Source organism: Oxalobacter paraformigenes, assembly GCF_000158475.2.
Lineage (GTDB): Bacteria > Pseudomonadota > Gammaproteobacteria > Burkholderiales > Burkholderiaceae_D > Oxalobacter > Oxalobacter paraformigenes.
Genome location: NZ_KI392030.1, coordinates 374,313 through 431,983, shown reverse-complemented (window position 1 = coordinate 431,983; position 57,671 = coordinate 374,313). Strand labels below are relative to the sequence as shown.

General features: G+C 49.1%; 56 protein-coding genes and 1 tRNA gene (2 of these 57 cut by a window edge). 41 read left to right on the top strand and 16 right to left on the bottom strand.

Features of this window, described 5'->3' with window-relative positions; genetic code table 11:
- Positions 1-995, bottom strand: the 5' portion of a protein-coding gene (locus tag OFAG_RS02000) for an MBL fold metallo-hydrolase (protein ID WP_005878676.1). It extends 16 nt beyond the left edge of the window; 995 of the gene's 1,011 nt are visible here — the first part of the coding sequence; the start codon lies at positions 993-995; its stop codon lies beyond the left edge, outside the window.
- Positions 996-1,433: 438 nt separating this feature from the next.
- Between OFAG_RS02000 and OFAG_RS14250 the strand changes: the two genes are divergently transcribed.
- From OFAG_RS14250 to OFAG_RS12690, 3 genes are all read left to right on the top strand, one after another.
- Positions 1,434-1,673 carry a hypothetical protein gene (locus tag OFAG_RS14250; protein WP_005878675.1) on the top strand — a complete coding sequence of 80 codons (240 nt, stop codon included), beginning with the start codon at positions 1,434-1,436 and terminating at the stop codon, positions 1,671-1,673.
- 3 nt (positions 1,674-1,676) lie between these two features.
- On the top strand, positions 1,677-1,886 hold the full coding sequence (locus OFAG_RS12700; RefSeq protein ID WP_051346983.1) for a nitrilase-related carbon-nitrogen hydrolase: 210 nt from the start codon (positions 1,677-1,679) through the stop codon (positions 1,884-1,886).
- A gap of 434 nt (positions 1,887-2,320) precedes the next feature.
- Positions 2,321-2,731 carry a carbon-nitrogen hydrolase family protein gene (locus OFAG_RS12690; protein WP_147617726.1) on the top strand — a complete coding sequence of 137 codons (411 nt, stop codon included), beginning with the start codon at positions 2,321-2,323 and terminating at the stop codon, positions 2,729-2,731.
- A 143-nt stretch (positions 2,732-2,874) separates the two neighbouring features.
- On the opposite strand, the gene OFAG_RS01990 is transcribed toward OFAG_RS12690, so the two are convergent.
- The 3 genes from OFAG_RS01990 to OFAG_RS01980 all read right to left on the bottom strand — a co-directional run bounded on the left by OFAG_RS01990 (position 2,875) and on the right by OFAG_RS01980 (position 6,935).
- Complete coding sequence (locus OFAG_RS01990; protein ID WP_005878673.1) at positions 2,875-3,537, bottom strand: GNAT family N-acetyltransferase; 663 nt, start codon at positions 3,535-3,537, stop codon at positions 2,875-2,877.
- 63 nt (positions 3,538-3,600) lie between these two features.
- A complete protein-coding gene (locus OFAG_RS01985) occupies positions 3,601-4,884 on the bottom strand; it encodes a multifunctional CCA addition/repair protein (protein WP_005878672.1) in 1,284 nt (427 codons plus the stop codon).
- A 137-nt stretch (positions 4,885-5,021) separates the two neighbouring features.
- Positions 5,022-6,935, bottom strand: coding sequence for a lytic transglycosylase domain-containing protein (locus tag OFAG_RS01980; RefSeq protein ID WP_005878671.1), 1,914 nt, complete (start codon positions 6,933-6,935; stop codon positions 5,022-5,024).
- Positions 6,936-6,970: 35 nt separating this feature from the next.
- Between OFAG_RS01980 and OFAG_RS01975 the strand changes: the two genes are divergently transcribed.
- Both OFAG_RS01975 and waaC read left to right on the top strand, forming a co-directional pair.
- Positions 6,971-7,567, top strand: coding sequence for a 5-formyltetrahydrofolate cyclo-ligase (locus tag OFAG_RS01975; protein ID WP_005878670.1), 597 nt, complete (start codon positions 6,971-6,973; stop codon positions 7,565-7,567).
- A 33-nt stretch (positions 7,568-7,600) separates the two neighbouring features.
- Entirely contained in the window at positions 7,601-8,596 is a 996-nt protein-coding gene (waaC, locus tag OFAG_RS01970) for a lipopolysaccharide heptosyltransferase I (RefSeq protein ID WP_005878669.1), read from the top strand.
- A 41-nt stretch (positions 8,597-8,637) separates the two neighbouring features.
- On the opposite strand, the gene OFAG_RS01965 is transcribed toward waaC, so the two are convergent.
- The 3 genes from OFAG_RS01965 to OFAG_RS01955 are packed head-to-tail and all read right to left on the bottom strand — an operon-like array spanning position 8,638 to position 10,311.
- Entirely contained in the window at positions 8,638-9,333 is a 696-nt protein-coding gene (locus OFAG_RS01965) for a BON domain-containing protein (protein ID WP_005878668.1), read from the bottom strand.
- A complete protein-coding gene (locus OFAG_RS01960; RefSeq protein WP_005878667.1) occupies positions 9,326-9,922 on the bottom strand; it encodes a phosphoheptose isomerase in 597 nt (198 codons plus the stop codon). Before OFAG_RS01960 ends, OFAG_RS01965 begins: the two co-directional genes overlap by 8 nt.
- A 20-nt stretch (positions 9,923-9,942) precedes the next feature.
- Positions 9,943-10,311, bottom strand: a complete 369-nt coding sequence (locus OFAG_RS01955; RefSeq protein ID WP_005878665.1) for a YraN family protein — start codon at positions 10,309-10,311, stop codon at positions 9,943-9,945.
- A 143-nt stretch (positions 10,312-10,454) separates the two neighbouring features.
- On the opposite strand from OFAG_RS01955, the gene rsmI reads away from it, so the two are divergent.
- Positions 10,455-11,327: a 16S rRNA (cytidine(1402)-2'-O)-methyltransferase gene (rsmI, locus tag OFAG_RS01950; protein WP_040719318.1), complete on the top strand. Its 873-nt coding sequence runs from the start codon at positions 10,455-10,457 to the stop codon at positions 11,325-11,327.
- Between the two features lie 37 nt (positions 11,328-11,364).
- On the opposite strand, the gene OFAG_RS01945 is transcribed toward rsmI, so the two are convergent.
- On the bottom strand, positions 11,365-11,598 hold the full coding sequence (locus OFAG_RS01945; protein ID WP_005878661.1) for a helix-turn-helix domain-containing protein: 234 nt from the start codon (positions 11,596-11,598) through the stop codon (positions 11,365-11,367).
- Positions 11,599-12,010: 412 nt separating this feature from the next.
- On the opposite strand from OFAG_RS01945, the gene OFAG_RS01940 reads away from it, so the two are divergent.
- Positions 12,011-12,793 (top strand): EFR1 family ferrodoxin, encoded by a 783-nt coding sequence (locus OFAG_RS01940; RefSeq protein WP_005878659.1) that lies wholly within the window; start codon positions 12,011-12,013, stop codon positions 12,791-12,793.
- A gap of 37 nt (positions 12,794-12,830) precedes the next feature.
- Here the strand turns inward: OFAG_RS01940 and OFAG_RS01935 are convergent, their stop codons facing one another.
- Positions 12,831-14,681 carry a potassium transporter Kup gene (locus OFAG_RS01935; protein ID WP_020994734.1) on the bottom strand — a complete coding sequence of 617 codons (1,851 nt, stop codon included), beginning with the start codon at positions 14,679-14,681 and terminating at the stop codon, positions 12,831-12,833.
- Positions 14,682-14,939: 258 nt separating this feature from the next.
- Here OFAG_RS01935 and ettA point away from each other — a divergent pair, with 258 nt between their 5' ends.
- The 20 genes from ettA to OFAG_RS01835 all read left to right on the top strand — a co-directional run bounded on the left by ettA (position 14,940) and on the right by OFAG_RS01835 (position 30,939).
- Positions 14,940-16,607: an energy-dependent translational throttle protein EttA gene (gene ettA, locus OFAG_RS01930; RefSeq protein ID WP_005878654.1), complete on the top strand. Its 1,668-nt coding sequence runs from the start codon at positions 14,940-14,942 to the stop codon at positions 16,605-16,607.
- An 87-nt stretch (positions 16,608-16,694) separates the two neighbouring features.
- Positions 16,695-17,498, top strand: a complete 804-nt coding sequence (locus OFAG_RS01925) for an ABC transporter ATP-binding protein (protein WP_005878651.1) — start codon at positions 16,695-16,697, stop codon at positions 17,496-17,498.
- Positions 17,495-18,271, top strand: coding sequence for a lipid asymmetry maintenance ABC transporter permease subunit MlaE (mlaE, locus tag OFAG_RS01920; protein ID WP_005878649.1), 777 nt, complete (start codon positions 17,495-17,497; stop codon positions 18,269-18,271). The genes OFAG_RS01925 and mlaE overlap by 4 nt, the downstream gene beginning before the upstream one ends.
- Before the next feature lie 86 nt (positions 18,272-18,357).
- Positions 18,358-18,813: an outer membrane lipid asymmetry maintenance protein MlaD gene (gene mlaD / locus OFAG_RS01915; protein ID WP_005878647.1), complete on the top strand. Its 456-nt coding sequence runs from the start codon at positions 18,358-18,360 to the stop codon at positions 18,811-18,813.
- A 10-nt stretch (positions 18,814-18,823) separates the two neighbouring features.
- Complete coding sequence (locus tag OFAG_RS01910; protein ID WP_005878646.1) at positions 18,824-19,687, top strand: MlaA family lipoprotein; 864 nt, start codon at positions 18,824-18,826, stop codon at positions 19,685-19,687.
- 27 nt (positions 19,688-19,714) lie between these two features.
- Positions 19,715-20,359, top strand: a complete 645-nt coding sequence (locus OFAG_RS01905; RefSeq protein WP_040719424.1) for an MlaC/ttg2D family ABC transporter substrate-binding protein — start codon at positions 19,715-19,717, stop codon at positions 20,357-20,359.
- A 23-nt stretch (positions 20,360-20,382) separates the two neighbouring features.
- Complete coding sequence (locus OFAG_RS01900) at positions 20,383-20,643, top strand: STAS domain-containing protein (protein ID WP_005878642.1); 261 nt, start codon at positions 20,383-20,385, stop codon at positions 20,641-20,643.
- 102 nt (positions 20,644-20,745) lie between these two features.
- Entirely contained in the window at positions 20,746-21,660 is a 915-nt protein-coding gene (locus OFAG_RS01895) for an ABC transporter ATP-binding protein (RefSeq protein WP_005878640.1), read from the top strand.
- Between the two features lies 1 nt (position 21,661).
- The gene (locus OFAG_RS01890) at positions 21,662-22,423 is read left to right on the top strand and encodes an ABC transporter permease (protein WP_005878638.1); all 762 of its coding nucleotides are present in this window, start codon (positions 21,662-21,664) and stop codon (positions 22,421-22,423) included.
- Between the two features lie 80 nt (positions 22,424-22,503).
- The gene (murA, locus tag OFAG_RS01885) at positions 22,504-23,757 is read left to right on the top strand and encodes a UDP-N-acetylglucosamine 1-carboxyvinyltransferase (RefSeq protein WP_005878636.1); all 1,254 of its coding nucleotides are present in this window, start codon (positions 22,504-22,506) and stop codon (positions 23,755-23,757) included.
- Positions 23,754-24,452 (top strand): ATP phosphoribosyltransferase, encoded by a 699-nt coding sequence (gene hisG, locus OFAG_RS01880; RefSeq protein WP_005878634.1) that lies wholly within the window; start codon positions 23,754-23,756, stop codon positions 24,450-24,452. The genes murA and hisG overlap by 4 nt, the downstream gene beginning before the upstream one ends.
- Before the next feature lie 4 nt (positions 24,453-24,456).
- Entirely contained in the window at positions 24,457-25,773 is a 1,317-nt protein-coding gene (gene hisD / locus OFAG_RS01875) for a histidinol dehydrogenase (protein ID WP_005878631.1), read from the top strand.
- 34 nt (positions 25,774-25,807) lie between these two features.
- Entirely contained in the window at positions 25,808-26,887 is a 1,080-nt protein-coding gene (gene hisC, locus OFAG_RS01870; RefSeq protein WP_005878629.1) for a histidinol-phosphate transaminase, read from the top strand.
- 17 nt (positions 26,888-26,904) lie between these two features.
- A complete protein-coding gene (gene hisB / locus OFAG_RS01865; protein WP_005878627.1) occupies positions 26,905-27,501 on the top strand; it encodes an imidazoleglycerol-phosphate dehydratase HisB in 597 nt (198 codons plus the stop codon).
- Positions 27,502-27,549: 48 nt separating this feature from the next.
- A complete protein-coding gene (gene hisH, locus OFAG_RS01860) occupies positions 27,550-28,188 on the top strand; it encodes an imidazole glycerol phosphate synthase subunit HisH (protein WP_005878625.1) in 639 nt (212 codons plus the stop codon).
- A 52-nt stretch (positions 28,189-28,240) separates the two neighbouring features.
- A complete protein-coding gene (gene hisA, locus OFAG_RS01855; protein ID WP_005878623.1) occupies positions 28,241-29,008 on the top strand; it encodes a 1-(5-phosphoribosyl)-5-[(5-phosphoribosylamino)methylideneamino]imidazole-4-carboxamide isomerase in 768 nt (255 codons plus the stop codon).
- 31 nt (positions 29,009-29,039) lie between these two features.
- On the top strand, positions 29,040-29,798 hold the full coding sequence (hisF, locus tag OFAG_RS01850; RefSeq protein ID WP_005878620.1) for an imidazole glycerol phosphate synthase subunit HisF: 759 nt from the start codon (positions 29,040-29,042) through the stop codon (positions 29,796-29,798).
- On the top strand, positions 29,795-30,193 hold the full coding sequence (hisI, locus tag OFAG_RS01845; protein WP_005878618.1) for a phosphoribosyl-AMP cyclohydrolase: 399 nt from the start codon (positions 29,795-29,797) through the stop codon (positions 30,191-30,193). The genes hisF and hisI overlap by 4 nt, the downstream gene beginning before the upstream one ends.
- Complete coding sequence (locus tag OFAG_RS01840; RefSeq protein WP_005878615.1) at positions 30,190-30,534, top strand: phosphoribosyl-ATP diphosphatase; 345 nt, start codon at positions 30,190-30,192, stop codon at positions 30,532-30,534. The genes hisI and OFAG_RS01840 overlap by 4 nt, the downstream gene beginning before the upstream one ends.
- A 33-nt stretch (positions 30,535-30,567) precedes the next feature.
- Entirely contained in the window at positions 30,568-30,939 is a 372-nt protein-coding gene (locus OFAG_RS01835; RefSeq protein ID WP_005878614.1) for a histidine triad nucleotide-binding protein, read from the top strand.
- A 45-nt stretch (positions 30,940-30,984) separates the two neighbouring features.
- Here the strand turns inward: OFAG_RS01835 and OFAG_RS01830 are convergent, their stop codons facing one another.
- Positions 30,985-32,145, bottom strand: a complete 1,161-nt coding sequence (locus OFAG_RS01830) for a Do family serine endopeptidase (RefSeq protein ID WP_020994733.1) — start codon at positions 32,143-32,145, stop codon at positions 30,985-30,987.
- 15 nt (positions 32,146-32,160) lie between these two features.
- Here OFAG_RS01830 and OFAG_RS01825 point away from each other — a divergent pair, with 15 nt between their 5' ends.
- The 5 genes from OFAG_RS01825 to OFAG_RS01800 all read left to right on the top strand — a co-directional run bounded on the left by OFAG_RS01825 (position 32,161) and on the right by OFAG_RS01800 (position 36,223).
- Positions 32,161-32,928 (top strand): Nif3-like dinuclear metal center hexameric protein, encoded by a 768-nt coding sequence (locus OFAG_RS01825; RefSeq protein WP_005878613.1) that lies wholly within the window; start codon positions 32,161-32,163, stop codon positions 32,926-32,928.
- Positions 32,929-33,167: 239 nt separating this feature from the next.
- Positions 33,168-33,779 (top strand): glutathione S-transferase N-terminal domain-containing protein, encoded by a 612-nt coding sequence (locus OFAG_RS01820; protein WP_005878609.1) that lies wholly within the window; start codon positions 33,168-33,170, stop codon positions 33,777-33,779.
- 22 nt (positions 33,780-33,801) lie between these two features.
- Entirely contained in the window at positions 33,802-34,185 is a 384-nt protein-coding gene (locus tag OFAG_RS01815; protein WP_005878607.1) for a ClpXP protease specificity-enhancing factor, read from the top strand.
- Positions 34,186-34,208: 23 nt separating this feature from the next.
- A tRNA-Thr gene (locus OFAG_RS01810) sits at positions 34,209-34,284 on the top strand.
- Positions 34,285-34,705: 421 nt separating this feature from the next.
- On the top strand, positions 34,706-36,223 hold the full coding sequence (locus OFAG_RS01800) for a succinate CoA transferase (protein ID WP_005878605.1): 1,518 nt from the start codon (positions 34,706-34,708) through the stop codon (positions 36,221-36,223).
- A 67-nt stretch (positions 36,224-36,290) separates the two neighbouring features.
- Here the strand turns inward: OFAG_RS01800 and OFAG_RS01795 are convergent, their stop codons facing one another.
- Entirely contained in the window at positions 36,291-38,378 is a 2,088-nt protein-coding gene (locus OFAG_RS01795) for a sensor domain-containing phosphodiesterase (protein WP_231371648.1), read from the bottom strand.
- A gap of 375 nt (positions 38,379-38,753) precedes the next feature.
- Between OFAG_RS01795 and kdpF the strand changes: the two genes are divergently transcribed.
- The 6 genes from kdpF to OFAG_RS01770 are packed head-to-tail and all read left to right on the top strand — an operon-like array spanning position 38,754 to position 46,811.
- Complete coding sequence (kdpF, locus tag OFAG_RS13185; protein ID WP_020994731.1) at positions 38,754-38,846, top strand: K(+)-transporting ATPase subunit F; 93 nt, start codon at positions 38,754-38,756, stop codon at positions 38,844-38,846.
- Positions 38,843-40,636 carry a potassium-transporting ATPase subunit KdpA gene (gene kdpA / locus OFAG_RS01790; RefSeq protein ID WP_005878602.1) on the top strand — a complete coding sequence of 598 codons (1,794 nt, stop codon included), beginning with the start codon at positions 38,843-38,845 and terminating at the stop codon, positions 40,634-40,636. Before kdpF ends, kdpA begins: the two co-directional genes overlap by 4 nt.
- A 9-nt stretch (positions 40,637-40,645) precedes the next feature.
- Positions 40,646-42,709, top strand: coding sequence for a potassium-transporting ATPase subunit KdpB (gene kdpB / locus OFAG_RS01785; protein WP_005878600.1), 2,064 nt, complete (start codon positions 40,646-40,648; stop codon positions 42,707-42,709).
- A gap of 17 nt (positions 42,710-42,726) precedes the next feature.
- The gene (gene kdpC / locus OFAG_RS01780) at positions 42,727-43,350 is read left to right on the top strand and encodes a potassium-transporting ATPase subunit KdpC (RefSeq protein WP_005878599.1); all 624 of its coding nucleotides are present in this window, start codon (positions 42,727-42,729) and stop codon (positions 43,348-43,350) included.
- A 47-nt stretch (positions 43,351-43,397) separates the two neighbouring features.
- Positions 43,398-46,067 carry a DUF4118 domain-containing protein gene (locus OFAG_RS01775; protein WP_005878597.1) on the top strand — a complete coding sequence of 890 codons (2,670 nt, stop codon included), beginning with the start codon at positions 43,398-43,400 and terminating at the stop codon, positions 46,065-46,067.
- A gap of 48 nt (positions 46,068-46,115) precedes the next feature.
- Positions 46,116-46,811 carry a response regulator gene (locus tag OFAG_RS01770; RefSeq protein ID WP_005878595.1) on the top strand — a complete coding sequence of 232 codons (696 nt, stop codon included), beginning with the start codon at positions 46,116-46,118 and terminating at the stop codon, positions 46,809-46,811.
- Between the two features lie 13 nt (positions 46,812-46,824).
- Here the strand turns inward: OFAG_RS01770 and OFAG_RS01765 are convergent, their stop codons facing one another.
- Complete coding sequence (locus tag OFAG_RS01765; protein ID WP_005878593.1) at positions 46,825-48,150, bottom strand: sodium-dependent transporter; 1,326 nt, start codon at positions 48,148-48,150, stop codon at positions 46,825-46,827.
- A gap of 334 nt (positions 48,151-48,484) precedes the next feature.
- On the opposite strand from OFAG_RS01765, the gene OFAG_RS01760 reads away from it, so the two are divergent.
- Positions 48,485-49,405 (top strand): diaminopimelate dehydrogenase, encoded by a 921-nt coding sequence (locus tag OFAG_RS01760; protein WP_005878591.1) that lies wholly within the window; start codon positions 48,485-48,487, stop codon positions 49,403-49,405.
- A 23-nt stretch (positions 49,406-49,428) separates the two neighbouring features.
- On the opposite strand, the gene OFAG_RS01755 is transcribed toward OFAG_RS01760, so the two are convergent.
- Positions 49,429-49,611 carry a hypothetical protein gene (locus OFAG_RS01755; RefSeq protein ID WP_005878589.1) on the bottom strand — a complete coding sequence of 61 codons (183 nt, stop codon included), beginning with the start codon at positions 49,609-49,611 and terminating at the stop codon, positions 49,429-49,431.
- A gap of 237 nt (positions 49,612-49,848) precedes the next feature.
- Here OFAG_RS01755 and OFAG_RS01750 point away from each other — a divergent pair, with 237 nt between their 5' ends.
- Complete coding sequence (locus OFAG_RS01750; RefSeq protein WP_005878587.1) at positions 49,849-50,946, top strand: AI-2E family transporter; 1,098 nt, start codon at positions 49,849-49,851, stop codon at positions 50,944-50,946.
- Between the two features lie 13 nt (positions 50,947-50,959).
- On the opposite strand, the gene OFAG_RS01745 is transcribed toward OFAG_RS01750, so the two are convergent.
- Together OFAG_RS01745 and OFAG_RS01740 are read right to left on the bottom strand one after the other, a co-directional pair.
- Positions 50,960-51,538: a UbiX family flavin prenyltransferase gene (locus OFAG_RS01745; RefSeq protein WP_020994730.1), complete on the bottom strand. Its 579-nt coding sequence runs from the start codon at positions 51,536-51,538 to the stop codon at positions 50,960-50,962.
- A 71-nt stretch (positions 51,539-51,609) separates the two neighbouring features.
- Positions 51,610-53,952 carry a Tex family protein gene (locus tag OFAG_RS01740; RefSeq protein ID WP_005878583.1) on the bottom strand — a complete coding sequence of 781 codons (2,343 nt, stop codon included), beginning with the start codon at positions 53,950-53,952 and terminating at the stop codon, positions 51,610-51,612.
- A 257-nt stretch (positions 53,953-54,209) separates the two neighbouring features.
- Here OFAG_RS01740 and OFAG_RS01735 point away from each other — a divergent pair, with 257 nt between their 5' ends.
- Entirely contained in the window at positions 54,210-57,593 is a 3,384-nt protein-coding gene (locus tag OFAG_RS01735; protein WP_020994729.1) for a DEAD/DEAH box helicase, read from the top strand.
- A 56-nt stretch (positions 57,594-57,649) separates the two neighbouring features.
- Here OFAG_RS01735 and OFAG_RS01730 read toward each other — a convergent pair whose 3' ends face one another.
- Positions 57,650-57,671 carry the end of a Dps family protein gene (locus OFAG_RS01730; protein WP_005878579.1) on the bottom strand. Its footprint extends 500 nt past the window's final position, so only the last 22 of its 522 coding nucleotides appear in the window; its start codon lies off the right edge, out of view — the gene reads right to left on this strand; the stop codon is at positions 57,650-57,652.

Sequence of the window (57,671 nt, the reverse complement as noted above, 5' to 3'; positions counted from 1 at the left end):
CGAATACGCCTGTTTTTTTCCCGCTTTTCCAGTTTATGCTGTTTCTCAAGATAATTAAGATGGGCAATGGCTTCTCCCATGGCAAACAGGCACTGATGGGCATCTGTAATATCCTTCTCGAACAAAATCGGCAATATTTCGCAAGCCGTACGCGGCACGGAACAGGCCGACAGTACCGCTTCACATCTTTTCCGGTGATGTTCTTCCAGAAAACCGACCCGTGAATGAATTCCGATAAAAGGACGTCCATGCGATGGCAAAACAAGCGTGTCTTCCGGCAATTTCCGGTACTCCCGGATTGAATCGAGAAAATCTTTCAACGGATTTCCTTCGGGACTGGACGCCATAACCGGAATATTGGTTGAAATACTGGGAAGCAGCATATCGCCTGAAATAAGCACATTCAATTTCCTGCAATAAAAAGAGGCATGCTCTACTGCATGCCCGTATCCGACGATCACTTCCCACACATGTTCGCCGATATGGATGAATTCCCCATTCCGCAAACGATGAAATGTCGCGGGAATGAGAGGACATCCATTGGCATACGCATTGCCACGCTCCCTGAGCGCCTCGAGCCGTGGATTATCCAGCCCATGCGATTCAAACAATCGGATCGTGGCATCGACAGAATAATTTCCCGACTGATTCCGGTAAGCCAAAGCAGACAAGTATTCCCCTTGCGTGATCCACAAGGGAGCCCCCGTTTTTTCTTCCAGCCACCCGGACAAACCGATATGGTCGGGATGATAGTGAGTCACCACTTGCCTTGCCAGATGGTATTTTTCCAGATGTTTTTCCCAGCATGCCTTGCCGCCGTCCCAGCTTACTCCGGTATCCACGGCACACCAGCCATCTGTGTCTTTGAGAAGCCAGACATTGACATGATTCAGTATGAAAGGCAACGGCATGCGCAACCATAAAATTTCTGGCGTGATTTTTGCCGCTGTTTCTATGGGAACTGTCTTGCCGAATGGATATCGGATTTCCGTCATGACATGGATATGGATGTATCTGGAAAAACAGAATTGTAGCGTCGATTCCCGAAAGCAGCCTTATTGTGAGCCCTTGTATTTACCGGAAAAGTGACAATGAGCAGACAGGTTAACTGGCAAAATACCTTTCATTCCGTTGCATTCAAAAAATCGAAAAGCAACAGGCTGAAATTCGTCATTCCGCTTTTGGCTTTTTTACGCTGCTTTTTCCGGGACTGTTTTCAGTACGAAACCATTTTTACCATAACAGCAGCCTGAAAATTATCGGCCAGATCAGAACGGCCAGAACTTCCACAATTGCCATCGGTATCCATGCCACTGTCTGCTCGCTGACCATGAACACAGAATGTCGCTTATCTGTCCGGGCTGTCCTTCTCCATCGCCACAACCGTCAAGCTGTCGACGATCACTCTTGCGCTGTACTGGAAAAAGCTGACAATGACAGAAGCCTTGCTTGGCATCACTGGTAGTACGATCACTTCCTTGTTCGCGGTTCTGGCAAATCCGTCGATTATGGGCACCAATGCGGTCTTTCCTTTGAGCACCCCGGGAATTGTCACTATTCCACTGGATTTTCTGATCATTTACATCGCGTCTCTGCTGACAGCCGACAAAGAAGCGGAAAAGAAATATGTGGAACTGTCGGTTTGTTCCCATAGCGGACTGGGTGCGGAATAAGTTGTGAAGGAATATAAAATAAATGACGACAAATGTCCGGAATTCAACGCGGCGGCAGTTCCGGCTGCTCCTGTAGTCCTGAACCGGGAAGCGACACTCGACAAAGTCGGAACCTTGCTGAAAGAAGCGGTGGAAAATGGCGCAAAACTGGTCGTTTTCCCCGAATCTTTCATCCCTCTTTTCCTATCTGGTGTCTTGCGCAGGCACCTATAGATCAGCATCTGTCTTTCATCAGATTTTACGAAAATGCACTGGATGTGGAGAGTAAGGCTTTTGAAAGATGGCAAAACCTTGCGAAAAAATACCATGCATTTCTCTCGATCGGCATAACGGAAAAATCCGGTTACAGCATGGGTGCGATGTGGAATACGAACTCACTCTTCGACAAAGGGTACGCTCCTTGGCAAACATCGCAAAATCATGCCTACCTGGGCTGAAAAACTGGTTCACAATTTTGGTGACAGTTTTTCCCTGCGCGTCCATGACATGACACGGGCATCGGAAAACCGGGGGTGCTGATTTGCGGTGAAAACCCCAATACACTGGCCCGATACAGCATGGTTGCATAGAGAGAACAAGTCTACATTTCAACCTATCCGCCCTGTTGGCCAACGATGCGCAAATCCGGCATTTCCGGCGGATACAATATGAAGGACGTAATCCATGCCAGAGCTGCCTCGCACGCATTCGAAGGAAAGGTTTTCAACATCGCGTCCTCCGGTATTCCGGACAACGACGCTATCGGCCAGGTAGCAGGAAATGATGAAACGTTAAGAGACTTTCTGAAAAACGCCTGTCCCGCTGTCACCATGATAGTGGGCCTGAATACGCTTCCGAACCGCTTGTTGGAACGGAAGAGAGTTTATGCCGATATCGGCAGGGAAATTGTCCTGAAAGGCGTTCACGACATTGTCGTCTCCTACCAGAGACTGGATATTTTCCGGCTTCATGTTAAGCGCGCCAGCCTGAAACCCGCTCATTTTTCCGGCGAACAAAGTCTCCCCACTGCAGAAAAAAGCATAAGTGAAGAAACCGTTACCATCCAGCCAGCAGGATAACCGGGGCAAGGGATAAACCCGCTCTTACTTTGAAAATACCGAAAAGCGAATTTAACATTCATCTGCTCAATTCGCTTTGGTTTCCAGGTAAAACAGGCAAAAACCGCCGAGGTGCCGTTTCCGTATTTTCAACGCCAGACAACTCACACCGAATCTGAAGAACGGTTGGATGACGGCACTGCCTTTTCACTCAAACCCAGTTTCCTGAGCCAGCGGACTATATCGCGCATTCTTCCATTCAGGGCATAATCCAGAGAAGCCACTCTTTCTTCTGCACTCTCCTTGCGGAGACTGTCCGGATCAAGGCTTGGCAAATGCAAATAACCATCCACTTCACCGTGATCCTTGTGGATTTTCATGCCGGCTTTCTCAGCTATGCACAACATCGGTTTGTTGGAAGCCAGACAATGAATATAAAGTGTATCGACATGATTGTTGCGGCAATGGAGGGTTGCCCGATCGAACAGTTTTGTGCCAACATTTTTACGTCTCATCGGTGCAGAAACGGAAACGCCGAATTCGGCAATCCGATCGGAACGACTTCCGTCCAGTGCCGGCAAGGCAACCGGATCCAGAAAGGCAAGGTGTCCTACACCGACAAGGTTGTAAGTACTTTCATATACGCCAAAAACAGTATCGCGGGAAAAATCGATCCCGTTAACGTACCGGGTAATGGCTTCGTCCGGCAAAACGGCACCAAAACGCAATCTCCTGTCAGACGCACTCAACCCCAGAAAATGATTAAGCATGAAAGGACGATCCTGTTCGGAAAGCTCCTTGATAAAAATAACAGGATTGTCTTTCATACACCCTTCTCCGTTCGCAACCGTTTGGGGACAAGTTTTCCAGACGGATCAAGAAGGCGGAAGCTAAGATGCTGCTTCTTTTTTTCCGACTTCGATTTTCTTGATATGTCCAAAACGCATGGCATTGACGGCATCGGCAGCGGCGTCAGCACGCGCATTATGCAAGGCACGCGGAATTTCTTCCGACGCATCCTCCATGGATTGAATAATGGCGGCCGCATCAATACTTCTCGCGGCATTCAGAACCATCATCCAGTAATCCCTCTGGGGAAACGGCACCTCCTCAAAACTGACTGTATCGGACTTGCGGCCGCGCAGATCGCATTCGGTGGCATTGATAACGTCAACAAACCGCTCCGGACGGCGGAAAGCATCGCACCGTTCGAGTACCATAACGGCCGTTTTTGCGCGCAACTCCGTACTCCGCCTGATATTGCCGTGTTCTCTCGCCGTCATGACGGCAATGTCCCGATACATGTTTGACACATGCAAACGGCGGCAGACGTTATCGACCAGCGCGGCTCCACGCTCTTCATGCGCACGGTGATGCGGCCACAAATTGGGCGGTGTCGTTCCTTTTCCAAGATCGTGCAACAGTACGGAAAAACGAACCGTTAAAGGATAATTTTTCTTCGCCGAATAATCGAGCGCCAGCAAAGTATGCTTTCCTGTATAAATCTCCGGATGATACTTTTCCGGTTGCGGAACATCCCATAACGCTTCGATTTCCGGAAAAAGACGCGCCAGTGCGCCACATTCATGCATGATGGCAATCATGCGCGAAGGTTTTTCTTCCATCAGCCCCTGAGACAATTCCTTCCAGACTCTTTCGGGTACAAGAGCGTCCACCTCCCCGGAAGCAACCATTTTCTTCATCAGCGCCATCGTTTCAGGCGCTACCGTAAAGTCCGTAAACCGGGCGGCAAAACGCGCCAGCCGAAGGATTCTGACCGGATCCTCACTGAATGCCTCCGATACATGACGGAAAATCTTGGCTTCGATATCTCTTTTTCCCCCAAACGGATCAATCAGCTCACCCTCTTCGGACATGGCCATTGCATTGATCGTCAAATCCCGACGGAGCAGGTCTTCTTTTAATGTTACCTCGGGAGAAGCGTGAAAAACAAATCCCTTGTAACCAGGCGCCACTTTCCGCTCTGTTCTTGCCAGCGCGTATTCCTGTTTTGTTTCGGGATGGAGAAAAACCGGAAAATCCTTGCCGACCGGTTTGAATCCCAAAGACAGCATTTCCTCGACAGCCGATCCGACCACGACATAGTCCCTGTCGTGTACAGGCCTTCCCATAACAGTGTCTCGTACAGCCCCACCAACGGTATATATTTTCATAAGCAGACTATTTGCCAGAGTAAATCCCGGTCAGGTAATTTCCTTTTCCGGGAAAACAATCCCATGCAATCTTCCAGTAATTGCAGCTTTTTATCTTCATTCCTGACTGATTAGATTATAAATGGTTTTGGGATTTTTCACGGAATGACATGACCAAGCCTCTTTTTCAGGGATTGGGGTTGCGCTTCAAAAAGAGCGGCATAATAAGTCGCATTGGACATGACGTTTTTGACATAATCGCGCGTTTCAGTAAACGGGATCGTTTCCGCAAATATGGCGCCGTCAACCGTTCTCGACAAGGTCGATCTCCATGTTTTCGGTCTTCCAGGTCCCGCATTATAGGCGGCTGTCGCCATCACCTGCGAGCCTTCAAGATCGTTCAGCACCATATTCAGATAGTTGGTACCCAGCAGAACATTGGTTTCCAGACTGTTGATTTTGCCGTGTCGATATCCCGTCAGGCCGATTTTTTTCGCCACGTATCTTGCGGTAGCCGGCATAAGCTGCATTAATCCCGATGCCCCAACAGCAGACCGTGCATTCATGACAAAACGGGATTCCTGCCTGACAAGGCCATAAGTCCAGGCCATGTCCAGACCAAGCTGTTCTGTTGCCACTTTAACGTTTTCCCTGAATGGCGTGGGAAAACGCTGCGTGAAATCGATTACGTTTTTGGTCCTGTCCGATGTATTGATCATTCTGTCCAGCAAATTCACTTTTCTCGCATATTCGGCAGCAGCCAGCAACTGGCGTTCATCCATCTTCCGAAGTTGCCAGTTCCATTCACGGATCCCCTCAAAACGCCAGTCCATCTTGAAGAATTTCTGGGCCAGCTGAAAACCGGAATTATCGGACATAGCCGCTATTTCCGATTCCGAAAAAAGCTTCCGTTCAGGCCGCGCATTGATTTTTCTACCCAGTTCTTCAAGGGCAAGCTGTCCATAAAAATGACACTGATCGGCAATAGAGGCAAACAGTTTGTGCGCCCTTTCCCGCTGTCCCTGAGCCAGAAGCGCACGACCTTTCCAGTAAATCCAAACCGGTTCTTTCTGCAGTGAGGGCGGCATCTGATTGATCCATTCATAAACCAGACGCCAATCTTCTTTTCGCAAGGCTGTTCTGACTTTCCATTCATGCGCATACATGGAAATATCCGCAGCAGATGCCTTTTTCCAGTATTCCAGTGCATCCGGAGACAAGGCAATGGAAGCAGGAAGAGCCATCATAGACCAGCCGAGTGCCTGTTCCTTTGCAGTAAGCGAAGGAAGCGCCTCATTGAAATATTGCAAAGCCATTTCCCGATCTTTTTTAGCGGTTCTTCCCAAAGCCAACAGGTAGATTTCGTGCGAATTCCTGTCCGCGCCAGGCCCCGCGCTCAAAACAGCAGCAGGCAATTCCAGAGCCTTCGATATGTCGGTCTTGGATACACCGGACAAGCCAGCGATACGTATTGCCAAGGCCGTCAGATTATTTTCCGCCGAAAGGCGGCTCTGATACCAGATATCGTCATCACCCAGCTGTTTTTTCTCCACCAGATCGGATATCAATGCATAACAAGCTTCCCCGTATTTCTTGGGCTTCGTCAAAAGAAGACGGGCTTCCCTAGCGACATTTACCCCCTTGGCTGCACGCGACATCAAGGCATAACATTTGACCTGTGTGTCGTCGTCCAGTTCAAACAGGGGATAGTGTTTATCAAAACTGTCCCAATTCCCGTTTTGGCCCAGAATCAGCAACCAGTCGTTTCTCAGTCTGTCTGCTATAGCACTCCCCTTATATCGGGACAAATAGGCATCAACTTCCGCTTCACTCGCATGAGGCAAATCCGATTTGAGAAGATAATAATCCACATACGATGGAACAGGATAATCGCGCAGGCTGTCGGCAAGACGCGCTGCCCGTGAAGCGTCCTGTTTCCGTGCAGCCTCTCTAAGCTGCCTGAACGTTTCGTCCTGCACGGATGTAGTTGCCAAATCCACAGAGGCTTCTGCACATGGAACCATGGCCAATGCTATTATCAGTAATAACACATTCCTGAATTTTGCAATCATAGAAACCTCTCACTTATTCAGTATTTACATTGTTTATGAGTTTAACACCAGACCCGGATGCCAAGCATGGTGAACCGTCAACACCTGCCGAAACCAAAAAAAACCTGCGGCAAACACTTCTTGAAACCAGAAAAAAAATAAGGCCCCTGGAACGTTCCCGTTTTGATCGGGAAATAGGAAATCAGGTCTCACTTTATTTGGCATCCCGTCATTTCACGACAATCGGTGTTTATCTGCCTATCCGTAACGAACCAGATCTGTCAACGTTATATGCCGAATTATCCGGCCGCATGCAATTGTCGCTCCCGGTTACGCTTGCCAAAGACCAACCGTTACAGTTCGTCCGATGGAAACCGGGCGATACCCTGATCAAGGGGGCATATAATGTTTCCATTCCTGAAAAACAGGAACCTGTCTCCATGCCCGAAATTCTGCTGATTCCCTGCGTCGGCTTTACATCCAGCCGTTTCCGGCTGGGATATGGTGGCGGCTTTTTCGACAGGACACTGGAAAAATATCCGGACACCCATACTGTTGGAATCGCTTATTCCCGCCTTTTGACCACATTCGAAACGGAAGAAAACGATATTCCCCTTCATTGCATTATTACCGAAACCGGAATTGTGCTTTAATTCAGGTTTTCTTCTATTGTCTGCACAAGTATCATGCGCATTCTGATTGTTCGGGTTTCTTCACTGGGCGATGTCGTTCACAATCTGCCGGTTCTGGCCGATATTCACCGCCACTATCCGGAAGCGGTTATCGACTGGGTCGTTGAAGAACCCTATGTCGGACTCGTACAGCAAAACAGACACGTCAATGAAGTTATCCCGTTTGCCCTGAGACGCTGGCGAAAAAACATTTTTACCCCATCGACAAGAAAGGAATTCCGGGAATTCCTTAACCAGCTGAAAAAACACTCATACGACTATATATTCGACACCCAGGGGCTGATCAAAACCGGGATAATTATGGGACTGGCACAAACCGGCGAAAACGGGAAAAAAGTCGGCCTCGCCCATAAAACGGACGGTTCGGGATATGAACCCTTGTCACGTCTTTTTCACACTCAAAGCATTTCTGTAGAAAAACACATCCATGTGGTTAGGCGGGGAAGGGAAGTCGTGGCCAAGGCTCTCGGCTATGCCATCGACACGCCTCCGGACTTTGGCCTTGTAACGCCCACGGCTTCTCCGGAATGGCTGACTACCCGACCTTACTGCGTTTTTTTTCACGGGACATCGCGTGAATCCAAGAAATGGCCCCAAAAAAACTGGGTGAAAATTGCGCCTCTCCTTACTGAACGCGGCCTTCGCATATTACTCCCATGGGGATCGTCGCGCGAAAAAGAAGAAGCCAAGCAGCTTTCCGCGGCGATTCCCGATTCTTCAGTATTGCCACAATTGACCATAGCAGATACTGTCACACTGACCGGAAAAGCCAGCTTTGTTGTCGGAGTCGATACCGGACTTTCTCATCTGGCCGCCGCTTTCGACAAGCCAACTGTCCAGATTTACTGCAACATCCCACGCTGGCGCACCTGTGCAGACTGGTCGCCTAATATCATCAGTCTGGGAGGCGAAAACGAGGTACCATCACTGGATGAGGTAAAACAGGCCGTCCAGAAACTGCTTGCGTCCCGGAATTGGAAATTGCCGTAACCGGAAAACCCCGGGACGGCAATCTGTATTTTCCTCAATCCCTATTGAGCATATCGTTCATCCACCGCTTCAGTCGCGTTCTGGTCTGTGTTTCTGGGAGCTGACAAGGTAGAAAGCCTCTGCAATTCCTGATCGCTGATATAGTCGAACACCTTTACGACCCGCTGTACTCCGCTTACCCCGCTCGCGACTCGCGCAGCCCGATCGCCTTCCTGTTCCGTGACGCGCCCCATCAAATAGACCGTACCCCGTTCCGTTACGGTTTTCAACGATTGGGAAAACAATTGCTTGTCATCAATAAAACTGGCCGCGACCTTGCCGGTTATCAGAGTATCGTTCGATCGGGACGTAAAGCTGGCAGGAGCTGCAATAGCCAGTTCATTAACGACCGATTCGACGTTTTCGATTTGTGCAATTGCATTGCCGACAGCCTGCTTCATCGCTTCGCTTTGCACTTCTCCGGTCAGCAGGACTTTACGGTTGAAACTGGTGACATTGACATGGCCTTTATCACCTACCATATTCGATGCCGTGTTTTCTCCTTTCAGCAAGATAACCTTGTCTTCCGTCTGCGCACCCAAAGTACGTCGATCTGTCGCTGCCATGGAACCACTGACAGCGCCACTTGCCATCATGACGGGAACACAGGCGGGCAGCGAGCACAACATTGCTCCTCCGAGAACAATCGTGGCAATGCGATATTTCCATGCTTTTCCTGCAGGGTTTTCTTTATTCATTTATGTCTTCTCCAAATAATGCCGCATCAATTCCATCGCACAAACAATGAATGACCAACAAATGAACTTCCTGAATACGCGCCGTTCTTTCATGCGGAACACAAATATGAACATCCGAATCGGACAGCATTGCTCCAATGTTTCCGCCCCCTTTGCCTGTCAGCGCAACGATATTCATTTCTCTTTCATGAGCGGCCTCGATAGCGGCGATAACATTTGAAGAATTGCCAGAAGTCGAAATCGCCAGCAACAGATCGCCCGGTTGGCCGAAAGCCTGAATCTGCTTGGCAAAAATGTCCTGATAACTGTAATCGTTTCCGACTGCCGTCAAAATAGAGGTGTCTGTCGTCAAGGCCATGGCAGGCAAGGGCAATCTTTCCTGTTCAAACCGTCCAACCAGTTCCGCTGCAAAATGCTGACAATCGGCAGCCGACCCACCGTTACCACAGGCAAGTATTTTATTACCCTGCGTCAAAACAGAAAACATCAAATCGGCAGCAGCGGCAATCGGTCCGGCCAGAACTTTGGCGGCTTTTTGCTTCAATTCGGCACTTTCTGTGAAGTGCCCCAGAATTCTTTGATTTCTCATCCGTGCTTTTCAATTAAAAATTATTCAACTTCGATAACATTTTTCAGCCATTGGCACTGATCGCCATCGAATGCAAGTACATCAAAACGGCACGCGGGAATACGATGGCTTCCGTGCAAATAAAACCTGGCAGCCCGGATCAGTTTTTGCTGTTTGGCGCGAGAAACACTGGCTGCGGCACTTCCAAAGGCAGGATACTTTCTTTTTCTTACCTCGACAAAAACCAGCACATCGTTATCCTGCATAATCAGATCAATTTCACCGAAACGACACCGGAAATTTCTTTCAACGACTTTCAGGCCTCGCTCTTCCAGAAAGAATAGCGCTTTTTCTTCAGCTTTATAACCAATAATCTGTTTTTCAGAAAGAATTCTAGAAGATGAAACCACGGGATTCGCTTTCAGTAACAATTCGATACAAACCTGCCAGAAACCATTCACTTGTATTTAAGAGCATGCTCCCTCACAATCACACCTAATAAACCATTGGCGAAAACGCGCGGAAGGAGTCATCGGTGCCAATACAGCAGCTCATGCAATCACTGTCACATCAGCATGTTCCCGAATCGACATTATATGTGATCGGTACGCCAATCGGTAACATGGCCGACATCAGCCTGAGAGCCCTGCATATTCTGGCAACGGCCGATGCCATCGCTTGTGAGGATACCCGGGTCACCAAAAATTTACTGAATGCCTACGGTCTGAACAAAGACCTCATCAGTGCCCATCAGCATAATGAACGTGAAGTAGCTGAAAAGCTGATAGGCCGCCTGAAAAACAGGGAAAGAATCGCACTGGTTTCGGATGCAGGCACACCTGCCGTCTCGGATCCTGGCGCAAAAATCGTCGATGCCGTCCGCAAGGAAAATCTGAATGTCGTCCCGGTTCCCGGCCCATCCGCTGCCATTACAGCGCTTTCCGCAAGCGGCTTTACCGATGAACATTTTCTGTTTATCGGTTTTTTACCAGTCAAGCCGCTCCAGCGTCACGCCTTCCTTGAAAAGCTGAAAGAGACTCCGGCAACACTCATCATTTATGAAGCGCCACATCGCGTGCAGGAAACGCTCAAGTCTCTGATCGATGTTTTTGAACCTTCCAGACAGATTGTCATCGCTCGTGAACTGACAAAGCTTTTTGAAGAAACATATCGCTGCCGCTTATCGGATACGGCCAAATGGATGGCAGAAGACGCCAACAGACGGAAAGGTGAATTTGTTCTGCTGATAGAAGGCGCACAAACTCAAATGGACAAAACCGATACAGAAGCAAAACGCATTTTGTCCATACTGCTGGATCAACTGCCACCCAGTTCAGCCGCCGCCCTTGCCGCAAAAATTACGGGAACCAAAAAAAACAAGCTGTATGAACTCGCTCTGGAACTTAAAAATTCTGCCGCCGACTAAAAAACCTGTTGACAAAAACTACAGAAAAAACGGTTTTTCAAATATCTTCATAATTCCTGAACGCCATTCCCGATCCCTCAAAAACCCGCAGGCAAATATCGATATCTTTTTCACTCAGATTTTTCAGCCAATCCCGGCGAAATGGTGAAAACGCCTGCTCAATCAGATCGGCTATTTGCAAACCCATGTCGGTTAAAGTCAGGATTTTTGCGCGTCTGTCATTTTCATCTGCGACCCACTTCAGCAATCCGGTTTCCATCAACTGATCCATCCTCCTCACCCGTCAGGAAAACGCCAGATCCAGAAATTCCACTACCTCGCCCAATCGCACATGATTACCCATCCGGCTTACCATGAAGACAGACAGTGCCACAAGCCTGTGAAAGGCACACCCCGGAACACGCCTGACTGTGCCGGTTTTACAAACTGTCGCAGGTTAAACCAACGTCATCAGCTTCATTCTCTTGCAATCGTCATCATCCATTTCCGGAAACAATTTGCCTTCCAATTATTGGAATCAAAAGTATTGCCGCGCTTGTCAAATCATGTCAAGCCTCTGATTTCGTTTCCGGATTCAACCATACAGCGGCTTTTCAGAATTGCTTCATCAAATAGCGGATTTAGGCATGACGATCGTATATACTTTACTTCATTCCGCGACATCAGAAGAAAAGGAGACGAAGATGCAGTCAAGCGAAATCGAACTCGTTTATTTCAGCGCAACGGGAACAACGAGAAAAATCATCCAGACGATAGGTAAAACGCTTCCAATCCCAAAAAACGACCGTAATCTTTTACTCAATCCGATCCGCAACGACATTTCCATGGCAGCCGATCATCTGACTGTTGTCGCCATGCCGGTTTATAACGGAAGACTCCCCGATTATTGTACGCAAAGCCTGATGCACCTGAAAGGAAACGGTACACCAGCCATAGCTGTCGTCGTTTACGGCAATCGTGAATACGACGACGCCCTGCTGGAACTGAAAACCCTGCTCGAGAAAAATGGCTTCATCGTTTTAGGGGCAGCCGCTTTTATTGCACGTCACTCGATTTTTCCGCAGGTAGCGACAGATCGTCCGGATGAAAACGACCTGGCGCTTGTCAAAGATTTCACAAATCGCTGCATCGAAAAACTCACATCCTCTTCTACAGTCAGCGACTTCAAGCCTTTTGAAGTCAAAGGCAATTTCCCTTACAAGGAAGCCCGATCCGTTCCCATGAAGCCCTCTTCAGGGGAAGATTGCAACGTCTGCGGCACATGCGCCCAGATCTGCCCTGTCCATGCCATTACGGTTTCCGATACAAAAACCCAAACCGACGAAAATCTGTGCATCTCTTGCGGGGCGTGCATTACGGCCTGCCCGAGCGAATCGCGGCAATACAGGGGCGAGGATTACGAAAAATTCAAAGGCAAATTTATAGAACGTTTCAGCCGGCGCAAGGAACCGGAGTGGTTTCTCTGAACTTTAAAGAAAAAAGAGCCGGGAAATCCGGCTCAATTCATATCTCGACACGGGCGCCCAGCTCGATTACCCGGTTGGCCGGAATCTGATAATAGTCTGCTGCACTGCGTGCATTCCGGGAAATCCAGATAAACAAATGCTCACGCCATTTGACCATTCCCGATTTAGGCGATGGAACCAGCGTTTGTCTCGACACAAAAAACGATGTGGACATCATGTCAAAGCTGTAGCCGTGTTCCTGGCAAAGCTCAAGTACTTTCGGGATATCGGGCTCATTCTTGAACCCGTAATACACATCAATTTGGTAACACTGATGCCCCAGTTCATGAATCTGCACCCGTTCCCATCTGGGAACCCAGGGCACTTCCTGGGTATGGATCGTCAGGAAAAACACCCTTTCATGCAATACCTTGTTATGCGACAGATTATGCAATAAGGCCTGAGGAACCCCATCGTTTTCGCCCCGCAGGAAGACAGCAGTTCCCTTGACCCTCTGAGGGGGAGCAAAAAACAGGGATTGCAGGAAAGAATCGAGCGGAATGGCATGCTTTCTCTGGCTTGCACCCACAAGCTTCCGACCACGCCGCCACGTCAACATAAGAATAAAGAGGATACATCCCAAGGCAAGCGGGAACCACCCTCCACTCGTAATCTTCAGAACATTCGACGAAAAAAGGAAAATGTCTATCACAAAAAAACAGGCCGCTATAGCTAAAGCAGCAAAGAAATTCTGTTTCCAGTGATAATACATGACGAAAAACAGGAGCACCGTTGTAATCGTCATGGTACCGGTCACAGCGATACCATAAGCTCCGGCCAGATTATCCGACGATCCGAAACCGATAATGGCCAGCAGCACGGCTATCATTTGCAGCCAGTTCACAGTAGGGATATAAACCTGTCCGATTTCTGAAGCGGATGTATGCACGATTTTCATGCGTGGCAAAAGGCCCAGACCGATTGCCTGACGGGTAATGGAAAAAGCGCCGGAAATGGTTGCCTGTGACGCAACGATAACGGCAATTGTTGAAATGAACACAAGCGGATAAATACTCCACGACCCAAGCTGCTGAAAAAAAGGATTGGAAATAGCGGCCGGATTCGAAAGCAACAAACCGCCCTGTCCGAGATAGTTCAGAGACAGGGCAGGAAAAATCAGCATGAACCAGGCACGTCTGATCGGGCCTGAGCCAAAATGTCCCATATCGGCATAAAGAGCTTCCGCGCCAGTGAAAGCCAACACGATAGCCCCCAGCGCGACAAATGCGATCGTGGCATTATCGTGAACGAAATGCCACGCATTCAGGGGATTGAGCGCCACGAGAATTTGGGGCGCCGCGACGATATTTATGATCCCCATAACGGCCAGTGCCAGAAACCAGACAATCATCAGTGGCCCTACCCATCTGCCGATTCCGGCTGTACCGGTTGATTGAATGGCGTAAAGTGCAACCAGTATGCCGATGGCAATAGGAACGATATAAGGTTTGAAAAATGGCGTGGCCACTTCCAGACCCTCTGTTGCCGACAAAACTGAAATTGCCGGCGTAATGACACTGTCTCCGTAAAACAGGGCGGCTCCGAAAACCCCCATCATCAGCAAGGGAAGATGCCATTTCGATTTTTCGGGAAGAGAATTGTGGGCCAGCGCTACCAGCGCCAGTATCCCGCCTTCCCCACGGTTATCCGCCTTCAACATCATGTAAACATATTTGAGGCCGACCACAATGATCAAACCCCAGATAATCAGGGAGATGACGCCAATGATATTCTCCGGAATCAGTGCAAGCCCGTGCTCTTCGATGAATACGGCTTTCATCGTATACAAAGGACTGGTCCCGATATCGCCGTAAACAATGCCGATTGCAGCAATCGTCATTGCAGCCATGCCATGTTTTTCCGGTTTTATCGCCAATTCAATACCCAATTCATTATCGTAACGTTCGCACGATAGGATAAACTTGAGCGAAAAGCAAATAAATACGCCTCATTTTTATCCAACTAGGCATAATTGCTTCAATCTGTTTGAGGACGTTTTCGTTTCAGCTGTTTGCGCAAGTTTTTGGCGCATGATATTTTTGATTTTGTCCAAACAGAAGAGATACATTCACTTTCCCGGTTTTTTTCGACATTAAGACAGATCACGATGGCTCAATACGTTTTTACGATGAACCGTGTCGGCAAGGTCGTTCCGCCGAAACGTCAAATACTGAAAGACATTTCCCTTTCCTTTTTCCCAGGCGCAAAAATCGGTGTACTCGGTCTGAACGGCTCGGGCAAATCAACCCTTTTGAAAATTATGGCCGGAATCGATCATGACATTCAGGGTGAAGCGATTCCGATGCCCGATATCAAGATAGGGTACATGCCACAGGAACCCGAGCTGGATCCGGAACAAACAGTACGTGAGGCGGTTGAATCCGGATTGGGCGAAATCCTTGAGGCGCAAACAAAACTTGACGCTGTCTATGCAGCCTATGCAGAACCCGATGCAGACTTCGATGCTCTTGCAACAGAACAGGCCCGGCTGGAAGCCATTATTGCTGCCGCAGACGGTAGCAAAACGGAACAGCAAATGGAAATGGCAGCCGACGCTTTACGTCTGCCTCCCTGGGATGCCAAAATCAAAATACTGTCCGGGGGAGAAAAAAGACGCGTCGCGCTCTGCCGCCTCCTGTTATCCAAACCGGACATGCTGTTGCTGGACGAACCGACCAATCATCTTGATGCCGAGTCTGTTGAATGGCTGGAGCAGTTTCTTCATCGCTTTCCCGGTACAGTCGTGGCCATTACCCATGACCGCTATTTTCTCGACAATGCCGCGGAATGGATTCTTGAACTGGATCGGGGGCAGGGCATTCCATGGAAAGGCAATTACAGTTCATGGCTTGATCAGAAAAATATCAGGCTGAAACAGGAAGAGCAAAAAGAATCCGCACGTCAGAAAACGATTGCCAAGGAATTGGAATGGGTCAGGCAAAATCCGAAGGGAAGGCAAGCCAAAAGCAAGGCAAGACTTGCCCGTTTCAACGAATTATCCGAATACGATTACCAGAAACGGAACGAAACACAGGAAATCTTCATTCCAGTTGCTGAAAGGCTTGGAAACGATGTTATTGAATTCCGTAATGTCAGCAAAAGTTTTGGCGACCGGCTCCTGATCGACAATCTCAGTTTCATCATACCTGCCGGAGCCATCGTCGGTGTGATCGGCCCGAACGGCGCCGGGAAATCCACCTTGTTCCGGATGATTGTCGGGCAGCAACAACCCGATCAGGGTGAAATCCGGATTGGAAAAACCGTCAGGCTGTCCCTGGTCGATCAGTCGAGAGAAACGCTCGACAATAACAAAACAGTGTTTGAAGACATCAGCAACGGTACCGATCTGATATCAGTCGGTCGCTTTGAAATGAATGCCCGCGCCTATCTGGGGCGTTTCAATTTCAGGGGAAGTGACCAGCAAAAAAAAGTCGGCCAGCTCTCCGGTGGCGAAAGAGGCCGCCTTCATCTGGCAAAGACCTTGACGATGGGCGGGAATGTCCTGCTTCTGGATGAACCATCCAATGACCTTGATGTCGAAACACTGCGTGCGCTGGAAGACGCGCTGCTGGAATTTGCCGGCAGTGTCATTGTCATTTCACATGATCGCTGGTTCCTTGACCGGATTGCCACGCATATTCTGGCATTTGAAGGCGATTCGCAAGTCATGTTTTTCGAGGGCAATTACCAGGAATATGAAGCTGACAAGCGTAAACGTTTGGGTGAAGAAGGCGCGAAACCAAAACGATTGCGTTACAAACCGGTCACACGTTAAATTTAAACAACCGCAACTTGTAAAAACTTTCTTCTATCGGTATCGGTAGATTACAATACGAGATTAACTATAACTACGAATCGTACTGTGTCCAATATTGTTGAAATTCGCGATCTGGTTTTCGGATATGGAGAACGCGAAATCCTCTCCGGCATCAACATGACCTTTCCGCGCGGAAAAGTCGTCGCCATTATGGGAGGTTCCGGTTCCGGAAAAACCACCATACTGCGACTTATCGGCGGACAGTTGATTCCGAAAAACGGCGAAGTAATTGTTGATGGCGAACCCGTTCAGGCATTGGAAACCGTTTCGTTATATAAACTCAGGCGAAAAATGGGCATGCTGTTCCAGTACGGTGCGTTGTTTACCGACTTGTCCGTATTCGAAAACGTTGCTTTTCCACTGCGTGAACAAACCGATTTGCCGGAAGAACTGATTCATGATCTCGTACTGATGAAACTGAATGCGGTCGGCTTGCGCAACGCGGCAGATCTGATGCCCAGTGAAATTTCCGGCGGCATGGCCCGTCGCGTCGCACTGGCGAGAGCCATTGCGCTGGATCCCCAGTTGATCCTTTATGATGAACCCTTCGCCGGGCTGGATCCTATTTCCATGGGAGTAACCGCCAACCTGATCCGGAAACTCAACGATACCCTTCATTCGACCTCTGTACTGGTTTCGCATGACGTCACGGAATCTTTTTCCATTGCCGACTATGTCTATTTCATTTCGTCCGGAAAAATCGTTGCTCATGGCACTCCAGCCGAAATGATGGAATCGACCGATCCTTATGTGCACCAGTTCGTTCATGCAGAAGCGGACGGTCCCGTTCCGTTCCACTATCCCGGCCCGTCGATGGCCGCCGATCTCGGGCTGGAGAAGGCATCATGAGCAACTTTATCAGCAATCTGGGATATAAAACGCGCAAGTCAATCAATGATATCGGTTATGCCACCCGTATTTTCCTGTCTTTGATACGCGCGCTTCCACAAGTCCTGAAACGTCCCCGCCTGATAACGGATCAGATTTTTTTCATCGGAAACAAATCACTGATCATTATCTGCGTATCCGGGCTGTTTGTCGGTTTCGTACTGGGCCTTCAGGGCTATTACATTCTCGTCCGGTACGGCTCGGAGCAGGCTCTGGGTGTTCTTGTCACCCTGGCATTAACCCGTGAACTGGGACCCGTCGTGACCGCCCTGCTTTATGCCGGCAGGGCCGGCACGTCCCTGACCGCTGAAATCGGACTGATGAAAGCGGGAGAACAACTGGCAGCCATGGATATGATGGCAGTCAATCCGGTAAAACGCATCCTGGCGCCGCGGTTCTGGGCCGGGATTGTTTCCATGCCGATTCTGGCGACTCTTTTCAGTGCGGCAGGCGTAATCGGTGGTTACATCGTCGGGGTTATCCTGATTGGAGTGGATGATGGTGCATTCTGGTCGCAAATGCAGGAAGGCGTCGATATCTGGAACGATATCGGCAATGGCGTGATCAAAAGTCTTGTTTTCGGGTTCGCTGTCACCTTCATGGCATTGTTTCAAGGTTACGAATCCAGACCGACCCCGGAAGGAGTCTCAAGTGCGACAACGAGGACGGTCGTTTATTCATCCTTGCTGGTTTTGTGGCTGGATTTCATCATGACAGCCTTAATGTTTAATTAATTTCTAATTCACCTTTTAGATAAAACAAAATCAACCTTATAATGAGTTTTATCGAAAGAGCGGATGCATTGACAGAGGTATAACTCATGCAGCGTAAATCATTGGATATCTGGGTCGGCCTTTTTGTATTGCTCGGCGCCGTTGCACTGATGTTTCTGGCTCTCAAAGCGGGAAACATGAGTTCGTTTTCTTTTGAAAAAACGTACACGGTTTCGTCGCGCTTCGACAACATCGGCGGATTGAAACCGCGCGCACCGGTTAAAAGCGCCGGTGTCGTTGTCGGAAGAGTCGGTGATATTTCTTTCGATGATCAGGACTTTCGCGCCCTTGTCACGCTCCAGTTGCAGGAACGCTACAAATTTCCCAAAGACAGCAGCGCAAAAATCCTGACGTCCGGTTTATTGGGCGAACAATATGTGGGTATCGAACCGGGCGGCGATGAAGCCAGTCTTGCCTCCGGTGACCAGATCAAAATGACGCAGTCCGCCATTGTTCTGGAAAATCTGATCAGTCAATTTATTTACAGCAAAGCTGCAGAATAAAGGTAATCTTATGAGCCGTTTGAAACGTCTAGCAAAACCCGCCGCCGCCATAACGGTAGCCGCTTTATTGACAACCGGTTGCGCGACAAACAACCCCAACGATCCGTTTGAAAACTACAACCGGGTCATGTTTACCGTCAACGAGGCATTCGACCATACTGTTTTCAAACCTGCAGCGACCATTTACAACTACGTATTGCCTGACATTGTCCAGACGGGCGTTACCAATTTCTTCGGAAATATTGCCGACGTTTGGACTGCTTTCAATAACTTTTTGCAAGGCGAGGGCGAAAAAGGGCTTTCCGATGTCACCCGTGTCACAGTCAATACGATTTTCGGTCTGGGCGGACTGATTGATGTCGCCTCCAACCTCAAACTGACGAAACACCATGCCGATTTCGGACAAACACTGGGTGTGTGGGGCATGGAATCAGGTCCTTATGTCGTGCTTCCAATTCTGGGGCCTTCCACCTTGCGGGATACCATTGCATTGCCTGCTGAATGGTACGGTGACCCATGGACCTATGTCGACAATATCCGTCTGCGAAATGCCGGCATTGTCGTGAGAGCAGTGAACTATCGCGCGGCCTTGCTGGATGCCTCTTCGCTCGTTGACGATGCTTCTTTGGACAAATACGTATTCCTGCGCGACGCCTTCCTGCAACGGCGCTATCAACAGGTTCATGGAAAGGACAATGACGACGGCGAATGGGTCGAAGTTTCCGCGTCCGAACCTTTTATCAAGCCTGAAACTGTTGTCCCCAGAAAGACGCCGGATATGGAAAACAAACCGGAAGAAAACGTTCCCGCTCTTGAAAAAGAAGAGACCGGAACAGCGGTACCTGCAAAAACATCTGTTGTACCTGTCAATTAACCATTATTTGTCATGACGCTGAAAAAAATGAAAATTTTCAAAAACTGGATAGTCTTTTTGATGGCTTTCTGCATGTTGGGTTTGTCAGTTGCTGCCAATGCAATGGAAGCTCCCGATACATTGGTCAAACGGATCAGCAAGGAAGTCATGGATGCGGCCAAAGCCAACAAGCAAATCAAAAAAGGCGATCAGAAGCAGATTTACGTTCTTGTTGAAAACAAAATTTTTCCTCATGTCGATTTTCAACGCATGACTTCTCTGGCAGCCGGCCGTTACTGGCGTCAGGCAACTCCGGCGCAAAAAGAACAGTTGACCAAGGAATTTCGTGATTTGCTGGTTTATACCTATTCCAACGCCATTTCGAAAGTGGACAACCAGCGCCTTGAATTCAAACCCCTGCGTATGAGCCCGAACGCGACAGACGTGGTGGTTTATTCCAGAATTATCCAGCCTCGCGGTGGCGAACCGATTGAACTCAGTTATCGCATGGAAAAAACCGACAACGGCTGGAAAATTTACGATGTCAATGTATTGGGTGCCTGGCTGGTTGAAACGTACAAAGGCACTTTCGCCAGCGAAATCAGCCGTTCCGGCATCGACGGGCTGATCCGCGTGCTTGCCGAGAAAAACAAACAGCTTGCGTCCGGCAAACCCGCCAACCCGGCAAAATAAATGAAACTGAAAGTGGTCCATTCATGTCTTTCGCCATCACCTCGCTGAACTTTGCCAACGCAAAAAACGTCCTTCAGGAAGGATTGAAGGCGATTGCGCGCGGAGAACATGAATGCGACCTTCAAAATCTGGCCCAGATTGATTCCGCCAGTGTGGCTGTTTTGCTTGCCTGGCAGCGAGCGGCTCAACACAACCATTCTTCCCTTCGATTTGTCAACACTCCGGAAAGCCTTGTCAATCTCGCTTCGTTATATGGGGTAAATAATCTTTTGACCTTTTCGTAAACCCGTTTTTCGTTCCCCATCTGTTTGATGAACCGTCCCAAGTCATCTGTTTTGTCCTTTAAAATCCAGGTAAACTGAACGAGTCCCCCCTTCTTTTACGATATGAGCGCCATCGATATCTGTCAAATCAATAAAAGTTATCGATCTCTTCATGCTTTGAAAGAAGTGTCTTTTACCATAGATGAAGGCGAGTTTTTCGGATTGCTTGGTCCGAACGGAGCAGGAAAAACAACGCTGATATCCATCATGGCAGGACTTGTTCGCGCCGATTCCGGGAGTATTCGTATATTGGGACATGATGTTGTAACCGATTACCGGAATGCCAGAAAAAAACTCGGCGTCGTTCCGCAGGAACTGGTTTTCGATCCTTTTTTTACAGTTCGCGAAACCTTAAGGCTCCAGTCAGGCTATTTCGGGCTGAAAAAGAATGATGACTGGATTGATGAAGTCATGGCCAATCTCGATTTGACCGACAAGGCCGATGTCAATATGCGTGCGCTGTCCGGTGGCATGAAACGACGCGTCCTTGTCGCACAGGCACTGGTGCACAAGCCGCCAGTTATCGTGCTGGACGAGCCGACTGCCGGCGTGGATGTCGAACTCCGACAAACTCTGTGGCAATTCATCGGCCGTTTAAACCGCGAGGGACACACGATTGTATTGACGACACACTACCTGGAAGAAGCCCAAACCTGGTGCAACCGGATAGCCATGCTGAAAAACGGCAGCGTAGTCGCACTCGACACGACAGAAGCGCTGCTCCACAGGGTATCCGAATCGCAATTGATTCTCCGGCTCGACAATCAGGACTTGCCCGACTCGCTCAAGCCACTGATTTCGCAATGCGATATATCGCCCGCTTACCGGACATGGACGCTGCACATCCAGCATTTTACCGATATCGAAAAAATACTGACCGAATTGCGAAAACATCATATCGCCATAAACGACTTGCAATTCAGGCAACCCGATCTGGAAGACGTTTTTTTACAAATCATGGATACCCGACAAAACTGACGTGTCTGCCATTACTTTTCAAACCCTCTTTTTCAAAGAAGTGCTGCGATTCCTGAAAGTCGCGACACAAACCATTACGGCTCCGATCGTAACCGCACTGCTTTATCTGCTGATATTCGGACATGCTCTGGAAGATTATGTCCAGGTATATCCCGGAGTAGGCTATACGACATTTCTTGTTCCAGGACTGGTCATGATGAGTCTTTTGCAGAATTCGTTCGCCAATTCCTCCTCTTCGCTCATTCAGTCGAAAATAAACGGGAGCCTTGTTTTTATACTGCTTGCGCCCATTTCCCACTGGCAACTGTATCTGGCTTACATGCTGGCGGCAGTCGTCCGGGGATTGACCGTCGGCATCGGCGTCTTCATCATGACGGTCTGGTTCACCCAACCTGCGTTTCATTCACCGGTCTGGATTCTGTCTTTTGCCTTTCTGGGTTCGGCCATTTTAGGGACTATGGGCATCATTGCCGGAATCTGGGCCGACAAATACGACCAGTTAGCCAGTTTTCAGAACTTTCTTATCATGCCAGCCACTTTTTTGTCAGGCGTTTTCTATTCCCTTCATTCGCTGCCTGTTTTTTGGCAGCGGATTTCCGAATTCAACCCGTTTTTCTATCTGGTAGATGGATTCCGGTACGGTTTTTTCGGACATTCGGATATCAACCCATGGACAAGTTTCACGATAGTGAGTATCTTTTTTTTCCTTTTGGCGCTTTTAGCCGTGCATTTATTGCAAAAAGGATATAAATTGCGCTTTTGATATTGGCACAGATTTATTCCGGGTAAAACGGATATCACGGCTGTTTTCGAGTATAAACATCGCTATTCAAGATTTTCCAAATGGACAAGTTAATCATTAACGGTGGTAACCGCCTTCATGGCGAAATTCCGATTTCCGGCGCGAAAAACGCGGCCTTACCCATTTTGTGCGCGAGCTTGCTGACAGCTGACGATATCGAGCTGACCAATGTACCCCACCTGAAAGACGTCCAGACCATGCTGACATTGTTGCAGCAAATGGGCGTAACCGTCAAAAAAGACGGCAATAAAATAGTTATGAACGGCAATACCGTTCACAATTTCAATGCACCCTACGAGCTGGTGAAAACAATGAGGGCTGCAATTCTGGTCCTGTGTCCGCTCGTTGCCCGTTTCGGGGAAGCCAAAGTATCGCTCCCGGGAGGTTGCGCTATCGGTTCACGTCCGGTTGAACAACATATCAAGGGACTGCGGGCGCTGGGCGCCGAAGTGGAAATCAAGGCTGGCTATATTTATGCAAAAGCGAAAAAACTCAAGGGTACGCGTATCGTTACGGACATGATTACCGTCACAGGAACGGAAAATCTGCTGATGGCCGCTACGCTGGCGGAAGGCGAAACCGTCATCAAAAATGCCGCACGCGAACCGGAAGTCACCGATCTGGCCCATTTGCTTGTCAAAATGGGCGCCAAAATCGAAGGAATCGGAACAGACAGGCTTGTCATTCACGGCGTAGAACGGTTACATGGCGCCAGACACGACGTTATTCCCGACCGGATCGAAACCGGAACGTTTCTCTGCGCCGTTGCAGCAACAGGCGGTGATGTCACATTGACCAAAACGCGCGATAATATACTCGAGTCGGCTTTAAACAAAATTCGTGAAATGGGCGCAGACATTTCGGCAGGTGCCGACTGGATCCGCATTAAAATGGAAAAACGTCCCAGGGGAGTCAATTTCAGAACGACGGAATATCCCGGTTTTCCAACCGACATGCAGGCCCAGTTCATGGCGGTGAACTGTCTTGCCGATGAAGCAACCCATGTCATTGAAACTATTTTTGAAAACCGCTTCATGCATGTACAGGAACTGAACCGGTTGGGAGCACGCATCAAAACCGAAGGCAACACGGCTTTTATCTCGGGAGTGGGCAAACTGGTCGGTGCGCCGGTTATGGCAACGGATTTGCGCGCTTCAGCCTCACTGGTCATTGCCGGTCTGGCTGCACAGGGTGAAACACAAGTCAACCGGATTTATCACCTTGACCGCGGTTATGACCGGATGGAAGTGAAATTGACCGCCGTGGGCGCCGATATCAAAAGAGTAAAACAATGAATCAGACAGAAGAAAAACCATCACAGGAATTGATCCTCGCCCTTTCAAAAGGGCGGATTTTCGAAGAAACGATGCCGCTCCTGAAGGCTGCGGGCATCACGGTGCTGGAAGACCCGGAAACGTCCCGCAAACTGATTCTGCCGACCAACAAGCCTCAAGTCCGCGTGATCATTGTCCGCGCAACAGACGTCCCGACTTATGTGCAGTATGGAGCGGCCGATTTCGGTGTAGCCGGCAAAGACGTGCTTCAGGAAAACGGCAGTACCGGCCTGTACCAGCCTATCGATCTGCAAATTGCAAGATGTCGCTTGTCGGTTGCCGTCAGAAAAGATTTCGATTACGAAAAGGCCATCCGTCAGGGAGCACGCCTGAGAGTTGCCAGTAAATACGTACAGGCTGCCAGAGAACACTTTGCCAAAAAAGGAATTCATGTCGATATCATCAAGCTCTACGGTTCAATGGAACTGGCGCCGCTTGTCGGACTTTCCGATGTAATCGTCGATCTGGTCAGTACCGGCAACACCCTAAAAGCGAACAATCTGGTAGAGGTCGAGCAGATTCAGGAAATCACGTCCCGCCTGATCGTCAATCAGGCCTCGCTCAAACTGAAGCGCCAGATGCTGCAACCTATACTGGATGCATTCAGACTGGCTTCGACCGATCCGGAACCCGATACACAAACTGCACAAGGGTAAAATCATGACCGTTCAAATCCGCAAGCTGTCAACAACTCAACCTGATTTTCAAAAGCAGCTGACGAATGTACTGGCTTTTGAAGAAAAAGAAGACGAATCCATCAACACGGTTGTCGCCAATGTTCTGGCTGATGTCAAAAATAATGGCGACAAGGCTGTTCTCGAATATACCCGGCGTTTCGACCGGCTCTCCGTCAGCACCGGCGCAGAGCTGGAAATCCCGGAAGCGGAATGCGAAGCGGCTCTGGCTTCACTGGCTCCCGAACGCCGGTTAGCATTGCAGGCAGCGGCAAACCGCGTCCGGAAATACCATGAACGCCAGAAACTTTCCTGCGGCAGCGATGGCTTCACCTTTACAGATGAAGACGGTACTTCCCTTGGGCAAAAAGTGACGCCTTTAGACAGTGTCGGCATCTATGTTCCCGGTGGGAAAGCAGCTTATCCGTCTTCTGTCCTGATGAATGCGATCCCTGCCAATGTTGCCGGTGTATCCGAAATCGTGATGGTCGTACCGACTCCGGACGGTGCGAGAAACGAACTGGTGCTGGCCGCCGCAGCCTTGTCGGGCGTGACACGGGTCTTTACGGTCGGCGGCGCACAGGCTGTCGGCGCGCTTGCCTACGGAACCGAAACCATTCCGTCTGTCGATAAAATTGTGGGGCCCGGTAACGCTTACGTCGCTGCCGCAAAACGCCGCGTTTTCGGTACCGTCGGAATCGACATGATTGCGGGGCCATCGGAAATTCTCGTCATTTGCGACGGAACGACCGATCCTGACTGGGTCGCTATGGATCTCTTCTCGCAGGCAGAACATGATGAAATGGCCCAATCCATCCTGATTTCACCCGATGCCGCTTACCTCGATCGTGTCGATGCCAGCATCCGGAAACTGTTGCCCACCATGAGCCGCAGGGAAATTATCACCAAATCGCTTTCGTCAAGAGGAGCGATGATTCACGTGCAAAACATGGAAGAAGCGTGCGAAATAGCCAACCGGATCGCACCGGAGCATCTGGAAATTTCAGCGGAAAACCCGCAACATTGGGCAAACCTTATCCGTCATGCAGGCTCGATCTTTCTGGGACGTTTCACTTCCGAAGCGCTCGGCGATTATTGTGCCGGGCCCAACCACGTATTGCCGACATCGAGAACGGCCCGTTTTTCATCGCCGCTTGGCGTTTACGATTTCCAGAAACGCTCCAGTCTTATTTGCGTCAGTGAAAAAGGAGCGCAAACCCTGGGTGAAATCGCTGTCGAGCTGGCAACGGGTGAAGGTCTGGAAGCTCACGCCCGCAGCGCCGGCCTGAGGCTGCAAAAGTAAGGTCGCGCTAATTTTATGAAAAACACGCTATAACATGTCTTTAATCGATCAAGTTATACGGCCGGATATCCGGGCCATGTCGGCTTATGCTGTCGCCCATTCAGACGGTTTCCTGAAACTGGATGCCATGGAAAACCCGTATCCGTTGCCGGAAAAATTGAAAGCAGCGCTTGCCAAACGTTTGTCGGAAGTTGCGCTGAACCGCTATCCGGTTCCTTCATACACCGGCCTGAAAACCAGAATTCGCCAAAAAATGGGCGTCCCTGATGGCTACGATGTCATACTCGGAAACGGTTCTGACGAACTGATTTCCCTTATTGCACTGGCTTGTGCAAAAAAAGACGAGCCGGCAAAAATCGTTACCCCAGTGCCAGGTTTTGTCATGTACGCGCTTTCCGCACAGTTCGCGGGTATGGAATTTATCGGTATTCCGTTAAAGCCTGATTTCAGGCTCGATATTGAAGCCATGCTTTCGGCAATAGAAAAGCATCGTCCCACCGTCGTTTATCTTTCACAACCGCACAATCCGACAGGTACCCTGTTTGATGAAAAAGAGGTGACAAGTATAATCGGCGCCATGAGTGGCAAGGGTATCGTTATCAGCGATGAGGCATACCAGCCTTTTGCAGAAGCGAGTTTTATGTCGAAACTGCCGGAGTATCCGAACCTCGTCGTCATGAGGACGGTTTCAAAACTCGGTCTGGCCGGCATCCGGCTCGGTTATATGTCGGCCATCCCGGAATTGCTTGCTGAATTCGACAAGGTCCGGCCGCCCTACAACGTCAATGTTCTGACAGAAGCGACGGCCGAATTCGCCATGGATCATATTGACGTTTTCAACCATCAGGCCGCCATTATCCGTTCCGAACGTGAAAAACTGGCTGTAGCGCTCGACAAACTGCCGGGAATCGAGGTCTTTCCGTCCAGGGCCAATTTTCTGCTGATCCGTGTGCCAAAAGCGGGCGAAGTTTTTGAAAAATTGCTTGCCCGTAAAGTTTTGATCAAAAATATGGGTAAAATGCATACACTTCTTCAGAATTGCTTGCGAATTACCGTCAGTTCCCCGGAAGAAAACAAAATATTCTTAGACCAGTTTAGTGCCTGTATACAATAATTATTTCAGAATACACTATGTCAGCGCCCAGAACAGCAGAAGTCATCCGCAATACCAACGAGACGAAAATCCGTGTGGAAATCAATCTGGATGGCAACGGCCGGCAAAACCTTGCCACCGGTGTTCCTTTTCTCGACCATATGCTGGATCAAATTGCCCGTCACGGCCTGATTGATTTGAACGTGCAGGCACAGGGCGACTTGCATATCGACGATCACCATACCGTCGAAGACATCGGTATCGCGATCGGGCAGGCGCTGTTTCAGGCCGTTGGAGACAAGAAAGGCATCCGTCGCTACGGGCACGCCTACGTGCCGCTTGATGAGTCCTTGTCCAGAGTCGTCATTGATTTTTCAGGTCGTCCTCATCTGGAATTTCATGTACCGTTTGTCAGGGCGAATACCGGCCGTTTCGATCTGGATCTGGTACGCGAGTTTTTTCAGGGACTCGTCAATCATGCCAAAATCTCGATGCATATAGACAATTTGCGTGGAGAAAATGCGCATCATCAGTGTGAAACCGTTTTCAAGGCTTTTGGACGCGCCTTGCGCATGGCTGCTGAACTGGATCCAAGAGCGACGAATATCATTCCTTCCACCAAAGGTACACTATAAGCGGATGCCGGTGTCGTCTGTTGTCCACATTCTGATCTGACAATCCATATGAAAAAAATAGTTGTTGTTGACTACGGAATGGGAAATCTGCGTTCGGTAGCGCAGGCCCTCCGAGCTGTTGCACCGGAAGCGGACGTGCTTGTCTCCGGCAATGTAGCCGATATCGGAAAAGCGGAACGCATCGTTTTGCCCGGTCAGGGGGCCATGCCTGACTGTATGGCTTCTCTGGAAGAATCCGGTCTGAAAGAGGCGTTGCTTGAAGCGGCCCGCCATAAACCAGTCTTCGGCGTTTGCGTTGGCGAACAAATGCTCTTCGACTGGAGCGAAGAAGGGGAAACGAAAGGTCTTGGCCTCTTTCCCGGCAAAGTCGTACGGTTTCAACTCGACAACCGGCTTCAAAAAGACGGTTCACGTTACAAAGTTCCCCAGATGGGATGGAATCAGGTCAGCCAGTCCCGTTCCCACCCTTTATGGAAAGGAATCGACGATAACAGCTTTTTTTACTTTGTACACAGCTTCTATGCTGTTCCTGATCATTCCGAACACATCGTCGGCAATACTGAATACGGCATTCGCTTTTGCAGTGCCATTGCTCATGAAAATATTTTTGCAACCCAGTTCCACCCTGAAAAAAGTGCAACGGTCGGTCTTCAGCTTTACAGAAATTTCATCCACTGGAATCCCTGATATCTGATCGCTCTCTGCTTGTTCAATCCTATTTTCAAATTTCGTTTTTACCATGTTGCTTATTCCTGCTATTGATTTGAAAGATGGTTCCTGTGTACGTCTCAGACAAGGCGATATGGACCAGGCTACTGTATTTTCAGAAGACCCTGCCGAAATGGCATTACACTGGCTTGAACAGGGCGCCCGACGGCTTCATCTGGTCGATTTGAACGGTGCATTTGCCGGAAAACCGGTCAATGAAGCCGCCGTTAAAGATATCATCCAGGTAGTACAGGATTTTGCAGCGGATAACGACCTGGACGAAATTCCAGTGCAGCTGGGAGGAGGAATCCGCGATCTCGACACCATCGAACGTTACCTGGATCACGGCCTGTCCTACGTTATTGTCGGAACGGCAGCCGTCAAAAATCCGGGTTTTCTTCAGGATGCCTGTGGTGCCTTTCCTGGCCAGATTATCGTCGGCCTCGACGCAAAAGCGGGAAAAGTGGCGACAGATGGCTGGAGCAAGCTGTCCCGTCATGATGTCATTGAACTCGGGAAAAAATATGAAGGTTATGGCGTTGAATCGATCATTTACACCGACATCGGTCGCGACGGCATGATGGGCGGAGTCAACATTGAAGCAACAGTCAAACTGGCCCGCGCCGTAAAAGTGCCGATTATTGCATCCGGCGGCGTCCACGACCTGAAAGACGTCGAAGCGCTCTGTGCCGTGCGAAATGAAGGTATTGAAGGCGTCATTTGCGGCCGATCCATTTATGAGGGCACCTTGAACCTGGAAGAGGCTCAAATCCGTGCCGACGAACTGTCGGAACTATAAGACGCTGTCAAACCAATGGGAAAAACAGCTTATGTTGACCAAACGAATCATTCCATGTCTTGACGTAACGGCAGGCCGGGTCGTCAAAGGCATCAATTTTGTCGAATTGAAAGACGCAGGCGATCCGGTCGAAATCGCCCGTCGCTATAACGATCAGGGCGCGGACGAATTGACCTTTCTGGATATCACCGCTTCCAGCGACCAGCGTGATCTTATCCTCCATATTATCGAGGATGTTTCTTCGCAGGTTTTCATTCCCCTGACAGTAGGAGGCGGTGTTCGTACCGTTGAAGACGTCAGACGGCTGCTGAATGCAGGGGCCGATAAGGTCAGCATCAATACATCTGCCGTCACCAACCCGCAGCTGGTGGCCGACGCTTCATCCCGTTACGGTTCACAATGCATCGTCGTGGCCATTGATGCAAAACAGGTAGCGCCGGGTAAATGGGAAATATTTACCCACGGCGGCCGTAATCCCACAGGACTGGAAGCCGTCTCCTGGGCAAAAAAGATGGAACAGCTCGGCGCCGGAGAGATTTTACTGACCAGCATGGATAAAGACGGAACCAAAAGCGGTTTTGATCTTGAACTGACTCGTGCCATATCCGATGCCGTCAATATTCCTGTTATTGCTTCCGGAGGGGTAGGTAACTTGCAGCATCTTGCAGATGGCATCCGGAAAGGACATGCCGACGCCGTTCTGGCCGCCAGTATTTTCCACTATGGTGAATACACGATACAGGAAGCCAAAAAATTCATGTTTGATCACAACATTCCGGTACGCTTATGAAAGCCCAGAATTGGTTGAACGTTATCCGATGGAATGAACAGGGACTCATTCCGGTTATTACCCAGGAAGCTTCCACTCATGAAGTCCTGATGCTGGCCTGGATAAACCGCATGGCACTTGAGGAAACGCTTCGTTGCGGTGAAGCAGTGTACTGGAGTCGCTCAAGAAAAAAGCTTTGGCACAAGGGCGAAGAATCAGGTCATGTACAAAAAATCGTCGATATCAGGCTGGATTGCGACAATGATGCATTGCTGTTTCTGGTAGAGCAAACCGGAATGGCTTGCCATACTGGAAGGCATGCCTGTTTTTATCAGCAACTTCAAACTACTGCAGAAAACAGGGACTGGATCGCTGTCGATCCTGTTTTGAAAGATCCCAAGGAAATTTACAAATGAATGATATCCTGACACGAGTCGCTTCCGTCATTGAATCCCGGAAGATCGCAAATGGCGGTGATCCACAGAAATCCTATGTCAGCAGCCTGTTTGCCAAAGGCGATGACGCCATTATGAAAAAGGTAGGTGAAGAAGCGACTGAAACGGTCATGGCGGCCAAGGATGCACGCAACAACATGCCGAAGTCGAAAATCGTCTATGAATGTGCCGATCTCTGGTTTCACTCCATGATTCTTCTGGCACAATTCGGTTTGACGCCGGATGACGTTCTAAACGAACTGGCGCGGCGGGAAGGTATTTCCGGAATCGAGGAAAAAGCGTCCCGCAAAAAGACGCGTTGATGTTTGCATAGCCAAAACTGGAGAGAAACGACAATGGATGATTGTATTTTCTGCAAAATCGTAAAAAAAGAACTGCCTTCCACCCTCGTTTTTGAAAACGAGCGAATCATGGTCTTCAAGGACATTCATCCCGCAGCGCCTGTTCATCTGCTAATCATTCCCAAAAAACATATTCCCACTCTGTCGCACTGCACTGATCATGACGCTTCCCTTTTGGGCGAAATGATGGCGCTGGTACCCCGGCTGGCACGTGAACAGGGAATGGAAGTAACCGGCGCTGAAACAGGGACACCACAAGGCGGTTTCAGAGTGGTTATCAACACCGGGCCGGATGGCAAACAGGACGTCTATCACCTGCATATCCATCTGATGGGTGGCCCACGGCCCTGGAAAACGCCAAACTGAACCATACATATTGAAAAAGGCATCCTATCAATGCCTTTTTCTCTTTTACTGGCTCTGTCCATCCAGCCGTTTCTTTGATGGCCGCTTGCCGACGACAATTTCCAGCGGAATCTCTTTGGCATCGCGTAAAACCGTAACGCGCGCCTTGCTTTCCGGCTGCAACTGTGCAATCAGATTGAACATCTCCGCCATATTGGAGATCGGTTTCTCGTCAACGGACACCAAAATATCCCCCGGGCGAATACCTGCCTTGTCTGCCGGACCGTTTTTAAGAACCGCGGCAATAATCACGCCTTCTTTCTTGCTGAGCGAGAGGTTATCTGCCAGTTCAGGCGTGATATCTCGCGGTTCGACACCGATCCATCCCCTGACGACCTGTCCTTTTGTAATGATGGAATCCATCACGGTTTTGACAGTCGAAACCGGAATGGCAAAACCGATGCCCAATGATCCTCCACTTCGCGAATAAATGGCCGAATTGATGCCCAGAAGGTTGCCGCTGGTGTCAATCAGCGCGCCTCCCGAATTACCGGGATTGATTGCCGCATCGGTCTGGATAAAATTCTCGTAGATGTTGATTCCGAGCTGGCTTCGTCCAAGCGCAGAAATAATTCCCATGGTAACGGTCTGTCCCACCCCGAAAGGATTGCCTATCGCCAAAACAACATCGCCGACCTTCGCATCATCGACATTCCCGAATGTAACTGCCGGCAAATCCGGCAAATCGATTTTAATAACAGCCAGATCCGTTTCCGGATCGGTTCCCACCAGCCTGGCGGCCGCTTTTCTGCCGTCTTCAAAAGCCACTTCGATCTGGTCGGCTGTTTCCACGACATGGTTGTTCGTTAATACATACCCGTCATGCGTCGCTACCACCCCCGATCCCAGACTCATCTGTTTTTCGGTATCGTTGAACCGTTCGCCAAAAAAGCGTTTCAGAAACGGATCGTCCAGTAGCGGACTCTGCGGCTGCCTGACCTCCTTGCTTGTATAAATATTCACTACAGCCGGCATGGCACGTGAAACGGCGTCCCGATAGGATGCCTGTGCCGGAACGATATCGGACACACTCCCTCGAACCGATGAATCCGGAGTAAACGGTTTTCTGTTCAGCTCCAGCCACTCAGGCTTCAAAGTTATCACAATGAACCAGATCGCCAGACAAACTGTTATAGTTTGAGCAAACAACAGCCAAAGACGTCGCATGATATGAACAATAAAATGGGTCAAAAAACAGTAGACAGAAACGAAGTCATTAAATTTCTGGCAGACGTATTAAAAATTTCCCTTATTCGTGATTATTGTCCAAATGGACTGCAAGTGGAAGGCAAATCCCGAATTTCATCCGTTGTCAGTGGCGTAACCGCCAGTCTTGCCCTGATTGAGGCGGCAATTGAATTAAATGCCGATACCCTTCTGGTTCATCATGGCTATTTCTGGCGCAACGAAAATGAATGCATTACCGGTCCCAAACAAAAACGGATCAAAAAGCTTTTGACTCATGACATAAACCTTCTGGCTTATCATCTTCCGCTCGACTGTCATCCCGAACTGGGTAATAACGTCCAGCTGGCAAAACTCCTTAACTTTGGCACAACGGGCCGATTCGGCGAAAACGAGCTGGGATGGCTGGGAAAAGCGGCCGATCCTGAAATAGTGACTGTCGCCAACCTTGCCAAACTAATTGAAACAAAACTGGGCCGCAAACCTCTGGTTATCGGCAATCCTGCAAAAAAACTGGGAAACATCGGCTGGTGCAGCGGTGCAGCGCAGGATCTGTTGCCCGCTGCCGCACAGGCCGGCGCAACAGCCTATCTATCCGGCGAAATTTCGGAAAGGACCGTACATGAAGCCCTCGAATACGATATAGCTTATCTGGCATGCGGTCATCATGCTACGGAACGATTCGGCATACAGGCACTCGGCAATTTACTTGAAGAACAGTTCGGCATCGCTCATACCTATGTCGAAATCGACAATCCGGTCTGATACCCCTGGCACACAAGGCTGATTCTCAGAAAACCGGCACCCTCTTTAAAAGCGAATTACACTACTTTATAATACGCAGCTACATGTATTGTTGCCAACCTGGTCAATTTTTCCGGTTACAGGGTTGTTTTTGCTTTATTTTCCAGGAACCGGCTCTCTTCTTTTTTGATACGCCGGCAGACAATGCAATCCACCGCATTCATAATTTGATTATTCTCTTCTGCAAAAGGAACAATATCATGATGGTTCTCTATTCAGGAACGACTTGTCCTTTCTCACAGCGCTGCCGTTTTGTGCTTTTTGAAAAAGGCATGGACTTCGAAATCAGAGATATCGACCTCTTCAACAAGCCGGAAGAAATATCTGCAATGAATCCGTATGGACAGGTTCCCATTCTGGTAGAGCGGGAACTCATTCTCTACGAATCCAACATCATCAACGAATACATCGATGAACGTTTTCCTCATCCCCAGCTGATGCCGGCAGATCCCCTGATGCGTGCCAGAGCCCGTCTAATGTTGTTCAATTGCGAAAAAGAACTTTTCATTCACGTCAATACGCTTGAAAACGACAAATCTGAAAATGCCGTTGTCAATCATGAAAAGGCCCGTACTCAAATCCGTGAATATCTGACCGCCCTGTCTCCGCTTTTCCAGAAGAGCAAATATGTTTTGGGAGATGAATTTTCCATGCTGGATGTCGCTCTGGCTCCTTTGCTTTGGCGTCTGGATTATTACGGCATTGAACTTTCCAAAACGGCAGCCCCGCTGATGAAATATGCGGAACGGGTTTTTTCCCGTCCAGCCTATATCGAAGCACTGACTCCGCCTGAAAAAGTCATGCGTCGTTAACCGGATATTAACGGGATTGATTATGGCAGAAATTTCAACGAAACCTTACCTGTTGAGAGCCATTCATGAATGGTGCACCGATAGCGGCTATACACCTTATATCGCAGTCAAGGTGGGTGTCTCGGCAAAAGTACCCTTGCAGTTCGTTCGCGACGGACAAATTGTACTGGACATCAGCTACGAAGCGACAAGTGCCTTGACGATGGATAACACGGCTATACAGTTCAAGGCCAGATTTGGAGGTATTCCCCAGGACATCTATATTCCTGTAGAAAACGTCGCTGCCATTTATGCAAGTGAAAACGGTCAGGGTATGGGCTTCGAACCGACAGAACCTGAATCCGGAACAGAAGCGACTTCCAAAGAAGAACCAGTAAAAAAACCTACCTTAACCCGAATAAAATAAGCTAAAATACTTGCTTTTCCAGTGCCGGCTTAGCTCATCCGGTAGAGCACATGATTTGTAATCATGGGGTGGCGGGTTCAAGTCCTGCAGCCGGCACCATTTTCCGGTACTACGACAATACGCGTTTCTGAACTGTGTAAGGTCGACTCAATAACTTAAAACAGTAATTCTTTCTATTTCCGATAATTATTGATTTTAAAAAGCCACTTTAGAAACTAACAATGCCGTTTTTATCGCTCATTACGGTAAAAAAATCGTTGACAGCAAATGATTTTTTTACCGTAATGGTATGCGTTTTGACAATCCGGTGATATACTTCGGCGATTTCAGCTTCTGGAATTTTGTATCGCCTGGCGATCGGGTATGCCAGAAGTTCAGATACTCGTATTACCTGGATTATCATTACTGCTGAATCGTAAATGACCGAGGGCGGCAACCTTATCCGGTGCCTGCTTTTAAATAAACTTCGTCCTGAATAATCGGGTTATACAGGGTAAATTTTTTATCTGAACGGGGTGTCATGAATATAGATGTTTTACAAAAACGTATTCGTCTGCCTAAATTAAGAGAAAAGGTGACTAGTGCCGAAGCGGCAGCCGAACATGTCAAAGACGGCATGACCGTAGGTATGAGCGGTTTTACACTGGCAGGATGCGTTAAGAGCGTGCCACACGCCATAGCTAAAAAAGCGGCCACCCGACCGTTGAAAATCTCGCTGCTAACCGGTGCTTCTCTTGGTAACGATGTCGATAGCGCGCTGACCAATGCCGGTGTTCTGGCACGACGGTCGCCATTTCAGACAGACCGTACATTACGTAACGCCATTAACCGCGGCGAAATCATGTATGTCGACAATCATCTGTCAGAAACGGGTGAGCAGTTGCGCCGTCAACAGGTTAAACCAGTCGATGTCGCCATTATTGAAGCTGTCTCCATTACCGAGTCCGGGGAAGTCATTCCAACGGCATCGGTTGGCAACAATGAAATTTTTGCGGCACAGGCGAACAAGGTTATCATTGAGGTCAACCTGGCTTATTCGCTGGAAATGGAAGGCGCCCACGACATATACTGTGCCAGCCATTTTCCGAACGCCAGTCCAATCGGCGTCATGTCACCCAGAGACCGCATAGGCAGCATCGGCATCCCTGTTCCCCCCGAAAAAATCGTTGCCATCGTTATCACTGACGAAATGGACACACCATCCCAGAATCTTCCTCCGGACGCTGAGACGGCCCAGATCGCCGGACACCTTATTGATTTTTTCAAAAATGAAATCCGTCACGGACGTCTGACAGAGAGTCTGCGCCCGCTGCAATCCGGTATCGGCACGATTGCCAATGCGGTTATGTCCGGTCTTCAGACGGGACCGTTCAGCCATTTGACAATGTATTCCGAAGTATTGCAGGATTCGACTTTCGAACTGATTGATGCCGGTATGATGGATTTCGCTTCAGCTACCGCTATCACTCTTTCCGATCAGAAAAGCCGGGAAGTGTTTGGCAATTTCGGGCGGTACAAAGACCATGTGGTGATTCGCCCACAGCGAATTTCAAATCACCCGGAAGTCATTCAGCGGCTGGGTATTATAACTATCAATACAGCACTTGAAGCCGATATCTACGGACACGTCAATTCGACCCATGTGATGGGAACCCATATGATGAACGGAATTGGGGGTTCGGGCGATTTCACACATAACGCCCATACTGCTGTTTTCGTTACCAAATCCGTTGCCAAAAATGGCGTGATTTCCAGTATCGTGCCAATGGTGCCGCATGTCGATCATACAGAACACGACGTCGATATTCTGGTAACTGAAGTCGGCCTGGCTGATTTGAGAGGCCTGGCTCCCCGTGAACGCGCCCAGACTATCATCAACAACTGCGTCGAGGGTGAATACAAAGACATGCTGAAAGAATATGTCCGGGAAGCCAACCTGAGAGGTGGCCAAACGCCTCACGTACTGGAAAAGGCTCTTTCATGGCATCAGCGCCTGCATGAAACCGGTTCCATGAAAGAAACGGCCAAAGCCGGATGATACCTGCATAAAAAATGCCCGAATGAATATTTCATGTCGGGCATTTTTTTTCATCGCTGCACAAGCTTCATCCGGAATTTCCCGTACCACGCATATATTTTTTCTCGAACGACTCGACATCAATGGGACGTGAATAAAAATATCCCTGCCCATAATCGCATCTGAATTGCTTTAAAAGTCTGTGCTGTTTTTCGGTTTCAACTCCTTCTGCCAGCGAAGAAACATCATGCATTTCATTGCAGATATTGATGGAATGTTTCAACAAAATCCGCGATTTCTCATTACTCTCGATCTCGTCAACGAGCCGTTTGTCTATCTTGATGAGATCGAAATCAATAAGGGTCAAAATAGCGAAATCAGAATATTGTGAACCGAAATCATCGAGTGACAGACTGAACCCGGCATTCCGGATTGCCTTTGCCAGCGATATCAACGTTTCAGTCGTCATTTCACTGATACTTTCTGTGACTTCAACATCGATCAAATGATGTGGAACGGCATATTTTCTGCAAACTGCGATAAGCTTTTCGACAATATCGTCCTCCATCAAAGTAATACGGGACAAATTGACCGAAACAGGAACCAGTCTGTATCCTCTGTCACGCCAGTCCGACAGCACCTGACAAACTTTTTCCAATGTAAAAAAGTCAATATGTCTGATGATATTTTCCGCTTCGAAGAGAGGAATAAAGCGGGACGGCATCACCAGCTTTCCGGTCGCATCCTGACGACGTATCAGCGCTTCTGCGCCAGAAAGCTCCATAGTCTTGAGATTGACTTTCGGCTGGAGATGAATGAGATAGTCTCCCGCTTTAAGGGACGCAATCAATTTGACCGTTATATCTGCACGATAAGAAAGATTACTCTGTCTTGTCGAGCTGTAATAAGACTGCTTGTTGATATACATGAGTTTATCGGCATAGGAAATCAGTTCGGAAATGTTGAAATCATCGGATTTCCAGGTTGCACCGAATGAAACATTGCAGTCTTTAGCCCCATCGACCAGACGATGAAGCTTTGCTATGCGGCCATCGAATTGGTCTTTCCCGATATTGACTCCAAAAGCGATAAATTCATCTCCGCCGATACGGAAAACATGGTTTTCAAAAACCATGTTGAGGATTTCAGCTGTTTTGGCAATCAGGCGATCGCCATATACATGTCCGTATTTGTCGTTCGCTTCTTTCAAACCGTTAATATCGAGAAAGACAATACCAACCGACTTCGGCGATTCCTCTTCCATTCCCCGCAAAAACCGGATGTACTTGTTGCGGTTTCCAAGTCCCGTCAATGCGTCGGTATAGCTGAGATACTCCAGCTGCTGAAGGATTTTCCTTTTTTTGACATCCGTCTGGATAAAATAGGTAATGGAATTCAACAAAGAAAAATCGCTTGTATAAGCGCGTGGATTGTCGATTCCCAGAAAACCGATGATTTTGCCCTCATCCATCAAGGGAGCGGCCATCAGACTTTCTATGTTCTGAGCAGCAAGCACTTCATATTCGGGGTCTCCCGCTTCGCCTAACATATCCAGAGATGAAATCGCAAAATAACCTTTCAACCTGAACTGTCTGAGCCAGTGCTCAATGATTTCCATAGGTACATTCTGGAGATTTTCAAGCTGTGGTTTCACCTCACCGTTGCACCATTCATAAGTGTTGTTGATGATTGCGTTGTTATAATCGCATTCAAAAATGTAAGCCCGATCAGCTTTATGGAAAATTCCGATAGTCTGCAACAGGCGATTGATGGCGACATCAATATCAGGCTCTGTCGAAAGATCACGAATACATTGCAGCAGAATTTCTTCGATCTGAAGTTTGCGTTCGATATTCTTGCTGGCAATTTCCTTATTGGTAATATCGGCGCAGATTTCAAGACGCGCGTGCCGTCCGTTCCATGAAATCAGCTTGTCTTTAAGAAGATAATACCGGTTAACCAGCGGATTCAGATATTCCCACGTGTAAAAAGAATCTTCCTTGAGACGCGCATTTGTGCAAAATGTACAGGGTTCATTCCGGTTCTGCAGCAACTTGTAGCATTTGCCTTGTTTGAAATCCTCGATCCCGAACAGTCTCGATCCCTTTTTGTTTATATAGAGCAATTCATAGGTTTCAACATCCGCTACGTAAATGAGATCCTCGATCTCATCCATGATTTTTTGAACTATCTGTTCGTTAAACATCGAATCCGCCTGTGAACCAAATCAGTTATCTTGCAAAAAAGATCAACCTGCAAATTTCCGGAACCAACTGGCGAAAATCTCAATCCAGTATTGAAAAAATAACGTCAAAGACAACACTATATCTCCTGTTTCTCCCAACAGATATTGTTTTTCTGTCTTTTCCCGTTTTTCACTCCTCGCGACAACCTATTTTATCTTGATATTTTCCTGATATCCACACGGCAACTCTTGTCGGTCTTTTGATTTCTTTTTTTCTAGGATGTGGACTGAAACCATCGTGTTTTCGACAAAAGACCCAAAACGCTGTCCATAAAAAACAGAAAATCCGAACAGGAGGTAACCATCATGTTCTGGCTGCACGTTCTGGCTGCCATTCTTGCTACGCTGCTATTTGTTTACCTTGTCGCCGCTTTACTGTATCCGGAGGACTTATCATGACAAGTCAGTCCCTATTACTGATCACTTCGTTTGTGGCCGTTCTTCTCGTGCTCAGTTGGCCACTGGGAAGAATGATCGATGCCGTTATGAACGGCCGTTTCAAATGGGGCAAGTACATTGAACAACCCGTCTATCGTCTTCTTGGGATCAATCCGGAAACAGAAACCGGCTGGGTTTCCTATTGCATCGGCCTGGTCATTTTCAATGTACTGGGTGTTATAGCAGTATTTCTGATCCAGCGTCTGCAACTGTTTCTGCCTTTCAATCCACAGGACATGGTCAACATTTCCGTTGACTCCTCAGTCAACACCGCCATCAGCTTTGTCACCAATACCAACTGGCAGGGCTATGGCGGCGAAACGACCATGAGTTATTTCACGCAGATGACGGCATTGACTGTACAAAACTTTCTGTCGGCTGCAACCGGTATTGTCGTGGTCATCGCTCTTATCCGTGGTTTTGTCAGACGTTCTGCCAAAACCATCGGGAACGTATGGGTCGATCTGACCAGAACGACTTTGTGGATTCTCATTCCGCTGTCAGCCATCTTCGCTCTTCTTTTGGCAAGCCAGGGCGTCATACAAAATCTCTCGCCTTATACAGAAGTTCAGACAATTGAAACGCAGACCTGGCAGGAACCTGTCAAAGATCTCAACGGTGAAATCGTTCTGGACAAAGAAGGGCAACCGGAACTTGAAGCAAAAAGTTCCACCACCCAGACGTTGGCCATGGGGCCGGTAGCATCCCAACTTTCCATCAAATTGCTGGGAACAAACGGAGGCGGTTTTTTCAATACCAATTCAGCCCACCCCTTTGAAAACCCAACACCACTTGCCAATTTCATGGAAATGCTGTGCATTTTCCTGATCCCCGCCGCGCTGTGTTTCACGTTCGGAAACATGGTGGCTGACAAACGTCAGGGCTTCGCCATTTTTTCAGCCATGTTTGTCATGTTCATCATTTTTGCACTGGGCGTCACTTATTTCGAACAAATGGGTAATCCTCACTTTTCGACTTTGGGAGTCGATCAGTTATCAAGCGTTGCTCAGGCCGGAGGCAATATGGAAGGCAAGGAAGTCCGTTTCGGCATTTCGGCCAGCAGCCTGTTCGCAGCGATAACAACAGGCGCATCCTGCGGTGCTGTCAATGCCATGCTCGACTCGTTCACCCCGCTTGGTGGTGCGGTTCCCCTGATTCTGATGCAACTGGGTGAAGTTGTCTTCGGCGGCGTTGGCACCGGTTTATACAACATGCTGGTTTTCGCCATCATGGCCGTGTTTATCGCCGGCCTCATGATCGGGAGAACGCCGGAATACCTGAGCAAAAAAATCGAGGTATTCGATATGAAGATGGCTTCCATCGCTATCCTGATTACCCCGATCGTTGTTCTTTGCGGTACGGCACTGGCAACCATGACAGAAGCAGGCCGGGCAGGCATCCTGAATCCGGGACCACATGGATTCAGTGAAATTCTCTATGCTTTCACCTCTGCCGCAAACAACAATGGCAGCGCCTTCGCCGGCCTTTCCGTTAATACGCCTTTCTACAACTACACCCTGGCAGTGGTCATGTGGCTTGGCCGATTCGGCGGAATCATCCCGGTACTGGCCATTGCCGGCTCAATGGCCGCCAAAAAACGCATTGCGGTTACCGAAGGCACCTTGCCGACACATGGGCCACTTTTCGTCACCCTGCTCATCATAACGGTTCTCCTGATTGGCCTGTTGAACTACGTCCCTTCACTGGCATTGGGACCCGTTGTCGAACATCTGATGTTGTGGGCGAATTAAGGAACAATCATGGCAAACAAGACTTTACCTTTATTTGATACCGCACTGCTGTGGCCAGCCATAGCGGATGCCTTCCGTAAACTGAATCCGCGCGTCCAGTTGCACAATCCGGTTATGCTTGTCGTTTATGTCGGCAGCATTTTTACGACGCTTCTGACTATTGTCCAGTTCGACGGATTCACGTTGGGCATTACTCTATGGCTGTGGTTTACCGTATTATTCGCCAATTTTGCAGAAGCGCTGGCTGAAGGACGGAGCAAAGCCCAGGCCGAAAGCCTCCGCAGCCTGAAGAAAAAAATCTGGGCAAAACGCATTCTGGGACCATTTTTGCCGGGCACACCCATGAATTCGCTCCAGTATCAGTTAATCGAGGCGGACGCCCTGCGAAAAAGCGATCTTGTCCTTGTTCCTGCCGGGGATTTCATTCCCGCTGACGGTGAAATAATCGAGGGTTCGGCATCAGTTGACGAAAGCGCTATCACCGGTGAATCCGCTCCCGTCATCCGGGAATCCGGCGGTGACTTTTCGGCCGTCACCGGCGGCACGAAAGTCCTGTCCGATTGCCTCGTCGTCCGGATCACTTCCAATCCGGGAGAAACGTTCGTTGACCGCATGATTGCCATGGTCGAAAACGCAAAAAGACAGAAAACACCGAACGAAATTGCCTTGACGATTCTTCTTGTGGCTCTGACCATCGTTTTTCTGAGTGTTGTGGTTACTCTCCTGCCGTTTTCCCGGTTTGCCGTCGATCAAACCGGAATGGGACACGCTGTCGGCCTCGTTGTGCTCGTTGCGCTACTGGTTTGTCTCATACCGACAACGATTGCAGGCCTGCTCTCGGCTATCGGGGTTGCCGGTATGAGCCGCCTGATGCAGGCCAATGTCATTGCGACCTCGGGCAGAGCCGTTGAGGCAGCCGGTGACGTCGATGTACTGCTGCTGGACAAAACGGGAACTATCACCCTCGGCAGCAGACAAGCCAGCCAATTTCTCCCTGTCTCGGGCGTCTCGGAAGAACAACTGGCAACGGCTGCTTATCTGGCTTCTCTGGCAGATGAAACACCGGAAGGACGCAGCATCGTATCGCTGGCAAGAGAGAAATTCCCGTCCCTTGCTCGACTGGATACCGAAAACGATTCCCGTTTTATTCCTTTTTCCGCACAGACGAGAATGAGCGGCGTGGACATTTCAGGAAAAAACATCCGGAAAGGCGCAGCTGACGCCATTCGTGTTTATTCGGAATCAGGCGGTTATGCGTTTCCTTACATGCTGCAATCTCTGGTCGATGAAGTGGCCCTGTCCGGCAGTACCCCGCTTGTCGTCGCAGAAAATGGCAAACCCCTGGGGGTTGTCGAACTGAAAGACATCGTTAAAAACGACATCAAGGAAAGATTCGCTGAACTGCGTAAAATGGGAATCAAAACCGTGATGGTCACCGGAGACAACCGCCTGACGGCAGCCGCCATCGCAGCTGAAGCCGGTGTTGACGATTTTCTGGCCGAATCAACGCCGGAAGCGAAACTGCAACTCATTCGCGACTATCAGAACGACGGCAGACTGGTTGCCATGACCGGTGATGGAACGAATGACGCCCCTGCGCTGGCTCAGGCCGATGTGGCTGTCGCCATGAATACCGGCACTCAGGCTGCCAAGGAAGCGGGCAATATGGTCGATCTGGACAGCAATCCGACAAAACTGATCGAAATTGTCGAAACCGGCAAACAAATGCTGATCACCCGCGGTTCGCTGACTACTTTCAGTATCGCAAATGACATCGCGAAATACTTCGCTATTGTTCCGGCAGCTTTCGTTGCAACCTATCCTCAACTGGAAGCTCTGAATCTGATGGGATTGTCCAGCCCGGCTTCAGCGATATTGAGCGCTGTGATTTTCAATGCCCTGATCATTATTTTTCTGATCCCGCTGGCCCTGAAAGGCGTCAAATACCGTCCTTTGGGAGCCGCTGCGCTCCTTCGCCGCAATCTGCTGATTTACGGACTGGGGGGCATCATGACACCATTTATCGGCATCAAAGTGATCGACATGCTGTTGTCGCTTTTGGGGCTTGTATAAAAACGCGGAGGTAAACCATGCAAAATTTCAACATTTCCTTTTTTAGAAAGATTCTGTATCCCTCGGTCATTCTCATGATTCTTATGACCCTGCTGACCGGACTGGCTTATCCACTCATCATCACAGGTATCTCCCAATCGGCATTTCCTGAAAAAGCGAACGGCAGCCTGATCTGGAAAAACGGCAAATTTATCGGTTCCCGGCTGATCGGCCAGAATTTTTCGAAACCCGGCTATTTCTGGGGACGTCCGTCGGCAACCTCACCACATCCCTATAATGCTGCGGCTTCCAGCGGTTCCAATCTGGGACCGACCAATCCGCAGTTGGTCGACAATGTCAAAGAACGCATCGCCCGACTCAGGAAAGCGGATCCCGGTAACGATCTGCCGATCCCGGTCGATCTGGTGACGTCTTCGGCAAGCGGGCTTGATCCTCACATCAGTCTTGCGGCCGCCAATTACCAGATCAAAAGAGTTGCCCGGGCCAGAAACATGCCGGAAAATCAAATCCGTGAACTGATCGACAAATATACCGAACCCATGCGTTTCCACTTTCTGGGCGAACCGAAAGTCAATGTGCTTGAACTGAATCTTGCCCTCGACAAAATGGAAACCGCTACTGTTTACAAGAAAGGTACCTGAAAAATCTGTCTGAATTTTTAACAACTCTATTCGTCTGCGATTAAATCATGAACGACAAACGCCCCAACCCCGATCTGTTGCTAAAACAGGTCAATGCAGATGAAGACCAGGCAAAAAGAGGACGTCTGAAAATCTTTTTCGGCGCTTCTGCCGGCGTTGGCAAGACATACGCCATGCTTACGGCTGCCCACGAAGCGCTGAAACAGCACACGCCTCTTGTCGTCGGGATCATCGAAACACATGGTCGCAAGGAAACAGCCAGGCTGGTAAAGAACCTTCCTTGCCTGGGGTTGAAAAAAATAGCTTATCGGGGCCGCATTCTGGATGAATTCGATCTCGACGCCGCTCTGGAATTCGGAAAGTCCCATCCGGATGCCCTGATACTGGTCGACGAACTGGCCCACAGCAATGTGCCAGGTTCGCGGCACCCAAAACGCTGGCAGGACGTTGAAGAATTGCTGCGTGCGGGAATCAATGTATGGACAACCATGAATGTCCAGCATCTTGAAAGCCTTAATGATATCGTCAGCCGTATTACCGGAATCCCGGTGAGAGAAACCGTGCCTGACCGTATTTTCGACCAGGCCGAAGAAGTTACTGTTATTGATTTACCGCCGGACGAACTCATTCTCCGTCTGAAACAAGGAAAAATGTATCTTCCGGAACAAACTCTTCTGGCTTCCAAAAACTTTTTCCGTAAAGGCAATCTGCTGGCTCTGCGTGAATTGACCCTCAGACGAACAGCCGATCGCATCGACGGCGAAATACAGGCATACCGTTTGAGAAATGCCAGCACGACTGTCTGGCCTCACCGGGAATCTCTATTGGCCTGCATCACGCCAGACGAAATCGGGGAAAAAGTCATTCGCAGCAGTGCACGTCTTGCCTCCCAGCTTGATGTTCCATGGCACGCCATATATGTCGAATCGCCTTCCATCTTGCATGAAAACGACAATGAAACACGCGAAAAAGCGACGAAACTCCTGAAACTGGCCAGCGATCTGGGTGCCACGGCTGTCACCCAATCCGCTTCCAATGTCGCGTCCGGTCTCATACATTACGCCAGAGATCACAATCTTTCCCGACTCGTACTGGGTAGAGCGCCGCGAAAATGGTACTGGCCATGGAAAAAATCGACTGCCCAGAAAATCGAAATGCGTGCAGACGATCTCGATATCCTGCAGGTTTCGGTACCCCAACAGGCCGTTTTCCGGCTGCCGTCATTGTGCGTTCCCTCGCTTCCGACCAAATCGGAGTGGAGGGGCTATCTGGCAACCTTGATAATATGCGCCATTACGACCTTGTTCGCCATTCCGTTCAGGGAAACGCTTGAACTGACGAATATCGTCATGTTTTTTCTGCTGGCAGTCGCGTGCATTGCTGTGCGTTATGGCCGTGGCGCCGCAGTTCTGGCAGCTTTCGTAAGTGTTTTTCTTTTCGATATCTTTTTCGTGCCACCGCGGTTTTCCATTGCGGTCAGCGACGCCCAGTTCGCCATCACATTCAGCGTCATGCTTGTGGTGGCACTTATCATCGGTCAATTGACGGCAAGCCTGAAAATGCAGAGCAACGCGGCAATCGAACGGGAACGGAGAGTACGCAGCTTGTATGAAATGTCCCGCGATCTGTCGGCTGTTCTGATGATCGAGCAGATAGCCGACATTGCCGCCCGTTTTCTTCATACCGAATTCGATGCGAAACAGGCCCTGTTCGTTGCAGATGAAAACGACCAATTGCAAAAGATGCCCAATGCGACCGCCAACCCGAACATAGCGCTCGTCCAATGGGCCTACGAACATGGTTTGCCTGCCGGACTGGGCACCGATACCTTGCCAACCAGTCCCTGCCTCGTTTTGCCTTTGAAAGCGACCATGCGCCTCAGAGGCATATTGGCCGTTGAACCCGGAGAAAATGCCGTTCTCGGGCCTGAACAGCGCAGGCTGCTCGATATCTGCGCGTCCTTGCTGGCGATTTCAATCGAACGGATTCATTATCTTGAGGTCGCCCAGAAAACGATTGTACAGGTCGAATCCGAACGACTGCGAAACTCGTTGCTATCCGCCATTTCCCATGACCTGAGAACACCGTTGACGGCGCTAGTCGGTCTGGCTGATACGCTTTTAATGACAAAACCTCACGTCAGCGCAGAACAGAAAGAGTTACTGGACGCCATACGCCAATCCGCCCTGCGAATGAATGACCTTGTCAGCAACTTGCTGGACATGGCCAAACTGGAATCCGGAACAGTCCAGTTGAACCGGCAATGGCAACCTCTTGAAGAAGTGATCGGCAGTGCATTGTCCAGTTGCGCTTCCCTGCTCGGCAAACGTCCGATCAGCGTTCACCTCGCCAACGATCTTCCGCTGGCCCACATTGATGCGGTCCTGATCGAAAGAGTACTCGTCAATATTCTTGAAAACGCATCCAAATACACGCCCGAAAACTCTTCCATCGAAATCAGCGGTTACAACAAGGAAAACCGGATTGTTTTAACGATAGACGATCATGGTCCGGGTCTTCCCGCCGGTCAGGAACACACGATTTTCGAGAAGTTTGAAAGAGGCGACAAAGAAAATGCCACGCCTGGAATAGGGTTGGGGCTGGCTATTTCCAAAGCGATCATGAAAGCTCATGATGGTACCATTGTCGGTGAATCCCGAAGTGACGGCGGTGCACGATTTACATTGACGTTTCCCTTTCTGCCGCCCCCGCCATGAAAGATGGTATTCTCGACACTACAGACCAATAAGCTTTTTGAGAACGGTATGGAAAACAGGATCAGGATACTCACGGTTGAAGACGAATCGAATATCCGCCGCTTCGTGAAACTTGCGCTTGAAAATGAAAATTACGAAGTTTTTGAGGCAGACGGGGTCAAACGAGGCCTGATCGAAGCCGCGACCCGTCGGCCTGATCTGGTCGTTCTCGATTTAGGACTGCCCGACGGAGACGGTCTGGAATTTATTACCGATCTGCGAGCATGGTCTTCCATTCCTATCATTGTCTTGTCCGCCAGAAGCAATGAAAACGACAAGATTTCCGCCCTTGACGCCGGCGCTGACGATTATCTTGTCAAACCGTTCGGAGCGGGTGAATTGCTGGCCCGGGTCCGTGCACAACTTCGGCGACAACAGCCGGGAACACCAAACGAGCCTTTTATTCGCTTTTCGGATGTCTGTATCGATCCTGTCCGCAGAGTTGTCGAAAAAAACGGCGCGCCCATTCATCTGACTCCTATCGAATACCGCATTCTGATTTTCATGACGTCGCAGCCCGACAGGGTCATTACCCATCAACAGTTACTGAAAGCCATATGGGGCCCAGGCCATACCGAAGACATGCACTATATCCGCGTACACATGGCCAACCTGAGGAAAAAAATAGAAGAAAACGCATCCATGCCCAGGCATCTGATTACCGAGGCCGGTATCGGCTACCGTTTCGTTCCCGCACCGGCCTGAAGTGAAAACCGCTTTACAGATTCTGAATGAGAATAACAAAAATCAGGACGGGTGCCATGTAACGGCAAAAGTTCTTGAACAACGGTAACCATAACGGTTGCGTTCCATCCGGACGCATCAGTCTGATCGATACGACTGCCCACGCTTTCCACCCTACAAGAATCGCGACCATGATTCCCCCAAAAGGCATGATCAGATTGGAACTGAGGTAATCCAGTATGCCGAACAGATTCTTTCCGAACAAGGTGTAACCTTTCCAGACCCCCAAGGACAGGGACGCTCCTATGCCCAGTACGAACATCAGTACGGACATGACAACAGTCGTTGCCATTCGGGGAAACCGAAATTCATCGATAAAGAAACTGACGACGACTTCCATCAACGAGACAGAGGAGGTCAAGGCAGCGACAAAAAGCAGAAAAAAGAAAAGAATGCCGAAAAACTGGCCTCCACTCATGTGCGAAAAAACCGCCGGCATGGTAATGAAAGTCAGACCGGGCCCGGCTGATGGATCGAAGCCGAAGACAAAAATAGCGGGAAAGACCATCAATCCGGCAAGAAAACAGATAAGCGTCGTCAGGCCAATGACACTTGCCGCTGAATTGGGAATATAGGTCTCGCCTGAAGCATAAGATCCGTAAGTGATCATGCACCCCATTCCCAGCGACATGGAAAAAAAAGCCAGCCCCATCGCCTCGATCACCATTGTCGCTGTCACTTTACTGAAATCCGGACTCAGGAACGTCCTGACGCCTTCCAGTGCGCCTTCCAGGGTTAATCCTCTGGCAATCAGGACCAGGATCAACAGAAACAGCATCATCATCAGATATTTGCTGACCCGTTCTATTCCTTTCTGGACACCGGCCAGAACCACCCCGGCGGTCACCCCCATAAAAAGGGCATGATACCAAAGGGGGGTTACCGGATCGGCAATGAATGAGTCAAACGTTTTCGACAGGATTCCCGGATCAGCGGTCAAAATGGAACCTTCAACCGTTTTGATAAGATACGCGATTGTCCAGCCACCGACCACACTATAGAAAGACAAAATCAGAAAACCGCACAAAACGCCGATATATCCGACAAGCGACCAGCCTTTTCCACCCAGTTTCCGGTAGGCGCCTACCGGACTTTTCCGTGCAATGGCTCCAACAGACATTTCCGCGATCATCAACGACACGCCCAATGTGCAAACGATCATCAGGAAAATCAGCAAGAAGGCGCCGCCCCCGTTTTGAGCCGCGACATAAGGAAATTTCCAGATGGCGCCCAAACCGACAGCCGAACCAGCCGCTGCCACAATGAAACCGAGACGTGAGCCCCACTCTGCACGCGCCATAACAATCAACCCCGACAATAAAAAATGAACGGATTTCCCGTCAACGCCAACAAGAAATTTTCCACAAAACGGGACACACAGCAGGTCTGAAGAAACGGATGATATCCCACTTGGAAAAGCCAATCCGAACGTTGAACGAACAATCGCTTACAAGAAATACCTGCAAATACCTGTCGGCTCAACCCATCCGGCAAATAAATTGCTGCATAAAACTGTATATTTTAATAGAGAACGATTTTATCTTGCTAGCGCAATATAACTATGTCTATACTCGGCAATTACCGATTGTATAAAGAATTCCATCCACCTATACCGTTTCTAAAGGAAAAAGAGCATGACAATCAAAGCAGCAGTTCATGGTTTGGGAAATATAGGACGGCATGTGATCGATTGCCTGACGTGTGCGCCCGATTTCGAATGCCTTGGCGTAATTCGCCGTGAATCCTCGCTGGGAACCCAGATGCTGGAACGAAGGGGTATTCCCGATTTTGCCTCAATCGACAAACTGATAGCGGAAAAAGGAAAACCGGATGTGGTTGTACTGTGCGGCCCTTCCCGTTCGGTACCGGAAGACGCGCGTTTTTATCTGTCGAAAGGCATCCGGACAGTGGACAGTTTCGACGTTCACAGCGAAATTCCCGAACTTGTCAAAATGCTGGACGACGTGGCAAAACAGCACAACAGCGGATGCATTACCGCAGCTGGCTGGGATCCGGGTACCGATTCGGTCATGCGCACGCTTTTCGAAGCCATGGCCCCGGTGGGAACCACCTTCACCAATTTCGGCCGTGGACGTTCCATGGGACACTCTGTCGCTGCCCGAGCCATTCCCGGAGTTGCAGACGCAACTTCCATCACTATACCGATCGGAGGAGGACGTCACTCGCGACTGGTTTATATCCTGCCTGCATCCGGCGCTTCTTTCGAAAAAATCAAAAAAGATCTGGCAGCCGACCCCTATTTCAGCCACGATCCGCTGGAAGTCCGTGAAGTGAAAACACCCGAAGAAATGGCTGCTGTCGCCGATAATTCCCATGGAGTTCTCATGGAAAGGATCGGGGCCTCAGGCCGCACTTCCAATCAGCACCTTGTGTTCGATATGAAAATCGACAATCCGGCACTCACGTCCCAGGTACTGGTTTCCTGTGCCAGAGCCATTACTCGCATGGGCAATGGCTGCTTTACGCTGATTGACGTTCCTCCTGTCATGTTGTTGCCAGGTGACCGGATGCAGCACATCGCTCGACTGGTATAAATCGTGTATATCGTCGGAGCGGGTCAATTGTAGGATTCATCGTGTCCTAACGAACGATCCCGCTCCAGCCGGTGAAACATTTCCGAGAAAGAATCCTCTTCATCCGGATACGTTTCTTCAAGCGGCTCAAATTCGATTTCCGGACTGATCGATTCGACCCGTTCGTGATCATTTAATTTTTTCGAAGACCGACCATTCGATACCATGTTTATCTCCTCGGGATATCGAAACATAAAAGAAAACAGAGATAGTGTGCGTCGTGCGAACGGAAGCGGATTGACGGCCGTCAAGATCAAACTGAATAATTCCATCCATCCGTTTATTCAGAGCCCACCTGATGCCGAATCTGTCTATCGTCATAACGGCAAATTTCTGCCATGATGTAGCATAGGGTCTGAAATCGTTAATCCCGATTAATTCGTCAGCCGATCCGGAAAGTCTTTATGAAGCAACCAGAACCTCATGGAAAAGTTTTCATTCTTTTTCTGTCCGTTGTTACAGTCGCGTTTTTCTGGATTCTGTTGCCTTTTTATGGTGCCGTCTTCTGGGGCTTTATTTTGGCCGTCATGTTCATGCCTTTGAACGACCGGTTTCTGGCAAAAATTCCCGGCAGGAAAAATCTGGCAGCGCTTTTGACGCTGTCTGTCTGTCTTCTGATTGTCATCATTCCCCTTATTGTCGTCATCATCGCACTTACGCAGGAGAGTGCGGCTTTATACCAGAAAATACTGACCCGAAGCATCAGCTTCGACGCATCGTTTCAATTTATCGTGTCGAAGCTGCCTGACTGGGCAATCGATCTACTGAATCATTCAGGCATTACTACCCTGGCTGAATTCCAGCAGAAAATCTCCAGCGGCCTACTCCAGGCAAGCCAGTATATTGCCGGAAAACTATTCGTTATCGGACAGAACATTCTGGACTTCGCGATCAGCTTCGGCCTCATGTTGTATCTGCTTTTCTTCTTGCTGAGAGATGGAAACGAACTGGCGGCACGGATCAGAAAGCTCATTCCACTCGCCAACGAGCAGAAAACGCTTCTTCTGAACAAATTCACCGGCGTCATCCGTGCTACCGTAAAGGGAAATCTGGTTGTCGCCATCGTACAGGGCGCGCTGGGAGGATTGATCTTCTGGTTTCTGGGCATAGAAGCCGCTCTGCTATGGGGCGCAATCATGTCAGTGCTTTCCCTGCTCCCTGCAGGCTCCGGAGTGATATGGGTTCCGGTCGCCATTTATTTTCTGGCGACAGGGGCCGTGTTGAAAGGGGTTATTCTGCTGGCCTTCGGCGTGCTGGTAATCGGCCTGATCGACAATTTCCTGCGTCCACTGTTAGTGGGTAAAGACACCCAGATGCCCGATTATCTTGTTCTTGTTTCCACGATTGGCGGTATGGCGCTTTTCGGCCTGAACGGATTCGTCATTGGCCCGGTCATTGCAGCGCTTTTCATAACGGCATGGGGTCTTTATTCCGCCATTTCGCAATTTTCCTCAACCGATAACAGTTCTCCGACAGAAAAACAGGAAGACTGGCCTTCATGAAAAAGAATGCCTGTCAGGTGGTTCCTTCCCATCTGACTATTCTGTCATCCACGATATCGAACAGTTCCAGAACTCTTCTGACTGTCTGGTCCACCATTTCTTCAATAGTAAGGGGACGACAGTAAAACGCCGGTACAGGCGGATAAATAATACCGCCCATTTCCGTCACAGATTGCATATTTCGCAAATGCGCCAGATTAAAAGGTGTTTCCCGCACCATGAGTACCAGACGACGCCTTTCTTTCAAAATAACATCCGCTGCCCGGGTAAGCAAATTGTCGCAAAATCCGCTGGCAACGGCTGACAGGGTTTTCATGGAGCAGGGTGCAACAACCATACCAGCACACTGAAAAGATCCGCTGGCAATTCTCCCGGTCATTTCGTTCACATCATAAATTTTGTCGGCAAGCAACTGGACATCGGCAACAGAAAGGCCCATTTCGTGCTGAAGGGTAAGGCGGGCAGCATCTGAAATGACCAGATGTGTTTCCACATGATCCATACGGTGCAAGATTTGCATCAAACGAACCCCGTAAATGGCGCCGCTTGCTCCTGTCATACCGACAACCAACCGTTTAGAACCGACACACATAATTCCTCCGATAAAAGGAGAATGCAGCCATTTCTTTCAACACACGTGAGGTGATGGCTACCGAAAATTCCTCAGAATTTACCGCGTAATTTCGCAAAAGCCTCAGCCATGGCATTTCCCGTACCATCTGCACGGTTCCTCTGCCGTTTTTTAACTCGCTGGCTCATGTTATGGACCTGTTTTTCAGATCCATTGTATGCTTCATTTTCTTTGGTCAAAACCATAGAGAGTCCGATACGGCGTCGTTTAACATCAACGTCCAGTACCCTGACCCGGACAAGCTGTCCGGATTTGACGATCTGATGCGGATCAGTAACGAACTTTTCCGATAAAGCCGAAATGTGAACCAGTCCATCCTGATGAACACCAATATCGACAAAGGCACCGAATGCCGCAACATTGGTAACCACGCCTTCCAGCACCATCCCCGATTCCAGATCCGTTATTTCCTCGACGCCATCTCTGAAGTGTGCGCTTACGAATGCTGGACGCGGATCTCTCCCCGGTTTTTCCAGTTCCCTCAAAATATCGACAATAGTCGGAAGACCGAATCGCTCACTGATATATTTTCCGGGCTCTACCTTTCTGAGCAATTCGCGATTTCCAATTACTGCTCTGATGTTCATGCCCAAATCATCCAGAATTCTTTCAACCAGTGGATACGATTCGGGATGGACAGCAGAAGCATCGAGGGGATTTTTGCCTCCGTTTATCCTTAAAAAGCCGGCGGCCTGTTCAAACGTTTTTTCCCCAAATCGCGGAATAGCGCGCAGATCGGCACGACTGGCGAAACGTCCATTCCGGTTTCGATACTGCACAATGTTGCCGGCAATACCTTCCGTCAATCCGGAAACACGGGTCAGCAAAGGCACAGACGCCGTATTGACGTCAACACCGACTGCATTGACACAGTCTTCAACCGTCGCTTCCAGCGACCGTGCCAGTTTGGTCTGGGCGACATCGTGCTGATACTGGCCCACCCCAATGGATTTCGGTTCGATCTTGACCAATTCTGCCAGCGGATCCTGTAACCGTCTTGCAATGGAAACAGCCCCTCTTAACGATACATCCATCCCGGGCAATTCAGATGACGCATATTCCGAAGCGGAATAAACGGACGCTCCGGCTTCCGATACGACAATTGTCTCAATCCGTCTATCCTTGCAAAGACCGGCAAGTTCTCTGGCAAGCCGGTCTGTTTCGCGTGACGCTGTTCCATTTCCGATAGCAATCAGTTCAACCCTGTGTTTCTCGATCAGTCGGGAAAGTATTTTAATCGACCCTTGCCAATCGTTTCGGGGCGGGTGAGGGTAAACCGTTTCAGTATCCAGTACTTTACCCGTTTTATCGACCACCGCTACCTTTACACCAGTCCGAATACCGGGATCCAGTCCCATCGTGACTTTTGGGCCGGCCGGGGCCGCCAGAAGCAGCGACCTGAGATTTTTTGCAAAAACCGCTATCGCTTCCGTTTCCGCCTTTTCACGCAATACATTCATCAGTTCCGTTTCCAGATGAGGCATGATTCTGACACGCCATGCCCATCTGACTGTTTCACTGAGCCATCTGTCCGAAGGCCTGCCCCTGTTTTCAATGCCGAAACAGGATGCAATTTGCAATTCACACGGATTGAGCGGATCTTCCCAGCCGGGACGTTTCTTTTCCGTTTCCAGCCGGATTTTGACGGCAAGAACTTCTTCACGCCTCCCTCTCAGCAAAGCCAGTATCCGATGGGAAGCAATGGTTTTAACCGACTCTTCATAGTCGTAATAATCTGAAAAACGCAAATCCTGTTGTTCTTTTCCTTCAATGACTTTCGACTCGATAACACTGTGTTCATGAAAAAACGTCCGCAAAACGTTCAGCAAACCGGCATCTTCGGAAAATCTCTCCATCAATATCTGCCGTGCGCCTTCCAGTGCCGCCTTGGCATCCGCTACCCCGGGATTGTCTCCTTCGCCGGTTGTAAAGGGGGGGCAAATGTATTTTTCCGCTTCCTTTTTTCCATCCAGGTTGGAATTTTTCAACAGTCTTTCGGCCAAATCGGCCAGTCCGGCTTCTTCCGCCATTTTCGCTTTTGTCCTGCGTTTGGGACGATACGGCAAATAAATGTCTTCAAGACGGGATTTGTCTTCAGCCTGACATATCGCTTCCAGCAAGGCCGGAGTCATTTTGTTTTGTGCATTTATGGAATCAATCACCGTCTGCCGACGCTGTTCCAGTTCCCTTAAATAAGCCAGACGATCCTGCAACTGCCTTAACTGACTGTCATCCAGCCCACCGGTCGCTTCTTTTCGATAGCGTGCAATAAAAGGCACTGTTGCGCCTTCATCCAGCAGCAAAGCCGTTGTCCTGACCTGCCGGACAGAAATGCCCAACTCTTCAGCCAGTCGCTGTTCTATTGATGAGGTCATAACCTATCCTGAAAAATCAAAAAAGAGATGATACTCATTTCTCTCGAACAAACTCTATATTTTCGGCAAATTCATGCATGAACGATTCACTTTTTTCCTGAATCCGGTTTTCTCTCTGACATAACCAGTCGTTCTGATCGTTTTATTCATTGAAATCGATCAGTACCCCAGTCAAAATCCCTCCCTTTTTCCAATTTTATGAACGATAATGTATCCTTTTCATTGGCGGAAAGTACGATTCAACAGTAGTAACGGGTATGATGAATTTCACGCTGAAAGATATTAAAAAGCAATTTGGGCAGAAAGCATACTCACTCGGTTTGATATACGCCCAGAAAAAACGGGTCTTGCAGATAAAGCGTTCCGGCAACCTGATCCGTTCCCAAGTGCGTGAATCCGGCAACCAGACGTACCAGCAAAACACATTTATCAAGTCCACTACCGAAGGTATCCAGTTTCAGGGAACCTGTTCATGTCCTCTTGTGCTGAACTGCCATCATGTAGCAGCTGTTCTGTTAACCATTCTCCAAAAGAACGAAAACCAGCACAAAAACAAACATGGTCAGGCTGCCACGCCCCTGTCGAACTGGATACACAAGCTTTATTCAGCCATTTATCCTGCTTCGCCGGATGCCCTCGGCAATAAGGTTCACGACAATGAACCGTCTTCCGGACTGCTGTACATTCTTTCCCCCGATCAGTCCGACAAACGCCTGTTTGTCAGTATTTGCCGCGCACGTTACAAGTCAAGCGGTGAATTCTCGTCGATTGTTCCCATGACGGAAGTCGATCCCCTTCTTCAGGAAAAGCCGGATTATTTCACTGCTGACGATGAAGAACCGATCCGTCTTTTTATTGCCCTTCGTAGCGGCTCGACATTACCGGGCCCCTGTATAGCCGAACCCAAAGGAAAACTGGGAGCCCGGCTCCTGGAAACATTGCTGGGCCAAAAACGTTTGTACTGGACAAACGCTTTGCCGGATATCGGGAAGGGACTGGTTTTTCCTCTACGCACGGCAGCGCCCAGAGAAGCCAAACTGGCCTGGAATGAAACGGGAACAAGCCTCAGATTACGCTGGGAATTTGCCGCGCCTGCTGTAAAATCACGTCATTCATCCACGACAATAGACTATATTCTTCCGACTGAACCGGCCTGGTACATGGAAAACCTGACATGTGGAGAATTGATCCTTCCAGACAACATGACTTGCTTTTCCATCAGTGAAATACAGGATCTGATTGCCCAGGCTCCGCTTATTCCGGTCAAAGACAAAAAGACGGTGTCAAGACTGCTAATGGAAAAAGGGATCGAAAACATCATTCCCCCACCTGAACCGCTTGAAGAAAATACCATTGAAAACATCGACCCCCAACCGATTCTTTATCTGGGAAGCAAGCCACATTTTTATAATGAAAACGAAACACCCGAATGGTTCGATTTCGCCCAGTTGAAGTTCGACTATGATGGCAAGACCGTTTTTCTTGGATCGGATTTACCGGTTATTCGCTCAAAAAACGATATTGTCATCGAACGTATCGTTCGTAATGTCTTTACCGAAAACGCAATGTGCGATCTGCTTGTGTCGTTCGGTTTTCGCCAGGTAAGCGATAATCTTTCCCCTTTGTACACGCTTCCCGGAGTACTGGAGATGGATTCTCCTACGGAATGGTTACATTTTACCCAGGAAAATCTGGAGGACTTAAAGGAAGCGGGCTGGAAAATCGAGAAGTCTCCAGACTACCGTTATGACTTGCAAAATATCCAGAAATGGTATGCCAGCATCAATGAAACCGATGAAAATCTTGACAAGGACTGGTTCAATCTGGAACTGGGCATTATCGTCGGTAAAAAACATTTTTCCCTTTTTCCTCTTTTACTGCCCCTTGTCCAGAAATATCCGGAAAGTTTCGAATACAAAAATCTCGATTCAAGATCGGATACCGACTCTTTACTGGCAACCTTGCCCAATAAAAACAGAGTGGCCTTGCCGTGGAAGATAATCCGGCCCATTTTGAAAATACTGGGAGAACTTTATTATCTGGAACCTTCAAAAACATCGATACCGCTTCACCGGCTTGATTCGGCACGTCTTGCCGAACTCGACGAAAATCTGCCCCTGCAATGGCTCAATGGCGCCTCGTTACTGGAAATGGGCAAAAAGCTGCTCGCTTTCAATGGCGTCAAAACCGTCAAACCGCCCGTTTCACTCAAGGCGACTTTGCGCGATTATCAAATCGAGGGACTCTCCTGGATGCAGTTTCTTCGGGAATACAGTCTGGCGGGCATTCTCGCCGACGATATGGGACTCGGTAAAACCCTGCAGACCCTCTCGCATATCCTTCTTGAAAAAGAAGCAGGACGCCTGACGAACCCCGCATTAATCGTGGCGCCGACAAGTTTGATGAGCAACTGGCAGGATGAGGCCTCCCGCTTCACGCCGTCTTTAAAAGTGCTTCTCCTTCAGGGCAAAGACCGCGCAAAATATTTTTCCCGGATTGAACAATCCGATATCGTCCTGACTACATATGCCTTGCTGCCTCGTGACGAAGACATACTACTGCAACACGAATTTCACCTGCTCATACTGGATGAGTCTCAATATATCAAAAACATCCGTTCAAAAGCCACGCAAATAGCCTCGACACTCCGTGCACGCCACAAACTCTGTCTGACCGGTACGCCACTTGAAAATCATTTGGGAGAACTGTGGTCCCAGTTTCATTTCCTGCTGCCGGGTTTACTGGGCAATGAAAAAACATTCAACAGTGAATTTCGTCATTCGATAGAAAAAACGGGAGATGAAGCCAGACAGGAATTGCTTTACCGGCGAATCAGGCCTTTTTTGCTTCGCCGGACCAAAGACAAAGTCGCCCGCGAATTGCCTATGAAAACAGAAATGGTACGGTACGTAGAACTGACGAATGCCCAACGCCAGATTTATGAATCCGTCCGGGAATTGATGGACAAAAAAGTACAGGACGAAATTGCGAAATACGGCATCGCCCACTGCCAGATCATTATTCTCGAAGCCCTTTTGAAGTTACGTCAGGTTTGTTGCGATCCACGGCTTTTAAGAGGATCGGCTTATAAGAAAACGCTTAACGCCTCCGCCAAATTGAGCGAACTGATGGAAATGCTGGAAGAATTACTGCTGGAAAAACGGCATATTCTCGTTTTCTCCCAGTTTACCAGCATGCTGAGCCTTATCGAGAAAGAATTGAATAGCCGGCGAATTCCTTATGCCTTGTTGACCGGAGACACGGCCGACCGCGCTTCCGCCATACGCCATTTTCAGGACGGCAAGGTCCCTGTTTTCCTGATCAGCCTTAAAGCCGGTGGAGTGGGATTGAATCTGACGGCTGCCGATACAGTCATTCACTACGATCCATGGTGGAATCCGGCTGTCGAAAATCAGGCAACAGATCGGGCGTGGCGAATCGGGCAGGACAAACCTGTGTTTGTGTACAAACTGATCGCCAAAGGCACTCTTGAGGAACAAATTCAGGAATTGCAGCAACGCAAGGCTGACCTGGCAAACGCCATGCTTTCATCCGGTCAGGCGCAACACGTCCAAATCACTCCGGAAGATCTTCAATCCCTTTTCAGGCCACTTGAAGAACAGGATGCTTCCGAAGAATAGTTTCCGTGAAAAACCTTGCTTGTTCAAGTTCAGCAAGGTTTTTCCGTTCTTTCACTTTATTTTTTCTTCCGTTTGGAA

What these genes read in the sequence shown, in the direction of transcription:
- OFAG_RS01745 (WP_020994730.1), bottom strand. Translation starts at nt 51,538, where the DNA reads ATGTGTGTCGGTTCTAAACGGTTGGTTGTCGGTATGACAGGAGCAAGC.
- OFAG_RS01820 (WP_005878609.1), top strand. Translation starts at nt 33,168, where the DNA reads ATGATGGTTCTCTATTCAGGAACGACTTGTCCTTTCTCACAGCGCTGC.
- OFAG_RS01900 (WP_005878642.1), top strand. Translation starts at nt 20,383, where the DNA reads ATGTCTTTCGCCATCACCTCGCTGAACTTTGCCAACGCAAAAAACGTC.
- kdpA (WP_005878602.1), top strand. Translation starts at nt 38,843, where the DNA reads ATGACAAGTCAGTCCCTATTACTGATCACTTCGTTTGTGGCCGTTCTT.
- OFAG_RS01940 (WP_005878659.1), top strand. Translation starts at nt 12,011, where the DNA reads ATGCAGTCAAGCGAAATCGAACTCGTTTATTTCAGCGCAACGGGAACA.
- OFAG_RS01830 (WP_020994733.1), bottom strand. Translation starts at nt 32,145, where the DNA reads ATGCGACGTCTTTGGCTGTTGTTTGCTCAAACTATAACAGTTTGTCTG.
- OFAG_RS01815 (WP_005878607.1), top strand. Translation starts at nt 33,802, where the DNA reads ATGGCAGAAATTTCAACGAAACCTTACCTGTTGAGAGCCATTCATGAA.
- OFAG_RS01945 (WP_005878661.1), bottom strand. Translation starts at nt 11,598, where the DNA reads ATGGATCAGTTGATGGAAACCGGATTGCTGAAGTGGGTCGCAGATGAA.
- OFAG_RS01985 (WP_005878672.1), bottom strand. Translation starts at nt 4,884, where the DNA reads ATGAAAATATATACCGTTGGTGGGGCTGTACGAGACACTGTTATGGGA.
- OFAG_RS01990 (WP_005878673.1), bottom strand. Translation starts at nt 3,537, where the DNA reads ATGAAAGACAATCCTGTTATTTTTATCAAGGAGCTTTCCGAACAGGAT.
- rsmI (WP_040719318.1), top strand. Translation starts at nt 10,455, where the DNA reads ATGCAATCACTGTCACATCAGCATGTTCCCGAATCGACATTATATGTG.
- murA (WP_005878636.1), top strand. Translation starts at nt 22,504, where the DNA reads ATGGACAAGTTAATCATTAACGGTGGTAACCGCCTTCATGGCGAAATT.
- hisI (WP_005878618.1), top strand. Translation starts at nt 29,795, where the DNA reads ATGAAAGCCCAGAATTGGTTGAACGTTATCCGATGGAATGAACAGGGA.
- OFAG_RS01975 (WP_005878670.1), top strand. Translation starts at nt 6,971, where the DNA reads ATGAGTTTAACACCAGACCCGGATGCCAAGCATGGTGAACCGTCAACA.
- ettA (WP_005878654.1), top strand. Translation starts at nt 14,940, where the DNA reads ATGGCTCAATACGTTTTTACGATGAACCGTGTCGGCAAGGTCGTTCCG.
- hisG (WP_005878634.1), top strand. Translation starts at nt 23,754, where the DNA reads ATGAATCAGACAGAAGAAAAACCATCACAGGAATTGATCCTCGCCCTT.
- OFAG_RS14250 (WP_005878675.1), top strand. Translation starts at nt 1,434, where the DNA reads ATGACAGAAGCCTTGCTTGGCATCACTGGTAGTACGATCACTTCCTTG.
- OFAG_RS01835 (WP_005878614.1), top strand. Translation starts at nt 30,568, where the DNA reads ATGGATGATTGTATTTTCTGCAAAATCGTAAAAAAAGAACTGCCTTCC.
- OFAG_RS01755 (WP_005878589.1), bottom strand. Translation starts at nt 49,611, where the DNA reads ATGGTATCGAATGGTCGGTCTTCGAAAAAATTAAATGATCACGAACGG.
- OFAG_RS01960 (WP_005878667.1), bottom strand. Translation starts at nt 9,922, where the DNA reads ATGAGAAATCAAAGAATTCTGGGGCACTTCACAGAAAGTGCCGAATTG.
- mlaD (WP_005878647.1), top strand. Translation starts at nt 18,358, where the DNA reads ATGCAGCGTAAATCATTGGATATCTGGGTCGGCCTTTTTGTATTGCTC.
- hisH (WP_005878625.1), top strand. Translation starts at nt 27,550, where the DNA reads ATGAAAAAAATAGTTGTTGTTGACTACGGAATGGGAAATCTGCGTTCG.
- OFAG_RS01965 (WP_005878668.1), bottom strand. Translation starts at nt 9,333, where the DNA reads ATGAATAAAGAAAACCCTGCAGGAAAAGCATGGAAATATCGCATTGCC.
- hisC (WP_005878629.1), top strand. Translation starts at nt 25,808, where the DNA reads ATGTCTTTAATCGATCAAGTTATACGGCCGGATATCCGGGCCATGTCG.
- OFAG_RS01980 (WP_005878671.1), bottom strand. Translation starts at nt 6,935, where the DNA reads ATGATTGCAAAATTCAGGAATGTGTTATTACTGATAATAGCATTGGCC.
- hisB (WP_005878627.1), top strand. Translation starts at nt 26,905, where the DNA reads ATGTCAGCGCCCAGAACAGCAGAAGTCATCCGCAATACCAACGAGACG.
- OFAG_RS01760 (WP_005878591.1), top strand. Translation starts at nt 48,485, where the DNA reads ATGACAATCAAAGCAGCAGTTCATGGTTTGGGAAATATAGGACGGCAT.
- OFAG_RS01740 (WP_005878583.1), bottom strand. Translation starts at nt 53,952, where the DNA reads ATGACCTCATCAATAGAACAGCGACTGGCTGAAGAGTTGGGCATTTCT.
- OFAG_RS01905 (WP_040719424.1), top strand. Translation starts at nt 19,715, where the DNA reads ATGAAAATTTTCAAAAACTGGATAGTCTTTTTGATGGCTTTCTGCATG.
- OFAG_RS01775 (WP_005878597.1), top strand. Translation starts at nt 43,398, where the DNA reads ATGAACGACAAACGCCCCAACCCCGATCTGTTGCTAAAACAGGTCAAT.
- kdpC (WP_005878599.1), top strand. Translation starts at nt 42,727, where the DNA reads ATGCAAAATTTCAACATTTCCTTTTTTAGAAAGATTCTGTATCCCTCG.
- kdpB (WP_005878600.1), top strand. Translation starts at nt 40,646, where the DNA reads ATGGCAAACAAGACTTTACCTTTATTTGATACCGCACTGCTGTGGCCA.
- OFAG_RS01895 (WP_005878640.1), top strand. Translation starts at nt 20,746, where the DNA reads ATGAGCGCCATCGATATCTGTCAAATCAATAAAAGTTATCGATCTCTT.
- OFAG_RS12690 (WP_147617726.1), top strand. Translation starts at nt 2,321, where the DNA reads ATGAAGGACGTAATCCATGCCAGAGCTGCCTCGCACGCATTCGAAGGA.
- OFAG_RS01910 (WP_005878646.1), top strand. Translation starts at nt 18,824, where the DNA reads ATGAGCCGTTTGAAACGTCTAGCAAAACCCGCCGCCGCCATAACGGTA.
- hisA (WP_005878623.1), top strand. Translation starts at nt 28,241, where the DNA reads ATGTTGCTTATTCCTGCTATTGATTTGAAAGATGGTTCCTGTGTACGT.
- OFAG_RS01770 (WP_005878595.1), top strand. Translation starts at nt 46,116, where the DNA reads ATGGAAAACAGGATCAGGATACTCACGGTTGAAGACGAATCGAATATC.
- OFAG_RS01825 (WP_005878613.1), top strand. Translation starts at nt 32,161, where the DNA reads ATGGGTCAAAAAACAGTAGACAGAAACGAAGTCATTAAATTTCTGGCA.
- OFAG_RS01840 (WP_005878615.1), top strand. Translation starts at nt 30,190, where the DNA reads ATGAATGATATCCTGACACGAGTCGCTTCCGTCATTGAATCCCGGAAG.
- OFAG_RS01800 (WP_005878605.1), top strand. Translation starts at nt 34,706, where the DNA reads ATGAATATAGATGTTTTACAAAAACGTATTCGTCTGCCTAAATTAAGA.
- OFAG_RS01765 (WP_005878593.1), bottom strand. Translation starts at nt 48,150, where the DNA reads ATGGCGCGTGCAGAGTGGGGCTCACGTCTCGGTTTCATTGTGGCAGCG.
- hisD (WP_005878631.1), top strand. Translation starts at nt 24,457, where the DNA reads ATGACCGTTCAAATCCGCAAGCTGTCAACAACTCAACCTGATTTTCAA.
- OFAG_RS01750 (WP_005878587.1), top strand. Translation starts at nt 49,849, where the DNA reads ATGAAGCAACCAGAACCTCATGGAAAAGTTTTCATTCTTTTTCTGTCC.
- waaC (WP_005878669.1), top strand. Translation starts at nt 7,601, where the DNA reads ATGCGCATTCTGATTGTTCGGGTTTCTTCACTGGGCGATGTCGTTCAC.
- OFAG_RS01735 (WP_020994729.1), top strand. Translation starts at nt 54,210, where the DNA reads ATGATGAATTTCACGCTGAAAGATATTAAAAAGCAATTTGGGCAGAAA.
- mlaE (WP_005878649.1), top strand. Translation starts at nt 17,495, where the DNA reads ATGAGCAACTTTATCAGCAATCTGGGATATAAAACGCGCAAGTCAATC.
- OFAG_RS01935 (WP_020994734.1), bottom strand. Translation starts at nt 14,681, where the DNA reads ATGGCTGCAATGACGATTGCTGCAATCGGCATTGTTTACGGCGATATC.
- OFAG_RS01795 (WP_231371648.1), bottom strand. Translation starts at nt 38,378, where the DNA reads ATGGATGAGATCGAGGATCTCATTTACGTAGCGGATGTTGAAACCTAT.
- hisF (WP_005878620.1), top strand. Translation starts at nt 29,040, where the DNA reads ATGTTGACCAAACGAATCATTCCATGTCTTGACGTAACGGCAGGCCGG.
- kdpF (WP_020994731.1), top strand. Translation starts at nt 38,754, where the DNA reads ATGTTCTGGCTGCACGTTCTGGCTGCCATTCTTGCTACGCTGCTATTT.